This is a genomic window from Shewanella nanhaiensis, from assembly GCF_019457885.1.
GTDB classification, from domain to species: domain Bacteria; phylum Pseudomonadota; class Gammaproteobacteria; order Enterobacterales; family Shewanellaceae; genus Shewanella; species Shewanella nanhaiensis.
Genome location: NZ_JAHZST010000004.1, coordinates 288,043 through 345,713 on the forward strand (window position 1 = coordinate 288,043; position 57,671 = coordinate 345,713).

The 57,671-nt window shown below is 45.2% G+C and carries 50 protein-coding genes (1 of these 50 running past the window's edge); 24 read left to right on the forward strand and 26 right to left on the reverse strand.

Going from position 1 to position 57,671, the window contains the following annotated elements; genetic code table 11:
- The 6 genes from K0625_RS07980 to K0625_RS08005 form a co-directional block, all read right to left on the reverse strand.
- Positions 1–300, reverse strand: partial view of a TorF family putative porin gene (locus K0625_RS07980; RefSeq protein WP_220109272.1) — the start only. Its footprint begins 405 nt before the window's first position; 300 of the gene's 705 nt are visible here — the first part of the coding sequence; the start codon lies at positions 298–300; its stop codon lies beyond the left edge, outside the window.
- A gap of 14 nt (positions 301–314) precedes the next feature.
- Positions 315–1,532 (reverse strand): BCCT family transporter, encoded by a 1,218-nt coding sequence (locus K0625_RS07985; RefSeq protein WP_220109212.1) that lies wholly within the window; start codon positions 1,530–1,532, stop codon positions 315–317.
- Positions 1,533–1,785: 253 nt separating this feature from the next.
- Positions 1,786–3,483, reverse strand: a complete 1,698-nt coding sequence (gene betA / locus K0625_RS07990; RefSeq protein ID WP_220109213.1) for a choline dehydrogenase — start codon at positions 3,481–3,483, stop codon at positions 1,786–1,788.
- A gap of 9 nt (positions 3,484–3,492) precedes the next feature.
- A complete protein-coding gene (gene betB, locus K0625_RS07995) occupies positions 3,493–4,956 on the reverse strand; it encodes a betaine-aldehyde dehydrogenase (RefSeq protein ID WP_220109214.1) in 1,464 nt (487 codons plus the stop codon).
- A complete protein-coding gene (gene betI / locus K0625_RS08000) occupies positions 4,947–5,552 on the reverse strand; it encodes a transcriptional regulator BetI (protein WP_220109215.1) in 606 nt (201 codons plus the stop codon). The genes betB and betI overlap by 10 nt, the downstream gene beginning before the upstream one ends.
- A gap of 511 nt (positions 5,553–6,063) precedes the next feature.
- Positions 6,064–7,791 carry a chloride channel protein gene (locus tag K0625_RS08005; protein WP_220109216.1) on the reverse strand — a complete coding sequence of 576 codons (1,728 nt, stop codon included), beginning with the start codon at positions 7,789–7,791 and terminating at the stop codon, positions 6,064–6,066.
- Positions 7,792–7,870: 79 nt separating this feature from the next.
- Between K0625_RS08005 and K0625_RS08010 the strand changes: the two genes are divergently transcribed.
- Both K0625_RS08010 and erpA read left to right on the forward strand, forming a co-directional pair.
- Positions 7,871–8,788, forward strand: a complete 918-nt coding sequence (locus tag K0625_RS08010) for a DUF6776 family protein (RefSeq protein ID WP_232846977.1) — start codon at positions 7,871–7,873, stop codon at positions 8,786–8,788.
- A 100-nt stretch (positions 8,789–8,888) separates the two neighbouring features.
- Positions 8,889–9,257, forward strand: a complete 369-nt coding sequence (gene erpA / locus K0625_RS08015) for an iron-sulfur cluster insertion protein ErpA (protein WP_012323842.1) — start codon at positions 8,889–8,891, stop codon at positions 9,255–9,257.
- Positions 9,258–9,424: 167 nt separating this feature from the next.
- Here the strand turns inward: erpA and K0625_RS08020 are convergent, their stop codons facing one another.
- From K0625_RS08020 to K0625_RS08040, 5 genes are all read right to left on the reverse strand, one after another.
- A complete protein-coding gene (locus K0625_RS08020) occupies positions 9,425–9,934 on the reverse strand; it encodes a hypothetical protein (protein WP_220109217.1) in 510 nt (169 codons plus the stop codon).
- Positions 9,935–9,953: 19 nt separating this feature from the next.
- Positions 9,954–10,331 carry a DUF2750 domain-containing protein gene (locus tag K0625_RS08025; RefSeq protein WP_220109218.1) on the reverse strand — a complete coding sequence of 126 codons (378 nt, stop codon included), beginning with the start codon at positions 10,329–10,331 and terminating at the stop codon, positions 9,954–9,956.
- Between the two features lie 169 nt (positions 10,332–10,500).
- A complete protein-coding gene (aqpZ, locus tag K0625_RS08030) occupies positions 10,501–11,199 on the reverse strand; it encodes an aquaporin Z (RefSeq protein WP_220109219.1) in 699 nt (232 codons plus the stop codon).
- 171 nt (positions 11,200–11,370) lie between these two features.
- Positions 11,371–12,765 carry an alkaline phosphatase gene (locus K0625_RS08035; RefSeq protein WP_232846978.1) on the reverse strand — a complete coding sequence of 465 codons (1,395 nt, stop codon included), beginning with the start codon at positions 12,763–12,765 and terminating at the stop codon, positions 11,371–11,373.
- Positions 12,766–12,870: 105 nt separating this feature from the next.
- Positions 12,871–15,420, reverse strand: coding sequence for an alpha/beta hydrolase family protein (locus K0625_RS08040; protein WP_220109220.1), 2,550 nt, complete (start codon positions 15,418–15,420; stop codon positions 12,871–12,873).
- A gap of 340 nt (positions 15,421–15,760) precedes the next feature.
- Here K0625_RS08040 and K0625_RS08045 point away from each other — a divergent pair, with 340 nt between their 5' ends.
- Positions 15,761–17,911, forward strand: a complete 2,151-nt coding sequence (locus tag K0625_RS08045) for a winged helix-turn-helix domain-containing protein (protein ID WP_220109221.1) — start codon at positions 15,761–15,763, stop codon at positions 17,909–17,911.
- Between the two features lie 76 nt (positions 17,912–17,987).
- Here the strand turns inward: K0625_RS08045 and K0625_RS08050 are convergent, their stop codons facing one another.
- Both K0625_RS08050 and K0625_RS08055 read right to left on the reverse strand, forming a co-directional pair.
- Positions 17,988–19,097, reverse strand: coding sequence for an anhydro-N-acetylmuramic acid kinase (locus K0625_RS08050; protein ID WP_220109222.1), 1,110 nt, complete (start codon positions 19,095–19,097; stop codon positions 17,988–17,990).
- A 52-nt stretch (positions 19,098–19,149) separates the two neighbouring features.
- On the reverse strand, positions 19,150–20,577 hold the full coding sequence (locus tag K0625_RS08055) for a peptidoglycan DD-metalloendopeptidase family protein (RefSeq protein WP_220109223.1): 1,428 nt from the start codon (positions 20,575–20,577) through the stop codon (positions 19,150–19,152).
- A 138-nt stretch (positions 20,578–20,715) separates the two neighbouring features.
- On the opposite strand from K0625_RS08055, the gene tyrS reads away from it, so the two are divergent.
- A complete protein-coding gene (gene tyrS, locus K0625_RS08060; protein WP_220109224.1) occupies positions 20,716–21,912 on the forward strand; it encodes a tyrosine--tRNA ligase in 1,197 nt (398 codons plus the stop codon).
- A 66-nt stretch (positions 21,913–21,978) separates the two neighbouring features.
- On the opposite strand, the gene K0625_RS08065 is transcribed toward tyrS, so the two are convergent.
- The 10 genes from K0625_RS08065 to gltB form a co-directional block, all read right to left on the reverse strand.
- Positions 21,979–22,452: a nuclear transport factor 2 family protein gene (locus K0625_RS08065; RefSeq protein WP_220109274.1), complete on the reverse strand. Its 474-nt coding sequence runs from the start codon at positions 22,450–22,452 to the stop codon at positions 21,979–21,981.
- A gap of 5 nt (positions 22,453–22,457) precedes the next feature.
- Positions 22,458–23,093 (reverse strand): trimeric intracellular cation channel family protein, encoded by a 636-nt coding sequence (locus tag K0625_RS08070; protein WP_012323853.1) that lies wholly within the window; start codon positions 23,091–23,093, stop codon positions 22,458–22,460.
- On the reverse strand, positions 23,090–23,467 hold the full coding sequence (locus tag K0625_RS08075; RefSeq protein ID WP_041418003.1) for a DUF2721 domain-containing protein: 378 nt from the start codon (positions 23,465–23,467) through the stop codon (positions 23,090–23,092). The genes K0625_RS08070 and K0625_RS08075 overlap by 4 nt, the downstream gene beginning before the upstream one ends.
- Positions 23,468–23,562: 95 nt before the next feature.
- Positions 23,563–24,549, reverse strand: a complete 987-nt coding sequence (locus tag K0625_RS08080) for a cobalamin biosynthesis protein CobD/CbiB (protein WP_220109225.1) — start codon at positions 24,547–24,549, stop codon at positions 23,563–23,565.
- A gap of 59 nt (positions 24,550–24,608) precedes the next feature.
- Complete coding sequence (gene mtnN / locus K0625_RS08085; protein ID WP_220109226.1) at positions 24,609–25,301, reverse strand: 5'-methylthioadenosine/S-adenosylhomocysteine nucleosidase; 693 nt, start codon at positions 25,299–25,301, stop codon at positions 24,609–24,611.
- Positions 25,302–25,477: 176 nt separating this feature from the next.
- Positions 25,478–27,151: an amidohydrolase gene (locus K0625_RS08090; protein ID WP_220109227.1), complete on the reverse strand. Its 1,674-nt coding sequence runs from the start codon at positions 27,149–27,151 to the stop codon at positions 25,478–25,480.
- Positions 27,152–27,286: 135 nt separating this feature from the next.
- Positions 27,287–27,838, reverse strand: coding sequence for a hypothetical protein (locus K0625_RS08095; RefSeq protein WP_220109228.1), 552 nt, complete (start codon positions 27,836–27,838; stop codon positions 27,287–27,289).
- Between the two features lie 222 nt (positions 27,839–28,060).
- A complete protein-coding gene (locus K0625_RS08100) occupies positions 28,061–28,435 on the reverse strand; it encodes a hypothetical protein (protein WP_220109229.1) in 375 nt (124 codons plus the stop codon).
- Positions 28,436–28,619: 184 nt separating this feature from the next.
- On the reverse strand, positions 28,620–30,029 hold the full coding sequence (locus K0625_RS08105) for an FAD-dependent oxidoreductase (RefSeq protein WP_220109230.1): 1,410 nt from the start codon (positions 30,027–30,029) through the stop codon (positions 28,620–28,622).
- Between the two features lie 6 nt (positions 30,030–30,035).
- Positions 30,036–34,484 carry a glutamate synthase large subunit gene (gltB, locus tag K0625_RS08110; RefSeq protein WP_220109231.1) on the reverse strand — a complete coding sequence of 1,483 codons (4,449 nt, stop codon included), beginning with the start codon at positions 34,482–34,484 and terminating at the stop codon, positions 30,036–30,038.
- A gap of 511 nt (positions 34,485–34,995) precedes the next feature.
- Between gltB and mnmL the strand changes: the two genes are divergently transcribed.
- The 3 genes from mnmL (at position 34,996) to oxyR (ending at position 37,618) form a co-directional block, all read left to right on the forward strand.
- Positions 34,996–35,946: a tRNA modification radical SAM protein MnmL/YtqA gene (gene mnmL / locus K0625_RS08115; RefSeq protein WP_220109232.1), complete on the forward strand. Its 951-nt coding sequence runs from the start codon at positions 34,996–34,998 to the stop codon at positions 35,944–35,946.
- Positions 35,947–36,099: 153 nt separating this feature from the next.
- Positions 36,100–36,465, forward strand: a complete 366-nt coding sequence (locus K0625_RS08120) for an Hpt domain-containing protein (protein WP_220109233.1) — start codon at positions 36,100–36,102, stop codon at positions 36,463–36,465.
- Between the two features lie 241 nt (positions 36,466–36,706).
- Entirely contained in the window at positions 36,707–37,618 is a 912-nt protein-coding gene (gene oxyR / locus K0625_RS08125; RefSeq protein WP_220109234.1) for a hydrogen peroxide-inducible genes transcriptional activator OxyR, read from the forward strand.
- A gap of 57 nt (positions 37,619–37,675) precedes the next feature.
- Here oxyR and K0625_RS08130 read toward each other — a convergent pair whose 3' ends face one another.
- Both K0625_RS08130 and mutH read right to left on the reverse strand, forming a co-directional pair.
- Positions 37,676–38,743 (reverse strand): adenylate/guanylate cyclase domain-containing protein, encoded by a 1,068-nt coding sequence (locus tag K0625_RS08130; RefSeq protein ID WP_012323864.1) that lies wholly within the window; start codon positions 38,741–38,743, stop codon positions 37,676–37,678.
- Between the two features lie 216 nt (positions 38,744–38,959).
- A complete protein-coding gene (mutH, locus tag K0625_RS08135) occupies positions 38,960–39,634 on the reverse strand; it encodes a DNA mismatch repair endonuclease MutH (protein ID WP_220109235.1) in 675 nt (224 codons plus the stop codon).
- A gap of 691 nt (positions 39,635–40,325) precedes the next feature.
- On the opposite strand from mutH, the gene rppH reads away from it, so the two are divergent.
- From rppH to K0625_RS08180, 9 genes are all read left to right on the forward strand, one after another.
- Positions 40,326–40,847, forward strand: a complete 522-nt coding sequence (gene rppH, locus K0625_RS08140) for an RNA pyrophosphohydrolase (protein ID WP_012323866.1) — start codon at positions 40,326–40,328, stop codon at positions 40,845–40,847.
- A 104-nt stretch (positions 40,848–40,951) separates the two neighbouring features.
- Positions 40,952–43,186, forward strand: a complete 2,235-nt coding sequence (gene ptsP, locus K0625_RS08145; protein WP_220109236.1) for a phosphoenolpyruvate--protein phosphotransferase — start codon at positions 40,952–40,954, stop codon at positions 43,184–43,186.
- A gap of 50 nt (positions 43,187–43,236) precedes the next feature.
- Complete coding sequence (locus K0625_RS08150; RefSeq protein ID WP_220109237.1) at positions 43,237–44,040, forward strand: sulfite exporter TauE/SafE family protein; 804 nt, start codon at positions 43,237–43,239, stop codon at positions 44,038–44,040.
- Between the two features lie 72 nt (positions 44,041–44,112).
- Entirely contained in the window at positions 44,113–44,964 is an 852-nt protein-coding gene (locus tag K0625_RS08155) for a thymidylate synthase (protein ID WP_220109238.1), read from the forward strand.
- Between the two features lie 307 nt (positions 44,965–45,271).
- Positions 45,272–46,471, forward strand: coding sequence for a Na+/H+ antiporter NhaA (gene nhaA / locus K0625_RS08160; protein WP_220109239.1), 1,200 nt, complete (start codon positions 45,272–45,274; stop codon positions 46,469–46,471).
- Positions 46,468–46,851: a hypothetical protein gene (locus K0625_RS08165; protein WP_220109240.1), complete on the forward strand. Its 384-nt coding sequence runs from the start codon at positions 46,468–46,470 to the stop codon at positions 46,849–46,851. The genes nhaA and K0625_RS08165 overlap by 4 nt, the downstream gene beginning before the upstream one ends.
- Positions 46,852–46,872: 21 nt before the next feature.
- The gene (nhaR, locus tag K0625_RS08170) at positions 46,873–47,781 is read left to right on the forward strand and encodes a transcriptional activator NhaR (RefSeq protein WP_220109241.1); all 909 of its coding nucleotides are present in this window, start codon (positions 46,873–46,875) and stop codon (positions 47,779–47,781) included.
- Positions 47,782–47,868: 87 nt separating this feature from the next.
- Complete coding sequence (locus K0625_RS08175) at positions 47,869–48,108, forward strand: FAD assembly factor SdhE (protein ID WP_065187473.1); 240 nt, start codon at positions 47,869–47,871, stop codon at positions 48,106–48,108.
- A complete protein-coding gene (locus K0625_RS08180) occupies positions 48,089–48,502 on the forward strand; it encodes a protein YgfX (protein ID WP_220109242.1) in 414 nt (137 codons plus the stop codon). The genes K0625_RS08175 and K0625_RS08180 overlap by 20 nt, the downstream gene beginning before the upstream one ends.
- Positions 48,503–48,529: 27 nt before the next feature.
- On the opposite strand, the gene nadB is transcribed toward K0625_RS08180, so the two are convergent.
- The gene (gene nadB / locus K0625_RS08185) at positions 48,530–50,140 is read right to left on the reverse strand and encodes an L-aspartate oxidase (RefSeq protein ID WP_220109243.1); all 1,611 of its coding nucleotides are present in this window, start codon (positions 50,138–50,140) and stop codon (positions 48,530–48,532) included.
- Between the two features lie 200 nt (positions 50,141–50,340).
- Between nadB and rpoE the strand changes: the two genes are divergently transcribed.
- From rpoE to era, 8 genes are all read left to right on the forward strand, one after another.
- Positions 50,341–50,919: an RNA polymerase sigma factor RpoE gene (gene rpoE / locus K0625_RS08190; RefSeq protein WP_012323875.1), complete on the forward strand. Its 579-nt coding sequence runs from the start codon at positions 50,341–50,343 to the stop codon at positions 50,917–50,919.
- Positions 50,920–50,955: 36 nt separating this feature from the next.
- Entirely contained in the window at positions 50,956–51,558 is a 603-nt protein-coding gene (locus K0625_RS08195) for a sigma-E factor negative regulatory protein (RefSeq protein WP_220109244.1), read from the forward strand.
- A gap of 49 nt (positions 51,559–51,607) precedes the next feature.
- A complete protein-coding gene (locus tag K0625_RS08200; protein ID WP_220109245.1) occupies positions 51,608–52,540 on the forward strand; it encodes a MucB/RseB C-terminal domain-containing protein in 933 nt (310 codons plus the stop codon).
- Positions 52,541–52,554: 14 nt separating this feature from the next.
- Entirely contained in the window at positions 52,555–53,010 is a 456-nt protein-coding gene (locus K0625_RS08205; protein WP_220109246.1) for a SoxR reducing system RseC family protein, read from the forward strand.
- 97 nt (positions 53,011–53,107) lie between these two features.
- The gene (gene lepA, locus K0625_RS08210) at positions 53,108–54,898 is read left to right on the forward strand and encodes a translation elongation factor 4 (protein WP_012323879.1); all 1,791 of its coding nucleotides are present in this window, start codon (positions 53,108–53,110) and stop codon (positions 54,896–54,898) included.
- Between the two features lie 162 nt (positions 54,899–55,060).
- On the forward strand, positions 55,061–55,978 hold the full coding sequence (lepB, locus tag K0625_RS08215; RefSeq protein ID WP_220109247.1) for a signal peptidase I: 918 nt from the start codon (positions 55,061–55,063) through the stop codon (positions 55,976–55,978).
- Position 55,979: 1 nt separating this feature from the next.
- Positions 55,980–56,657 (forward strand): ribonuclease III, encoded by a 678-nt coding sequence (gene rnc / locus K0625_RS08220; protein WP_012323881.1) that lies wholly within the window; start codon positions 55,980–55,982, stop codon positions 56,655–56,657.
- On the forward strand, positions 56,654–57,643 hold the full coding sequence (gene era, locus K0625_RS08225; RefSeq protein ID WP_220109248.1) for a GTPase Era: 990 nt from the start codon (positions 56,654–56,656) through the stop codon (positions 57,641–57,643). Before rnc ends, era begins: the two co-directional genes overlap by 4 nt.
- Positions 57,644–57,671: the final 28 nt, after the last annotated feature.

The window sequence follows — 57,671 nt, forward strand, 5'->3', positions numbered from 1 at the left end:
ACCGGTATCGAGTGAAAGACTGTCGTTTAGTTGGAAGTATTTTCCAACATAAAAATCTAGCTCTAACCAAGTATCATCAGCTGAGCCAAAATCAACATTTGAAGCCCATGACCCCACATACCAACCTGAATCTGCTGCGTAATCGAGACTTGCCTGCAGAGCAGGCTTATTATCTGTTTGGCTTACACCGTTAAAGGTGTAGTCAGATGTTGCTGTAACGGTTGAGCTAACGCCTGCTATCGCTGTAGTTGGTAGTGCTATTAGGCCGACTAGTGCGAGTTTTTTTATTGTGTTTTTCATCATTTCCCTTTCTTTTAGTTAGCTAATTCTATTTTGCTGAAATCGATTTTGTTCTCTTTAGGCGAACGCTCAATGGCTGCTACCTTCTTGTACTTAGTGGCCAGGATATAACCGAAGCAAGCTAAGATAAGGGCTATGGCTAATGCGCCAACCCATTGGATCTGTAGGAAGTCTAGTTTAAATAGCAGAGTTAGCCCGCTCATCAGTGCGATATTACCTAAGATATATTTGGTCTTACCGAAACGCTCAACCGTTAGGTTAAGGTTATCTGTGTATAGGCGTATTAATGAATCGAGTGAGTTCACCACAAAGGTGGTGCCCACAACCACCATAGCCAAGTTATAGAAACCTGTGGTGGCTATCTCGTTGGCGCTGTAGTAGTAAAGCACGGTGAACCATACGGCGATTGGCAGTGATGGGAATACCATCATGGCGATAAGCACTTGGTATGTTTTTAAGCCGCCAACAAAGCGTGAGGTGAACTGGCCGATCATGATGCTCCAAGCAAACCACCAGAATAGATAGAACTCATGGTAATCATTCATTGGCAGAACAAAGTGATGAATATTGCCGAAGTAGTCGCCAATCATAGCAAAGGTAGTGAAGAACTCACCGACACCTGAACCTTCAGAGAGGAAAGCGCCTACCCACATGATGAGGATCAACGCCATAAATAACCAAGTACTGGCTAAGCTGAGTATGCGTACATAACGTATGCTGGTACTTGAGTAGACCGCTGCAGCAATAATCACAAATACGATAAGGTAGAAGCTGCTGACGATGGTCTCACCGTCGCCCATCTCTGGTAAATACCAAGGCAAGTTGGTTAATAGCAGATAAGCGGTAAAGGCACAGGTGCCGATAATCACTAAGTTATTAATAAACTTGATAAGTGGGATCTCAAAGAATTTAACTCTTGGCTCTATGACGCAGAAGTAGAAACAAGTTAAAAAGTAAAATGCCCAGATTAAGAAGGCCCAGAAGCCAAACTCTATGGCTAAGGGGTTAGTGAAACCATATTCAGGGCTCGCGCTTAAGTCGGCATAACCTGCAAACTCGGTAAGCGGGAACATGATGAGCCCGACATCTAATCCAGATGTGAATAAGATGGCGATAAAGGTAAAGGTGCGCACAGGTGTGACACCGATACATTCAACATTGCCCCAGCGATAGAGCACAAAGGCGATGGCCGCGAAAGTAAATAGTATTCCTATAGTAAGCCAAGTCGTCATTATCGAACTCCTAGCTTAATTGTTTTGCAAAACATAAAGTTATTTCCTAGTTTTTATTTTTGTTAGGCCAGAGCGCAGCAAATTTTGGCTGCAGGAATCCCTCAAGCCTTAATTATCGTTTTCACGAAAGTTAAGGCTTGATAGATTTTATCTGGCGATTAGGGCCATTTAGCCTTTCAGCTTAGGCTGGCCTTATGCCTGTACTGGTGAGTTTTCCAATTAGGAAAATTGGGTAAATTCACCAGTTAAAGAACTATCTTGCTGCTGAGCTATGCCTTTGTTGGGTCTGCCAGTTATTGCTGATGGTGACTGAGGCAGAACTTGGCGTTAATGGTGTGTTACCCAAAATCAGATCGGCGGCTCGCTCGGCTAACATTATGGTCGGCGAATTAAGGTTGCCATTGGGGATGGTCGGGAAAATAGAGGAGTCCACTACTCTAAGACCCTCTAGACCATGGACTCGCGTTTGTGAGTCGACCACTGCCATCGCATCTTCGCCCATCTTGCATGAGCAGGAGGGGTGATAGGCACTCTCAACGCTTCGTCTGACAAAACTGTCTATCTCTTCATCGGTTTGCACACTTATGCCCGGTTGGATCTCTTCACCACGGTACTGATCCAGTGCTGGCTGATTGATAATCTCTCGTGTTAGGCGAACGCAGGCGCGAAACCCTTCGATATCATCACTATGTGATAGGTAGTTAAAGAGAATATTGGGCGGGGTGTGGGGATCATTTGATACCACTTTTACACTGCCGCGACTCTTAGGTTTGTTATGGCCGATATGCACCTGAAAACCATGGCCTGCAAAGGCTTCTTTGCCATCGTAACGCATCGCCGCTGGTAGGAAGTGGTACTGAAGATCTGGCCACTCAAGTCCCGCTTTAGAGCGGATAAAGCCACAGGATTCAAAATGGTTGGTGGCCCCAAGGCCTGATTTATTGAGTATCCAGCGGGTACCGATAAACAGCTTGTTTAACGGATCAAGCTTGCCGTTGAGCGATATGGGCTTAAGGCACTTAAACTGAAAATAGAACTCGAGATGATCTTGTAAGTTCTCACCTACTCCCGGCAGCTCGTGTATCTGCTCGATGCCTGCATCAGCGAGTGTTTGAGCTGCACCGATACCTGAGAGTTGCAATATGTGTGGTGAGCCGATGGAGCCTGCTGATAGCACAACCTCTTTATTGGCGCTCACTTCAATATGCTGACCTTTGCGCTCAAAACGAACACCAACCGCTTTTTTACTCTCACCTTCGTTGGTACTAAATAGCACCTTATGCACTAAGGTGTGGGTGATAACCGTGAGATTGTCACGCTTCATGGCGGGTCTTAGGTAGGCGTTTGAGCTTGACCAGCGCACGCCGTTTTTAACAGTCATGTGCATCGGGCCAAAGCCCTCTTGCTGGGCGCCGTTATAGTCGTTTGTTGCAAGGTATCCAGCATCAACACCCGCATCAACAAACGCCTGATAGAGCGGGTTTTTCATATTGTTGCCGTTATTGACGCCTAATGGACCATCAACGCCGCGATATTCATCTGCGCCAAAGGCCCAGCTTTCTGCTTTTTTGAAGTAGGGCAGGCAGTGGGCATAATCCCAATCTTTGGCTCCCTCTTGTTGCCACTCATCGAAATCACGGGCATGGCCACGGACATAGACCATGCCGTTGATCGATGATGAGCCACCGAGTACCTTGCCACGTGGGCAGTGCATACGGCGGTTATCAAGATAGGGCTCAGCTTGGGTTTCAAACTGCCAAGCGTATTTCTTTGTGTTCATCGGAATTGAGAGCGCCGTTGGCATCTGAATAAAGATGCTCTTATCACTACCGCCAGTTTCGAGTAGCAATACCTTGTTATTCGAGTCCTTTGATAATCGGTTGGCTAACACGCAACCTGCGCTGCCAGCGCCAACAATAATGTAATCATAATCAGTTGTGGATTGGGTCATATTAGCTCCTTAAAATGGACTTTCAAGGGGCTGCATACCCACATAAACCGCTTTGGTCTGGGTGTAAGCTTTTAGGGTTTCACTGCCGTTTTCACGGCCAATTCCCGACATTTTGTAACCGCCAACGGGCATCTCTGCAGGAGAGGCACCATAGGCATTGATCCAGCAAATACCCGCTTGCATCTGATGAATAACGCGATGAGCACGGGTGATATCTTGAGTGAACACGCCAGCTGCCAGCCCTAAGCGGGTATCGTTAGCACGGCGGATCACTTCATCTTCATCGTTAAATGGCAGCACAGACATCACAGGACCGAATATCTCCTCTCTGCTCAAGGTCATCTCGTCACTGCATTGACCAAAAATGGTTGGGGCAACAAAGTAACCATTAGGGCAGTTGTTAGGAGTTAGCGCATGGCCACCTGTTAGCAGCTCAGCGCCCTCTGATTTACCAATCTCTATGTAGTTTAAGACCTTGTCTTGATGATCTTTAGAGATAAGCGCACCAAAATTCGTCTCAGGATCCATAGGGTCGCCACAAACGATATTCTCTTGAGTACGTTTAAGAAGCTTCTCGATAAACTCAGGGTAGATATCTTGCTGCACAAAGACGCGAGTCCCGTTAGTACAGATCTCACCTTGGGTGTAGAAGTTACCAAGCATGGCGGCTGATACTGCATTATCGATATCGGCATCATTGAAGATGATTAGCGGTGACTTGCCGCCCAGCTCCATAGTGACCTCTTTGAGCGAGCTTGCTGCTGCGGCCATCACTTTTTTACCTGTACCAACTTCACCGGTGAAGGAGACTTTGGCAATCTCATCATTATTGGTTAGCCAAGCACCGACATGGCCATCGCCTTGAACAACATTAAATACCCCATCAGGAACGCCAGCTTGAGTGAAGATCTCTGCAAGCTTAAGTGCGCCCAGCGGTGTCTCCTCAGATGGCTTAAAGATCATGACGTTACCGCATGCCAGTGCAGGTGCTGATTTCCAGCAAGCTATCTGTAGTGGGTAGTTCCAAGCGCCAATACCTGCACAGATCCCCAGTGGTTCGCGGCGGGTATAGTAAAAGTCATCGCCGACGCTCTGTTGATTGCCTTCGATACTTGGGGCGAGTCCTGCAAAGAATTCGATTGAATCGGCTCCGGTAACCACATCGACAACGGATGCTTCCTGCCAAGGCTTTCCTGTGTCTTGTACTTCAATGGCTGCAAGCTCGTCATTTCGCTCCCGAAGCAGCGCTACGGCGTTAAGTAGAATGCGACTGCGCTCCATGGCAGTCATCTTTGACCAAGTGTTGAATCCCGCTCTAGCGCTTTCAATGGCCGCTTGCTGAATTTTCTCATCGGCAACTTCAACTAAATAGTTCACTTTTCCATTGGCTGGATTGATGACCTCAAAGGTTTCTCCGCTCTCATTATGGAGCGCTTTTCCGTGGATATAATTTGGATAAACAACTAGTGACATCGGGTTTCTCCGTACGACATGATCACTGCCTCGATAAAGGCTTTACATAGAATCTGGGCCTGTTCGAACTCTTTTTCAGGTGCTGCGTCGAGTGCGCTACGCAGCCAAAAACCATCAATCATGGCGGCAGTCTGTTTGGCTGCTGTGATGGCCTCAGCTTGTGGAAGAAGTTTTTTAAAAGAGAACAATAGGTTGCTGTATAAGCGTTGGTTGTTGATATGTTGCAGTCTGGCCAGTCCCTGTTCATGCATGGCTTGTGACCAGAAGCTGAGCCAGGTTTTTGTGGCTGGTCTTGAACGTTGCAGCTCGGTAAAGTTAGCCTCAACAATGGCATGTAAGCGCTCAAGTGGTGTTAAGGTTTTACCGGATGTGCGACTTAACAGAGCTTGTTTTAGCTGCTCTAAAAGGTATTTTTGTGTTGCTTCTATCAACCCCTGCTTGCCACCGAAATAATGGCTAATCAAACCAGATGATAACCCTGCCAACCCACTTATTGTATTGATGGTTGTGTTGTGCAGACCGTGGCGTTCAACAGAGACTAAGGTGGCGTCGATGAGCTGTTGCTGTCGGACGGTTTTCATTGGCGGGCGCGGCATAGAGAGCGAATTCCTCTGTTTGATTATTGTTATTTTTTATGTGGAATTGGGTACTACACATTGTTAATTGAACGTTCAATTAATAACAACTCTAATGGTTAGAGCTGTAACTATCAAGCTTTATCCGAAATTGAGGGGTGCGTCACGGAACTGTTTTTGGGTTTCATGGTGGTGGGTTGTATTTTTTAAGTTGTTGTTTAATAATTAGTTAAACGTCTGTTTGAATGTGTCTTACTAAGAGACAACTAGAGATAAATTAATTTTGAGTACAAATTAGTTTTAACCGTAATCTTTAACCCACTAGCGTGACTGATGGGACTTTCTATTTAAATCTTTGGTGTTATAACAGATGGTACTCAGATGGGGTTGTTGAATCCAAGAGGTGTTAAAGCTCGCTGAGGAGTTTAGAGTACAGGTGCTCAACAGTGATGATAGCCCTAACTATTTCAGCTAGCAGGTTTCAGTTAATAGCAGCTAAAAGAGATGAAAAAAGCATTGTTGCAGGCTAGCCCTAAACTTGCCCTGAACGTATCTCTTTTTGTAATGCCCCCCAACCGATAACGCCGACTATCTTCTCTTTGTGCTCTTGGTAGATGTAGACCTCGCCACGCCGCTCTTTTGAGAGAATGGCGTAAACCTCATTTAGGGTGGCTGTATCGGGCAAGCCTTCGATGGGATGGCGGGTGAGAGCGCTCTCCTCATCGGCGAGTTGCATCTCAAGTTGTAGCATCTCCATCTGTCCTTGAGCGTTGCGTACCAGCACTGAACGGCCTTCGGCGCGTTTAAGCACCTCAAGCAGGAGTTCATCATTATCGGTGACAATCACCATACGCTTGTCCATTAGGGCGCGTACACCTATTTTCTGTAGCGCTTGTTCAACCGCAGAGACACGATAGTCTAATCCCATAATGTCTAACTGTTTGAGAAAGAGCGATTTCGTGTTGAAGGCCTGGTGCGCGACTAGAAAGGCCGGAATACTGACGAACATGGCTGGCAGTATAATCGAGGGATCATTGGTCATCTCGAGTAGGGCGACCAGCGCCGCCAATGGTGCACTGAGACACACCCCCATGATAGCTGTCATGCCTATGATGGTGTAAAGGCCGATATAGGGGGCAATCGAGGGGAAGAGCAGAGCACTGAACAGGGCTAAGATGGCACCAATCAGAGCGCCTATTCCAAACAGTGGGCCGATGATCCCACCAGGAATACCGAGCCCGATAGCAGCGATAGTGGCGATAATTTTACCAATTAAGAGTGCGCTTAAAAAAAGAATACTAGGGTGCTCACTGATGGCTTGATCGATCGCAAGGTCGCCACTGCCAAGCGCTTCAGGCAGGAAGATACCTACGATAGTTGTGACGATACCCGCGAGCAAAACCCGATAGATAAGTGGCCAGTTCTGACCTGTTTGAGTCACCTTTAAAAGTGATGAGTTAAATAGAGCTGCGATACAACCTAAGATTAGTCCACAGATTGCTAATATTGGGTATTGGGTGAAGGGGATATGGGTGATGCCTATCTGATCATATTCATGTATGTTGCCGAACACCAGCTGGTTTGTCACAGTGCCACAGATAGCGGCAATGATAATGGGGAAAAAGTAGTGCACTTTATATTCGCGCAGGACAACTTCAAATACAAAAATCACAGCCGCTAGTGGGGTATTAAAGGTGGCAGCGATACCTGCGGCGATGCCACTGGCGCACATAATACGTACGCTGTTGTCCGGCAGTTTAAATTTTTCGGCCAATACACTGGCTGTGACTGCGCCCAGATGGATGACGGGCCCCTCTCGACCGACTGAGAAGTTAGTGGCTAAAGCGAATAGCGCCTGAAAAAACTGGCTGGGTGCAGATTGCAGAGGGAGTTTACCGTAGTGGAGCTTTACCCTGTGTAAAACATAAGCGATTCCCATGCGTTTGTAACGTTTAGAGCTTATTCGTGCGACAAACCAGATCAAAACTGAGCCGATAAGCGGTAATAAGACTCGCCAGTCGTCAACTATCTCAGTAAAATCCAGCTCACTGGTTTCGGTAAAGGTGTTGATCCACAGCAGCAATAGGCGAAATAGGATGATCACAGCCGATGCCATCAGGGCGAACAATAAGGCGAGTATGGAGAGCTGCAGGCTTATCTTAGCCTGAGATAGCGTATCTTTAAGATCAGACTTTAGGTATATCTGCCATTTGGCTCGGGTTTTCTTCAGTCTATAGAGCACAAGCGCCTTCCAGTACATCCTTTGTCGCAATCATGATTGAATGAGACAAGAGTTAATATAAGATATTAAAACTATTAAGAGAAGAGGTTGTTAGTTCATGTCAAATTATCATCGTTGGGTCGATCGTATGCAAATGATTGAGCGCAAGATCAGACCATCGAGTGTGTACCTCTTATTTCTCGTCTTGGTCGCGTTTGCCCTTGGTGGCTTGAGCATGAGTCTCTGGTTCGATCACAATCAACCTAAAACCCAGAGTAACACAGATGAGATTCAAAAATGGACTCGAGAGCTCAATGCTCAGGCTCAGGTGCTTGCGTCTAGGAATTTAGAACTGGTGCTGGAGCGGGAAACCAGCGATAAGATGCAGCAGATGTTTGCCGAGCAGCACCATAAACAGCGTGAGTTGGAGCGAGAGCTTAATTTCTATCGTAGCATTATGGCGCCCGAGAGCAGTGCCGATGGCGTGACGATTGAAGCCATTGAGCTAACTCCCAGTATATTGCCGAGGCAGTACCGCATTCAGCTTATTCTTACTCAGTTACAGAAACGTAAGCAGTCACTAAAGGGTAAGTCATCGATCATCTTGGTTGGTCAACAGGCGGGGAAAGTTGTCGAGTTAGATGTCGCAGAACTGCTGGGCGATAAAAAGGTGTTTGATTTTAAGTTTCGCTACTTTCAGATCTTAGAGGCTGAAGTCACTCTACCTGAAGGGTTTGAACTCTCTCGGGTAAAAGCCAAGGTTAAGGTTCCTTCGAGCCGTTGGACCAAGGGCTCAGAGTCAGAGGTTGAATACAGTGCGCAGCAACTTCTGCCGCAACTGGTGACTGCCGACAAGAGCTCTGACGATGCCGACATTAAGGAAGCGTTGAAAAATACACTAGAATTTAAAGAGCCGGAGGCGGATAATAAACCTGAGTCAGTTGATGTGATAAAGGTTCCCGCTGTTGATACATTAACTCTTGAGGTGAAAGCTGGTGATGCTGTCAGTGGATCGGTGAATGAGTCACAGAAATAGAAAGAGATAAGCAAATACCCAAGCCGTTAGGGTATAATACTTGAACAAAATGGTCAGGTATCGGATAATCCCGCGCAGTTAATCGATGTAAGAGGTACTAATGTCTGAAGAGATAGCTGAACAAGCGACAGAACAAGATGAGTTGCCAATCCAGTTTACGGATGCAGCAGCATCAAAGGTGAAAACCCTGCTCGAAGAAGAGGAAAATGATGCGCTGAAACTGCGAGTATATGTTACCGGTGGTGGCTGTTCTGGTTTTCAGTATGGTTTTACTTTCGATGAGAAAGTGAATGAAGGTGACTTTACTGTTGAAAAGCAGGGCGTACAGCTTGTTGTCGATCCTATGAGCCTGCAGTATTTAGTGGGTGGCGAGGTTGATTATACTTCAGGCCTAGAAGGTTCTCGTTTCTTCGTGAAAAACCCTAATGCAACGACGACCTGTGGTTGTGGTGCGAGCTTCTCTGTGTAATTGGTATTACCATCAATTGGTAGGTATCACAGAGATTAAAAAGCCAGCTTTCGCTGGCTTTTTTTATGCCCAGAGATCAGGGATGAGCACTATGGGCTTTGTGTCTGGCATCTCTATCTGCTTCTGTATGTTTATACTCGCAACTTTCTGTGCTTCGAAAGCTGGCGCTAACTCATGATATTCATGTTTATCTTACTGTTAAAATAAGCTTTTACCTTGGGAGTAAAGGCTATCCATACTTGGAGCATGGAGAGTAAGATCAAGATGGCGAAGATGATGTAATCTGGCACTTTCGCTTCAAGTTCGCCTAGTCTGAATATCGAAGGGTTGCCGACAACTAGGTTATCTGGATCGTAGAGGATAACAGGTAACATACTGACCAGTCCTAGCTGTATCACAGTATAGCCCTGAAGCATATACATGGCGGTTCTCTGACGACCAAGAATGGCAACGACCATCATCAAGGTTAAGACGCAAAAGAGAACCCCCTGTTTTGCGACTATGCCACTGATGGAAGCAATAGCGAAGAAGAGGCACAGGGCCCCAAGCCTCTTAGGTAGTTTAGCCTTACTTTTAGCAAGCTCAGCAGCGCTCGCCTTAGGCTGTTCTTGATTGCCTGTATCGCTGACAGTCTCAGTAACTGCCTCTTCAACCGGTTTTGAGGTGTGACTCTCCACGTGGTGCTCCTGCGTTTATTTAGTGCTTCTGCTGCTTTTTAGGTGCTAAACGCTGCTCAACATCGTAAGGTTCGATAACCACACCAAGATCATCTTGAACTGGGTAAACCGCAACAAAAAGATCATCATCTTGCATACCAGGAACCCAACGCTCTAACCACTCGTCCAGTGGGATTGAGAGTGCTGTACAATCTTTCCAGTCATCAACGGCCCATGAGTTTGCCGCTTCTTCACTTGGCCACATAGGGATGCAGTCTTCATCATCTGTGGTTAGCATGACGCAACCATCATTGTCCTGTAGCGTCCAAAGTGTTTTATGCACCTTTGCCTGCTCGACAAAGTAGTCATAACGGGCTTCGGGTGTCATTTGACTTGCATCTTTTGCGCTTTTACTCATGGTGATATCTCATCTATTTGCTGGGCTCTTGGCCAATTGCTGCTGATAATAACATCTCACCGGAAGGAAGCTAAAAGATTTCGTGTTTGGATCTGCTTTTTTACAGAAGCGAAATAAAAACGACGCTTTGCGCGCCGTTTAAGTATCACTTGGTATTACTTTTTAGTGACTAGTTCTCTTTAGTGTTGAAGAACTTGTAGATGAAGCCGGCAATAATGGCGCCAGCGATGGGGGCAACCCAAAACAGCCAGAGTTGAGAGATTGCCCAGTCACCGACAAAGAGTGCTGGACCCGTACTACGAGCCGGGTTCACAGATGTGTTAGTGACAGGAATACTGATAAGGTGGATTAAGGTGAGCCCCAGACCGATAGCGATAGGAGCAAAGCCTTGTGGAGCGCGAGCATCGGTAGCACCTAAAATGATAAGCAGGAAGAATAGCGTCATGACTATCTCAGTCACTAAGGCTGAGGTCATGGTGTAACCGCCCGGTGAATGTGCGCCGTAACCATTTGAGGCAAAACCGTCGGCTAGGCTGAAATCGGCATTACCCGATGCGATTAGATATAAGATACCAGCGCCGGCAATACCACCTGCTACCTGAGCGATAATATAGGGAACAAGTTCATTGGCGGGAAAGCGTCCGCCAGCCCATAGGCCAAAAGAGACGGCAGGGTTAAGGTGACACCCAGAGATATGGCCAACAGCGTAGGCCATAGTGAGCACCGTTAGGCCGAAAGCAAATGCCACACCTAACAGACCGATTCCAACTTCGGGAAAAGCGGCGGCGATGACGGCACTGCCACATCCACCTAAAACAAGCCAAAGGGTACCAATAAATTCAGCAGCCATTTTTTGAGTCATATTCATTTAAACATTCCTTTTGTTTTGTCGCCCTCCCCATATCATATGTGTTATCGGGGAGTAACGTGCAAAAAGTAGACTCTATTACTGTACGCATTACTACACAAATGGAAAGTAAAATTTATATTTTATGCTTTTGGCTGTGCTGCTTTCAGAGTTAATCACTGCGGTTTTATTCTATTTCCCATTAACATCCTGCGGGTCCATTATCTCGATTAATTTAGCTGCTATCTCGGTATTATCCATATGTCCGTTGAAATATTGCTGGCCTCTGCCATAGGCAAAAATGGGCACATCAATAGCGGTATGGCCACCGGTTGTCCAGCCTGTGTAGGTGGCTTTATCAATAAAGATTTTCAACTCTTTCTCTATCGCTTTTAGTGCTTTAGCTTGTTTTGTACCATCTTTAAGGATAAGTCGCAGTGAGTTCATTTCTCTGGCATCGATCTCAAACTGAATATGCTGAGCTAAAAATGTGGAGAAGGACTCGCTCTTCTCAAGAACACTTGTATCGGCCATTAACAGGTGTGCGATACCCTTGGGTAGAGTGGTGACTTGCTGAAGTAGTCTCCCTTTCCACTGATATTTACCGCTACGTCCTAGTGTCAGCCCGCCTGTCGAGTGATCTGCTGTTGCAATAAGTAAAGTATCAGGGTTGGCGTCAATATAGGCCTTTACCAGTTCGAGGGTATTGGCAAAGTCATGCATCTCACCCATGGCGCAGACGATATCATTTTTATGACCGCACCAATCTATTTGGCTGGCTTCAACCATGAGCACAAAAGGTGATTTTTTAGCGCTAAGCAGATCAAGGGATTTGCGGGTCATGGATGTTAATCGTAAAGGATCATCACTACCGAGTGCATAAGCTAGCCCTTTAGGGGCAAAAAGGCCTAAAGCCGGAAGTGACTTTATCGTGTTTAACTCATCAAGTTTATCGATATATTGATAACCAAGCTGGGTAAACTCTTGAGTTAAGTCTCTATCTTCTCTGACAAAATACTTTGTGCCTCCCCCTAGCATCAAATCGGCTATCGGCTGGTCATTGATTAAGTTATCTAGGTAGCTATCGGCTATCTCATCGTAGTTTCGTCGGCTTTCGTTATGGGCTAAAAAGCTAGCTGGGGTTGCATGGTTTATCTGTGAGGTGACAACCACTGCGGTTGTTTTACCTTGAGCTTTGGCTATCTCAAAAAGGGTTGTGATTGGTGTGTGCTGATGATCGACAGAGATAGCCCCGTTGTAGGTTTTACTGCTGGTGGCCAAGGCTGTGGCTGAGGCTGCGGAGTCGGTCACATAGGTGTCATCATCTGGGTAGGTGCTGGAGCTGCCCACAAGGAGGCGATCAAAGATGGTTTTTTCGACCGTTTTAGTCTCTGGGTTATCTGCATAGTAACGGTATGCCGATGTATAAGCTGGCCCCATGCCATCGCCAATGAGGTAGATGATATTTTTCGGTAGCTGATCTGTTGCCATTGCAAGACTGGATTGGGGATTTTGTGCTAACACTTGCATTGAAAGAATAGAGCAACAAATAGCTGATAAAGTAAGGCGTTTGTTGAGATGAAACATAAATTACTTCCCGAAAAATAGACTATCTAGAGTGTGAGAAAACCATAGCGTTAAGAGGCGTTTGTTGCCGCCGAAACCTTAAATTAATTTCAGCGGCGAATCGACTCAGTGAAGTGACACTTGAGGTGTTAAAGCTTTACTATTTGAGCGCCCACTTCCGCCTGTTAGCTTTGGTTGCTGTAGGTGCTGTTCAAGCCAGCTTTCCTGCTCCCAAAGCATATGGAGAATGGACTCTTTTGCTTTATAACTGTGACTTTCATAGGGGAAGGTGGTCAATCTTGCTTGTCCACCAAGTCCACGGATAGCTTTGAATAAACGAGCGGATTGCATCGGGTAGGTGCCTGAGTTTGAATCCATCTCTCCATGCATCAGTAGCAGGGGCTCATCAATTTTATCGGCATGGGTAAAGGGAGAGATCTGTTGATATAGGCTAGGTGCTTCCCAGTAGTTACGCTTTTCATGTTGAAAGCCGAAGGGAGTTAAGCTTCGATTATAGGCGCCACTTCTGGCGATGCCTGCGGCAAATAGATCTGAGTGAGCCAAGAGGTTTGCGACCATAAATGCGCCGTAGGAGTGGCCACCGATGGCTACTCTATCTCTGTCAGCAACGCCCATGGTGACGAGTGTGTCGATAGCGGCTTGGGCATTGTTGACCAGTTGAGTTCTGAAACTGTCATTGGGCTTATCTTTCCCTTCGCCTATGATGGGCATGGCTACGCGATCGAACACAGCAAATCCGTTAGCAACAAATGGGACTGGTCCTTTGGCACTTATCTGTGTGTACTGATTCTCAGAGTAATTAACCTGACTCGCCACTTCGGTATTCTTATACTCTCGAGGGTAGGCCCACATTAATACTGGCAGTGGACCATCCTCTTGCTTGTAGTTTGAGGGCAGATAAAGCACGCCAGAGAGCGGTACGCCATCTTCACGTTTGTATTTTACAAGCTGTCTGCTCATCCCTTTAAATGCATTGAGTGACTGAGGGTTGCGGTATAAAACTTTCTCTTTTCCAGATTCGACGTCGAGCAGAACTAGGTGTGAAGGCGTGTCATTGGATTGCCGGTTTAGTACTAAGGTGAGAGGCTGAAGATCTATCACATACCTCACGGTTTCAAGCTGCTTATCTGATGAACGCCATAGTGTATTAGAGAGGTAGTCAGTGGGCTGCTCATCTATGTTTTTTAAGGTGAGGGACTTTAAGAATGGTTGATAGCCCTGGGGAGATGCACCGAGTCCATAGTGAAGTAAGGTGTTATTTTCCATATGAAATACACGGCCTAAAGGCTTACCATCATTATAGGCTTGGGTACGGTAAAGTTTTCCGGGATCTTTATAGGTGTCGCGTATGGCTTTTTGATACCAAAGAGCTAGCTGAGGTTCACTGCTCGCTTCTGTATTGAGAAAGCTCACTCTCATCTGTTTTTTGTCTGAATGACGCTCAGTGATCAGCGCCCTGTTTTGCTCTCCCCATGTTATCTGGCTGATCCTCCAGGGAGTGTTAACTAAAGGTTTAGGGGGGAGATTGAAAGGAGCATCGAGTTGCAGTAGTTGATCTCTGTGAGACGCTTTGACTCTGCTGTCTCCTCTGTCCAAAGCTTTGACAAAGGCTAAGGTACTGGGTTTGTCGCTGCGCCAATGTATCATGCGAGGACCTTTCCTAACCGAGTCACTTCCTGGCGGCCGGTATTCACTGCTCTCTAGTGAGGCCAAAGTTGACAGCTTTTTACCTGATGTATAAAAAATCTCTACCGATTGTGCGAAATCATAATACTTAACCATATGGGAAAATGGTGGTGCGATGCGTTTTACCAGTAAGTAGTTGTCATCAGGAGATAGTTGATAACTGAGATTTATCCCCGGCTCGCCTATGTTGGTGGTCTTGCCATCAAGTGAGATTAGGGTCAGTTGGCTAGTCGTTAATGCGCTGAATCTTACTTCATCACTAGGGTTTTTAAGCAGATCTTGATAGGTCCTTCTGGGGGCTTTTTTTCCTAATGTCTCGCTGATGTTAGGGGTGATACTTATAGAGTTAGTTTTAATGTTCGGTGTTTTAGTCGCAAGGTTAGTGATCACTCCCTTACTGCTGTTTAGCCAGTAGTAGTTAAGCCCAAGTGTAGCGTTAAGTCGTTTTGGGTTTATGACTTTGGTGAGCTTAGTTTCTATCTCATAGAGGTAGAGATCGGCGCCTGTATCTGAAAGCCCGATAAAGCTTAGATAGCGACTGTCGGGTGAAAATTGAACATTGGTTAATTCAACGCTTGGTGGGATCTCAATGCTAATAGGTGCTTGGCTTAACTCTGTGTTATCAGCCCCCGATTTACTTAGGTTTACTTGCTTTAAATTAACGAGTTCTATGTTGAGATAGCTGAACTTTACTCGGCTAGGAATAAGCTGTTTTGGGGATAATCTGAGTCCAGCAAGCTTGAGTTCTTCCCGTGCTAAATGCTCAATCGATGGGTGGGTTTTAGGGGTAAGAATTGCCAGCCATTGTCCGTTGTCAGATAAACGTGTACTGACTTTTTTTGTCTGTTTAACCACATCTTGCAGAGGCTTTGAGGGAAGTTGGTATTCACTACTGAATAGGGGAGGAGTGAAGATAAGTAGTGTTGAACATGCGATTAAAGCATACCTTGCAAAGGTGGGATGGAACATTCTTATCTCCTGAAGATGAGAAAGTAGTAAGTCGGAGTTAACTACTATTGAGACGCCTGCTTTGTTTTACTTCTTAGTGAGTAGCGTCTGCATTTAGTTAAAATTTGAGCCGATTATAAGCTGGTTATACTTGTAGTGAATTTGGTTGATTACAGCAATCTTCCTTGGGTCGTTTATTTGTTGTTTATACATCTATTTAACATCTATGTCATTGTTTATCAATTGCTTATCTATTACTTTGGAGGTTAATGCTTGCTTGTATCTGTGTTGAATAGATGTAAAATCTAAGATTAGGACTTGAGAAAAATAAAAACGAATTCAAGACAAGTTGGGGAGCTCAATGATAGAGATTAAAAAAGAGGCGGTGTTCAGGCTTGGGGAGTGTGAAGTCAATCCAAATGATAACAGTCTTAATTTCTCAGCTTGTGGAGATGGCGAAGATAATTCAAGTAAAATCTCTGTCCAACCCAAGTTTATCGAGCTGCTTAGTTACCTGGCTCGCCAGCATCCCAGAGTCGTTCCCCGCGAGGAGCTGATCGATAAGATCTGGGAGGGAAATGCTTATGTGGGAACAAAAGCACTGACCAATGCTATCTGGCACCTTAGAAAGCATCTTAATCCTCTTCTGGAAGGGGAGCAGGCAATTGAGACTGTACGTAAAATGGGTTATCGCCTTCTGATTGAACCTGTGTTTGATGAAGCCGATCTTGTGGATGAGCCAGATCTCTACCAGCAGGAGCAAGCAAAAGTTGAATATCTCACTCTGTTTAATCGCAGGTTAGTCACGGTCAGTTTGATAACCTTTATTCTTTTTTGCTTATTCAGTGTATTTCACTTTTATCAGGACAGTATTCGTTACTCGCCAACAGAGCGGCAACAGCTGACATCGGCAGCAGGCGCCGAGCTATACCCTGCTGTGTCCCCTGATGGGCGCTGGTTGGTCTATAGCAGTCGTAGTAATAATCGGCGAACCAGCCTATATCTTAAAGATCTGCTTAAACCGACGGAAACCCCTAAACGGCTAACCTCAACAAAAACATCAGAGTATAGAGCGGTTTGGCGCCCAGATGGCGGTGCACTCTATTACCCCTCTGAGCATATAAAAGAGGGAAAATGCTACCTCACAACACTGAATCTAGATAGTAACGAGGCCACTAAACTTGGTAGCTGTTATGACGATAGTGCAGCTATCGATATCTCACCGGATGGCAAGAGTTTGGTGTATATATGGAATGAGGGAAATGGACATCATTCTGGGATATATCAACTTAATTTGAAAGATAAAGGGGCTGTGCCTGTACGGCTCTCCTGTGCTGAGAATTGCGGCTCCAAGGATCGGGATATGACCTTTAGTCCTGATGGCCGCTGGCTGGCTATCGCAAGGCGCTTTGGTAATATCTCTGAAGATATCTTTATTCGTGATATCGATACGGGTGAAGAGACACGTTTAACCTTCGGTTTAGAGGATATAAGGGGGCTTAGCTGGCACCAAGATAATGAGCGAGTTATCTTCAGTACCGAAAACTCTGGGGTAAGAAATGGCTATATTGTGGGTATCGATGATAAGGAGATCCACTCTCTAGAGGTTGAAGGGATGAGTTATCCTCGCTCAATTCCCAATAGTAATGAGCTTGTTTACTCTAATTATATGCGAGATTACCAGATAGCATCATTTGCACTGGAGCAGTCGATTCCGACAGCCACTTTTCCGTTACTTCAGGTGGAATACAGCTACCGTAACCCTGATTATTCAGCTGCAGCTAAGCGCATTGTATATGTGTCGAATGAGACAGGCTTTAATGAGATCTGGTCGAGTGAGTTAGATGGCGGAGCAAGGCGACAACATACCGATCTCAAGCGCCGCGTCGCCTACCCAAGTTGGTCCCATGACGGCACTAAGGTTGCTTTTTTAGCTCCCGATGATAAAAACGAGGGCAATAAAATTCATGTACTCGATATTAATACATCTAACATCAGTATATTAGCCACGCCATATCTTGACCATAACCGCCCAAGCTGGGGCTGGAGTGATGAGATGGTATTGGCAAGAACGGAAGATGGGATCACTGAGTTTTACTTAGATAATCGTCTGCCTAAAGTAATAAGCTCTATCAATATGCGACTTGGTAAGATGATCGATGCAGATAAGTTGGTATTTACTCAATATAGTCGTGATGGGCTATGGATGTTGTCACTGTCAGAGCCTAAAGTGGCTAGTCAGATCATTGAGAGTAAATATTTTGATGAAGGGTATAACTGGGTGGCGACAGATAAGGGGGTTTATTTTAGAGAAAGCGGTAGCCGCTATCAGTTGATCAACTTTTGGCGCTTCAATACTGAACTCGTGACGCCTATTCTTAAGCTGCCACCTAACAGTATCCCGCGCTCAGGAGCCATGGCCTATATTCCAAACAACAATAGCCTGTTGATCACTCTCTCTGAAAACTATAAAAGGGATGTTATTAAGCTAAAACATAAGCTGTTGCACTAAGCCTAAGGCTTCGCCTTAAGCTTTAATCTACGGGGAAGAGCGCCCCGTAGATTAAAATAGGATAAAAGGTAAGGGATTAAGCGGCTGGAAAGAGTGAGCCGAGAACCGCTTTCCGTGAGGCGCCAGTCACCGCGGGTAGGTTACCTGAGAGTCCTTGGTGATGCCTCATGGCAAGCCAAGCAAAAGCGATCCCTTCAACCCATTGTGGGTTCATGCCTAAACTGGCGGTAGAGTCTATCTGGTAACTTGGTAGTAAGTTATGTAGTCGAGACATCAATTCGCTATTAAATGCTCCTCCACCACAGACAAACAGTTCCCCATCGGCAGAGAGGGTTAGTACATCCTTGGCAATACTATGGCAGGTGACATCGAGCAGTGTTGATTGAATATCGGCTTCACTTAGGTGACCAAAAGCCGCAGTTTGCTGTTCAAGCCAGGCCTGATTAAATAACTCTCTGCCGGTACTCTTGGGAAAAGCCATGGAGAAGTATGAGTGAGAGAGCAGATGCATTAACAGCTTCTCATCGGTTTCACCACTGGCCGCCCAAGCCCCATCTTTGTCATAAGCTTCATGTTTTACCTGTTGTATCCAAGCATCAACGAGCGTGTTTCCTGGCCCCGTATCGAAACCAATGACTGCTTGGGCGTCACCGGGTAGGTAAGTCACGTTGGAGATCCCACCAACATTAAGGATAATGCGGTTGGTACCAGATTTAGAGAACATCTGCTGGTGAAAAGCTGGAACTAGGGGGGCTCCCTGTCCCCCTAAGGCGATATCTTTACGTCTAAAATCGGCAATCACGTCGATGCCGGTCTCAACAGCTATGGTATTGGGATCGCCAATCTGCAGTGTGAATCCCATGTCCAGATTGGGCATATGTCTGACAGTCTGCCCGTGACTGCCGATAGCAACCACTTGATCTTTGGAGACACCAGCTTTTTCAAGTAGCGCATTAACCGCTGAGGCGAAGAGTAGGCCAACACTGCGATCTAGCTGACCCAAACGAGTTATCTCATCACTTCCAGGTAAGCAGAGGCGCTGCAGACCACTTAAGGTATGTTTTGGGATAGCTTGGCTATGCCGCTCAACAAGTGTTGCTTCTCCTTGGTTGAACTGCACTAATACTGCATCGACGCCATCCATGCTGGTGCCGGACATTAAGCCGATAAAATAACTTTTACTCATTAAATATTAATCACTCTTGTCTGGATGATGGTGCTAATAAACTTATCACCATCTATTGCGATGCAAGTTGTACCTGTTTGTTCTGTTGAAGTTTAGTCATTATCTGCTTACTGAGAGCTAGAAATGCCGACTTTTCTTTATTTGCGATGGGTAGAGACTTTGGCAGTTTTACGGTTCTCGGATTTCTATGGGTGCCATTAACGATAAATTCGTAGTGTAGGTGCGCACCTGTCACTCGGCCTGTTGCTCCTAAAGTACCAATTATTTGACCCTGTTTAACACTTTGGCCCTGCTTCACTTTACGTTTTTTAAGGTGCAGATACTTAGTGGTATAGGTGTCGTTATGCTTAATAAAGACGTAGTTACCATTGTATTTGTTGTAAGCAGACTTGATCACTCTGCCTTTACCCGCAGCCTTGATTGGCGTACCGACAGCAGCCACATAGTCGACCCCTCTATGGGCTCTTACTTGGCCTGTGACAGGGTGAAGACGTTTGGGGTTAAAACTAGAGCTGACATATTTAAAATCAACTGGAGAGCGAAGGAAGGCTTTGCGCATGCTGCGTCCCTCCTCTGAGTAGTAGTTACCGTCTGTGTAACGCACCGCCGTATAGCGATCGCCTTGATTGACAAATTCTGCAGCAAGAATGTTGCCATTGCGCAGGAACTTGCCATCGGCAAACTCCTCTTCAAAGATAATGGAGAAGTTATCATCTTTTCTGAGATCTAAGGCAAAATCGATATCCCAGCCGAAGATAGTTGCAAGCTGCATGATCTGGTTCGGGGTTAATCCTGCGCCGACACCAGCATTCCAAAAGTTACTGCTGATGGTGGCACTAGCAAATTTAGTGCGGCTCTCAATCTGTTTATTAACGACCTTCTCTTTGTATCCCTTGTCGTCTTTGTTGATGACTAACGTAGAAACTGGATCTAAGTGGAATTTAAGTTGAGTAAACTCCCCCTCGCTGCTCTTGGCTATCATGATCTCCTGTCCCGGCATTATCTTAAGCAGATGCTTTTTGGCTTTGGGAAGCAGGGTTATCTCATACACATCTCGTGCGCTAAGATCGGCACGTTTAAACAGGGCTGCTAAAGTGTCACCACTTTTTACTTTAAAGGTTTCAGTATGATCTTGTTCAACTTTTTCCGCTCTCAGAGCGGCAATTGAAACTTCAGGTTTGACTAGGTTAGCTTCATCATTCATTTTGGGAATGGCGCTGGCAGAACTTGGCGGTGTTGGGGTACGAAAAGCTAACGGGACTTTCAACTTATCTTGATTATTGAATTCAGAGCTTGTTGTAGACGACTCATCAAGATGGTTAAGCTCGATAGTGCCAGAGAGTTGGCTGTTAGCATTTTTAGATGCTTGGGCATCATCAGCTGGTAAAACTAAAATAATTAAGGTTACGGAAACTAAAACAGTCAGCAATATTTGATGCATTTTTGGAAGCAATTTTAATAATGTTATAACCTTTCCCATCGAACCTTTCCCATTGAGCTAAGTAGCAATTTTTTATTTATCTCTATCCCTTAAGTGTACACGCTTTCAATTGTGCTGGCTAACAAGTAACATGACCCTCTTTATTTGATTAATAGGCTCTTTGGAGTAGCTGGCGAGATGGCTGATTTAGACCAAGCATTAGCAGAAATTAAACGTGGTACCGATGAGATTTTGCTCGAAGCGGATCTGCTGGAAAAGTTGAAAGAGGGACGTCCTTTACGTATTAAGCTTGGAGCCGATCCTACCGCTCCCGATATTCACCTTGGTCATACGGTTATCTTAAACAAGATGCGTACTTTCCAAGAGTTAGGTCATGAAGTTATATTTTTGATTGGTGACTTCACCGGCATGGTTGGCGACCCAAGTGGTAAAAACAGCACTCGTCCTCCGTTAACGCGTGAGCAGGTGCTTGCTAATGCTGAGACCTATAAGCAGCAGGTTTATAAGATTCTTGATCCAGCTAAAACTCGTATCGAGTTTAACTCAAGCTGGTTAGAGCCATTGGGTGCGGCAGGCATGATACGTCTTGCCTCTAAGCAAACCGTAGCACGTATGATGGAGCGTGATGACTTTAAGAAGCGTTACGCTTCTGGTCAGTCAATTGCTATCCATGAGTTTATGTACCCACTACTGCAGGGTTACGATTCCGTTGCGTTAGAAGCTGATGTTGAGCTTGGTGGAACAGATCAGAAGTTCAACCTGCTGATGGGCCGTGAGCTACAGAAATCTGAAGGTCAGAAACCTCAAACCGTGATCATGATGCCTCTATTAGAGGGGTTGGATGGCGTGAAGAAGATGTCGAAGTCTGCTCACAACTATATCGGCGTGAGTGAGCCTGCCGGTGAGATGTTTGGCAAGATTATGTCTATCTCTGATGACTTGATGTGGCGCTATCTTGAGCTTCTCTCGTTCCGTCCATTAAGTGAAATTGAGCAGTTTAAGCGTGATGTTGAGCAGGGCACTAACCCTCGTGATATCAAGATAGCGCTTGCGAAAGAGATCATTGCTCGCTTCCATGATGAAGCCGCTGCTGAAGGTGCTCATCAAGAGTTCATTAACCGTTTTCAGAAGGGAGCGATTCCTGATGATATCGAAGAGCTTGAGATAGCTGCTGGCGAGGGGATCGCGATTGCTAACTTGCTTAAAGAAGCTGGCCTTGTGAACTCAACCTCAGATGGTATGCGTATGATTAAGCAGGGCGCAGCTAAAATTGATGGTGCTAAGATTGAAGATACGCGTCTGCAGTTAACTGCGGGAACGAGTGGAGTATTCCAGGTTGGTAAACGTAAGTTTGCTAAGATTACTCTAATATAATCAAGCTGTTTGATTCTATTTGATGCTAAAAAAGCCAGCAGTTGCTGGCTTTTTTGTGTTTTAGCACTATTGAATCGCTAACTGATCTGCCATGGTCTGATAATCCATCAGATCTTCATGCTCTTTCACTCTGTGAGTGTTCATGTCCAGCTTTACTGTGGTGACACCAGGAATAGCCAAGTCGATAATCTTACCAGGCTTGCCAAACTGCTCACCGGGCCCCTTGTAGTGATAGTTACCTATCATGACCACTAAAGAGCCTGAATTGAACATATGCTCGATATTGAAACCGTACTCCAATACCCCTTGGTGAGCACGCTTGAGGAAGCTTAGAATATGACGTTTTCCTGTGTACTTCTTCCCTGCTGTTCTGTCATTAAAGACACTTTCACGGTTATAGAAGGAGATTAAGGTCTTGTAATCATGATCGGTTAGCGCCTTGATATACCTAACAGCCAACTGCTGCTCAAGGGGCATTTCACCATTGTTGGCTATGGAGGGTAAGCTGATAAATACCAATATGAGACAAAGATATCGCAACATGATCACTTCTTATTCTGTTTATTTGTTTTTAGATCGAATGCCGGCAGAGACAGATGCCATTTAATTGCCGCGAGCCGTATTCCTAAGGCAACTACCATGGCAAATATTAGGGCTTGTTTATCCTGCGCACCTAAATGCAGACTCAGACTATAGCTTATTCCACCTAAAATAGAAGCGGTAGCGTAGATCTCAGTTCTTAGGATCATGGGAACCTGACGGCACAACAAGTCTCGAATCATGCCCCCTCCCACGCCAGTTATCAAGCCCATCACCACGGCTATCATGCCACCCAGTTCAAGGCTCAATGCTTTTTCCGCGCCAATGACAGTAAACAGGGCCAAACCTAATGCATCAGCAACGGGTAAAGTGTGTTGTGGGACTCGTTTAGGCTTACGAACGATAAGCATAGTGAGCAATACGGTCAGCAGGATAACGATGATGTAGTTAGGGTCGCGGATCCAAAATACCGGCGTAGTACCTAGGAGAGCATCACGGATGCTGCCTCCTCCCACAGCAGTGACAGAGGCAAGCACAATGACACCAAAAGGGTCCATACGGTGCCTTCCCGCAGCAAGAGCTCCAGAGAGTGCAAAAACCGCAGTACCACAGAGATCAAAAAAGTAAAACCAAGAGGTCATTGATCCATCTCTTCTAGATGGTAGTTTAGGGCGACGACTGAGATACGGATCTCGATAACAGAAAGCAGCAGTGAATAGAGCAGCAGCAACAAGCTACAGCCAAAGATAAATGAACCGACTTTATTAAAGCCGATATAGATAAAGATCATACACAGAACACACAGGGCAAAGCTCATCACCCCAGACTCCTGCATACGTCGAATGATGCTTATCCTCTGGCGCAGGTTTTTGAGCTGTTTACTCTCAATAGGCTTACCTGAACTACTGAGGTTTCTGATCAGAGCCGCCAGTGAAAAAAAACGGTTGGTGTAAGCCAGTAATAAAAGGGAGATAGCCGGAAATAGCAGAGCCGGAGTAGTTAAGGATACATGAATGTTTTCTAGCAATTGCTTAGCCTGCGATATAAGTGATTACCTGAACCTTGGATGATACCAAGGGGGATAATAATGTCCATAGAGATGGGGAACTATCAGCTAACTTGGAGGTAACGTAGCCCTGCCCAGATCATTGGGATCACGACGACGAAGCCTACCCAGATAGCGTGGCTTACTCTAGCAAGCTTTATCGCCTCGCGTATTGACCCTTTTTCAGGGAGAGGACCGTGACTTAATTTAGCGGTATTAACCCTTACACCATTGAATTTCATGGGACCGCCGAGTTCAATATTCAGTACGCTGGCAGCAATGGAGCAAGTTTGTAACTCATGGTAGATACGTCCATTGAGGCTTACAGGCTTAAAGAGCCTAGCTAGGCTTTTAGGTCCACCTTGTATGGCTAAACTCAAGTTCCACAGCCAGGTTGGCAGAGCAAACAGTAAGGTGTTTAACAAGAACACAGGTCGTGAGAAGTAGCGAAATTGTGGGTTTATGGGTAACCAACAAAGCTCTAACTGTTTAAGCATACGAGCAGCAAGGACTAATGGAGCACCACCTAAGATAAAGAAAAGGACACTGGCGACCGTGCCATAAACTGGTGTTGTCACCAACTTCTCTATGGTTGCCTTACTTAAACCAACATCACTGAGCTCCTGAGTATCTCGAGTAAGCCAAGGGGCTAACATTTTGCGTGCTCGGGTTTTATCTTCATGGTTTAGGGCGCGGTTAACCTCCTCTGCGACGATATTAAAATTTTCATCATTGAGGCAGATATAGAGAACGAGAAACTCAAAAAACCATGGGAAAGCTGCCAGTTGCAAAAGAAAGGTGATAATGGCCCAAAATGGCACTACCAGTAATATGGCTGATAATGCGCCTGCGATAACCTGCTGAGAGTGACTTCTATTGCTGTGATTGACCTTACTCGCCATCTCTTTGGCAAGATAGTTAAAGGCAACGAGAGGTTGAACTGCGCGGGGAAGTGGAGCAATTTTTGAAAGAAGAAGGCTAATAAATAAGATCAAGGTTCCTTGATACAGAGGTGCATCATTGAGCAACTGCTGCGTAAACTCAGGAACCATGATATTAGCCTTATTTTTATCTGTTTTGGTAACTTATACCACTTGGTATTATATCAGTATTATAGATGCTTAAGGAGCGACATCACCATCAATGCAGAGTGATGACCCGCTTTGACTATGTATGAATCAAAATCCACTGGAGAGTCATTGTTTGCGTTATCAGAGAGTGAGCGGATCACCACAAACGGAACCTCAAACTGATGACAAACTTGGGCGATAGCGGCGCCCTCCATTTCACAAGCGGCCATTGTTGGGAAATGTTCCAACATTGTCTTAGTGCGAACAGGATCGCAGATAAAACTGTCACCGGTACAGATAAGCCCCTCAATGGCCTTTACTTCACCTAAGCTTGCAACGGCTTTATTGGCGGCAGCTTTTAATTTGTCATCAGGCATAAATGCAGCAGGTTGTTGGGCCATCTGACCAATTTCATAGCCAAAAGCGGTCACATCCACATCGTGGTGGCGAACCTCTGATGAGATAACAATGTCACCAATTGCGAGTGAATCCACAAAACCGCCAGCAGAACCTGTGTTGATCACAGCGTCCGGGGCGTACTTTTCAATGAGTAGTGTAGTGGCAATACTGGCGGCAACTTTCCCTATGCCGGAGCGGGTGACTATCACCTCTTTTCCGTCTAATGTGCCCGCAACAAATTCAATACCGGCAAAGGTTTGCGACTCTGCATTGTCCATCGAAGCGATTAGGTGAGCGACTTCTGGCTCCATTGCACCTATGATACCTACTTTCATTGTTTTAGCCTTAAATTGTCATACTGGATCGAATGGGCGCTAATATAACATGCCGTATCTGAATTTAGTGAAAAATCCCCTAGTCGCTAATAGATAGTTGGCATTTGATTTTCATTTTTCTCAACTTCTTACCGAACATCTCTTTCGCTTTTGTTCTCTCTTAGGTTGAAATGAGTTTACTCTTCAACTTCGAAGACAATTTTACCTTGAAGTATTGTCATTAGTAGAGCCGTATCTGCAATTTTATCGATAGGTAAGCGGGTAATATCTTGTTCTAAAATGGCAAAGTCGGCAGATTTTCCGACCGTTATAGAGCCTGTTATGTCACTAATGCCTAAGCTTTTTGCTGCATTGATCGTGTATGCATCTATTGCCGTGTGGATATCAGGTAACCCCCTTGAACCCATCTTTAAGCTGTTTGTAATGCTAATTAATGGATTAAGTTCATGTACATTCCAGTCACTACTTAATGTCACATTAGCACCAGTATCAAATATAGCCCTTGGGTTCATTAGGGCGTGGGTTCGCTTAGTACCTAAGAAGGCTTCAGCCCACTGATGGTCGTGTAATGCAATGTAATCAGAGGCGACTTGAAAATCAGCTGTTATATCCAACTTAGCAAAGCGTGGAGTATCTTTTGCATCGACTAATTCGACATGGGTGAGGGTATAAGGTTTTTTTGAACCTTGATTACGTACAAGTTCAATGGCATTAAGTGACTCTCGTACTGCTCCATCGCCAATTGCATGAATATGAGCGCTATAACCCATCTTATCAAGAGTATCTAGCCAAGTTTTCATCTGTTTTTCTGGGATATAGTTAATGCCGTAGGGTTTATCTTGCAGATAAGTATTTAAATAGGGAGCTAATATTTTTGCCGTGCCGTTAACAATAATGCCATCGCTATAGAGCTTCACCTGATTAACTAATAGTAGGCGTGATTTATCATCAGATTGCATCTTCTTTAAATAACTAAGCTGAGACGCCATTGAGTTCGCAGGGTAAATCCATGGACGAAGTGAAACACGGGCAGTTAAGTCATTATTTTTCTCTGCTTGTTGCCATACTTGGTACCAACCCCGCTTCCAATATAGTCGCCCATCACCAATGGTTGTGATGCCACGCGCTGCAGCCTCTTCAAGGCCATTGATGAGTCCTTGATAACTTTGAGAGAACTGGTTATCAAGATTATTCCATGCCATCTCCATAATGATGTCTCCGGCATTATCAAGCAGAATGCCGTTGAGTTCACCAGTAACCTCGTCTTTAAGGATCTTTCCGCCCTGAGGGGCTGGGGAGCTTTTCGTGATATTTGCTAATTTAAGTGCTGCAGAGTTGACCCACATAGAGTGTGATGTTTGCTCCATAAGAACCACGGGCTGCTTGGGAAAGATACTATCGATCACTTCAAGTGGTGTGTAGCTATTATCTTCATTTAAGATGGCATCTAATGAGAAACCGTAGCCCATCAGCCAAGTATCAGAGTGAGTATTTTCACTGCATGCGACTAAAAGGGGGATCTGCTCTTCAAGTGACTTATAAGCGTCGAGCTCACAGTTCCCTCCTGCTTCTGATGCCGCCTCAAAAATATGGTTATGGTTATCAATAAAGCCAGGCATAACATAGGCCTGCTCAAGATTGATAACTTGAGTATCTTGATTGCGATAACGCTCAGCTTTTTGAGTTTTGCCTACAAATAGAGTATCCCCATTGCGTATTGCAATTGAGTTAGCATACTTATGCCCGTAAATATTGGCGTTTGTTAGTATCGTATCTGCATAATCGACCGCCAGTAAATTATTGCTTATTAATAAGCTTGCCATAATAGCGAGCGGATAGATTCGGCTCATGGTTACTCCTTTTACTCTACCAAAGTGGACGGTATCTCTATGAGGAGTCTTACTGTAACAGAAGGGGGAGAGGATAGTATTGCCTTGGTCTGTAGCTATTAGGTGTTGTCTTTGTATCGAGGTCTGGCCTATCCACTATTTGATAATTAATCGCCCTAACCAGCGCAGATCTATCTCAATCTCATCAAGCTCGGCTTCAGTGATAGGAGCTAAAGTTAAGTCATCGGGGGCTGAGGCAAGCAGGTTGAGATCCACCGCTTGCGCTGTGCCCTCTATGGCGCCGTTATTAAGGCTGAGTTGATAATAGATGCCGTTATAAAAGTTGGCACCAAACTCAGATTTTTTCTTATACATAAATAACAGATCATGGGAGAGCCATGATAAGTCATTCAGGCTTATCGTTCGCGGGTTTGAGTAGGGGTAGGCAAGATGACACCAAAGCTCTGGACCCTCTAAACATTTCATCTCCTTCATGGAGAGGAAGTAGTCTTTAAAAAGTCTGTGATCCAGATGAAGCTGATAGTGGGTCTTGCCAGCTAAGGTTGAAAACTTGATATCACCTATCATCAGCTCCTTACCTTTTATATCAATAAGGTAGATATGTTTGTTGCCTGATAATGGGCTATCAGCAAAAGATGAGTAACTTAAACAGATAAGAGTGAGTAATAATCCTATTCTTTTAAACATCTCGGCTTTCCTACATAGGAGGTTGGTTAATACCAATCAGTATAAGTAGTTGATCAAATCTTTATACTGATTGGTATAACATCTAATAAAGATGAGTCTATGTCTATTCTCCTTTGGAAGGAGTTTTGAATGATGCTAGTGGGATGTCGCAGATGTAAGCTTAATAGGGGCTAATTAACCCCATCATTTGGAGATGGGGGAGTTATCTAGTAAAAATAGGCATTAATAGAGGGTTGGATGAACTCTCACCTGATCAAAATCATCGCAGTTATTATGGTCATGATCCCACAAGGTGACCTCTCTGTTGAATGAGAAGGCCATTCTAAGTGCGGCGATTATTGACTTTCCTCCATCATCATTGGCGTTGTATTTATAGTTCAGTGGTATCTCTACACCGTTTGCAAGATGAACATTTACGGCGTTGGCCCAATCTGGACCGCCTTTAATGTTTGTGACATATCCAAAGTCGATAGCTGTGATAAATTGTTTTTCTGCGCAGATGACTCCAGGGTTACGATCCGTTGCTAAAGTAGGGAGTGCTGTTGTGGCTAAGAGAGCTAAGCCTAAGAGTAGGGAACTATTTCTATTGATATTCAAATTGATACCTCACAATTGTTATTATTGCTGTACGTTAATTGCACATCTTTACGGTATATTGTTTTGTTAATATTGTAAAATGCAGAGGTAATCACTGTTCTGGTTAGTTATTTTGAATAGTAAAAAGCACACCTTTCGGTGTGCTTTTTTGGAACACTTTCCCATTGCTGGGAGGAGTTTAGAGCTAGTCTTCGAAGGTATTGAGGATACCTAGTGCTGCATCTCGTCCCTCGGCGATAGCGGTAACCACCAGATCTGAGCCGCGCACCATATCACCGCCAGCAAATATCTTAGGGTTCGTGGTTTGGAATGGATTATCGGCCGCTTTTGGCGCGATAACACGTCCCCACTCATCTAAGTCGACATTATGCTCCTTGAGCCAAGATGCAGGACTCGGTTGGAAGCCGAAGGCGATGATGATGGCATCTGCGTCAAGTAAGGCTTCACTACCTTCAATGGCTTCTGCACGTCGACGTCCACTGCTGTCAGCTGTTCCCATCTGAGTTTCTACACAGGTGATACCTGTGACGATACCATCTTGAGTTTCGATGGCGACAGGTTGTCGGTTGAAGAGGAAGTTCACTCCCTCCTCTTTGGCGTTTTGCACCTCACGTCGTGAGCCTGGCATATTCTCTTCATCTCGGCGATAGGCACATGTGACCTCAGTTGCCCCTTGGCGAACTGCGGTGCGAACACAATCCATCGCAGTATCACCGCCACCGAGAACCACGACTTTTTTACCCTCTAAACTCAGGTAAGGAGAGTCTGGATCTGTGGTGCCCATAATATGGTGTGTGTTGCCAATGAGGTAGGGCAGAGCTTGATGTACACCTTGAGCATCCTCTCCGGGCAAACCCGCCTTCATGGCGGTATAAGTCCCCATGCCGAGGAAGACGGCATCATACTGTTCGACCAACTCTTCGAATGGGATATCTGCGCCTACAGTCACGCCAAGTTTAAATTCGATCCCCATACCTTCAAGGACTTCTCTGCGTGTGGCCATCACCGACTTATCCAGCTTAAAGGCGGGAATACCATAGGTGAGTAGGCCGCCTATCTGTGGATTTTTATCAAAAACTACCGACTGAACTCCATTGCGGGCAAGGATGTCAGCACAGCCAAGACCGGCTGGCCCCGCCCCGATAATGGCGACACGCTCTTTTCTTGGGGTGACTTTGGTCAAATCTGGTCGCCAGCCCTGTGCAATGGCGGTATCGGTAATGTATTTCTCTACATTGCCGATAGTCACAGCGCCAAACTCATCATTAAGGGTACAGGCACCCTCACACAGTCTGTCTTGAGGGCAAACCCGGCCACATATTTCAGGCAAGGTGTTGGTCTCATGAACCAGATCGGCAGCCTCTAAAATACGCCCCTGCTGGGCAAGCTTGAGCCAGTTAGGGATATAGTTATGCAGTGGACATTTCCACTCACAATATGGGTTACCACAATCGAGACAGCGGTCGGCCTGCTCGTTGACTTGAGTTTGAGCAAAGGGCTGATAGATCTCAATAAACTGAGTAGCACGCTTCTTTGCTGGGTGCTTAACCGGATCTTTGCGGTCAACTTCTATAAATTGGAAATCATTACTCATCAGTTGTTACCCCGCTACTACAGCTAATTCTGGTTGTGATTGCTCAAGTTTTAATAGATCTGAAACCGGTACATTTTTAGGTTTCACTAAGACAAAGCATTCGATCCAGTTTTCAAAGTCAGCCAGTAGCATCTTGGCATGCTCGCTACCTGTTTCCGCTAAATGCTCCTCTATTAAGCCTCTTAAGTGGTGCTGATGTAACGGTGAGCTGACTTTTTGTGTGTCGACTAGCTCAGTGTTCACTCGGCGATGGAAGCGGCCAAGCCTGTCGAACACATAGGCAAATCCGCCTGTCATACCCGCAGCGAAGTTCACGCCAGTTCTTCCTAGAACAAGTACGATGCCGCCAGTCATATATTCACAACCGTTGTCACCTAAGCCTTCAACCACTGCAGTGGCGCCCGAGTTACGCACGGCAAATCGCTCTCCTGCGGTTCCTGCAGCAAACAACTTACCACCGGAGGCGCCATAGAGGCAGGTGTTACCGATAATGGCCGAGCGTTCGCTCTGGAAGGTACTTCCTAGCGGTGGATGTATGGTGATCTTGCCACCTGACATCCCTTTGCCTACATAGTCGTTACCGTCGCCACACAAGGTGAGCTCTAACCCTGGTGAGTTCCAGACACCAAAGCTCTGGCCTGCGCTACCATTAAACCTTAACTGTATCGGCTGTTTAGCTCCCTCTTTACCCACTGTTTTGGCGATAAAGCCTGAGAGTGAAGCACCAACGGAGCGATCGGTATTATTGATATCAAATCGCGCTTGAATCGACTCGCCCGCGACAACGGCATCTCTAACCTTGTCTAAAACGACTTGATTCAACAGACCTTTATCTTCAGTGTGATTGAGTTCACGCCATGTTTTTGCACTGCCTTCAGGTATTTTGGGTGTATAGAGGATAGGGTTAAGATCTAGCCCTTGCTGCTTAGATGTCTTGCCCTCTAGTGTGGTTAACCACTCGCTGCGACCGATAAGATCTTCAAACTGAGTGACCCCTAGCGCAGCCATCCCTTCGCGGATCTCTCTTGCGACAAACTCAAAGTAGGTCATGACACGCTCAGGTAGACCGTGGTAGTGCTCATTTCTCAACTTAGTGTTCTGAGTAGCAACGCCCGTTGCACAGTTATTCAGGTGGCAGATACGCAGGTATTTACACCCTAATGCAATCATAGGTACGGTACCAAAACCGAAGCTTTCCGCGCCGAGCAGGGCCGCTTTTAGTACATCTTGGCCGGTTTTCAGTCCGCCATCTACCTGCAGTCGTATCTTATGTCTAAGACCATTCTCAACCAAAGATTGATGCACTTCAGCAAGGCCTAGCTCCCATGGGCTACCGGCATATTTGACTGAGGTTATTGGGCTGGCACCTGTGCCACCATCATAACCAGAGATGGTGATCATATCGGCGTAGGCTTTAGCCACACCGGTTGCGATAGTCCCTACACCAGGCTCAGAGACGAGTTTGACCGAAACCATGGCGCTTGGGTTGATCTGTTTAAGGTCAAAAATGAGCTGAGCAAGATCTTCAATCGAGTAGATATCATGATGGGGTGGAGGCGAGATCAGGGTAACACCAGGTCTTGCATTACGCAGGCCTGCTATCTCAACACTCACCTTGTGACCAGGAAGTTGACCACCTTCGCCGGGTTTAGCCCCCTGTGCGACCTTGATCTGCAGTACTTCCGCATTCATCAGGTAGTGAGCGGTGACACCGAATCGTCCCGAGGCTATCTGTTTGATTTTCGAGTTGCGCTCTGAGTTGAAACGGCTTGGATCTTCCCCACCTTCACCAGAGTTTGAACGGCCACCGAGTCGGTTCATCGCTACCGCTAATGCCTCATGGGCTTCTGGGCTAAGGGCTCCAATACTCATGGCGGCGCTGTCAAACCTAGGATAGAGACTGTCGGCGGACTCTACCTTATCGAGTTCAACAGCCTCTAGCTCACCTTTAATGGCGATAAGATCGCGCAGTGTCGCGATCGGACGGTTATCAACCAGCTCAGTAAACTTCTTATAACTTGGGTAGTCACGGTTTTTTAAGCTAGCTTGCAGTGTATTAACCACATCTGGGTTAAAACAGTGGTACTCGCCGCCTTCAACATACTTGAGTAATCCACCTTGTGATAGGGGCTGGTGAGCACGGAAGGCAAGCTTATGTAACTCAACCTGATCTTGCTCAAGCTCGTTAAAGTTAGCACCTTCGATGCGGCTCACAACACCATTAAAACAGAGCTCGACGACCTTGCTAGCAAGGCCAACTGCTTCAAACTGCTGACTACAACGGTATGAGGAGACTGTACTGATCCCCATCTTCGACATGATCTTCCTCAGGCCTTTATCTATGCCTTGGCGGAAGTTCAGCATCAGCTGGTAGTTTTTAGGGGCATTATTGAGCTTAGCCAGTGCCGAGATGCTCTCGTATGCCAGGTATGGGTATATGGCGGTTGCGCCAAAACCTAGTAACACGGCGAAGTGGTGTGGATCACGAGCCGAACCTGTCTCTACTATGATGTTAGTATCACAGCGTAGGCTCTTATCAACCAATATCTTCTGCACCGCTCCTACTGCCATGGCAGCTGGGATAATCTGCTTAGATTTGTCCGTTGCACGATCCGACAAGATAAGCAGGGTAGTGCCTGTGCGCGCTAGACGCTCAGACTCATCACAGATCCGGATAATCGCCTGTTCGAGTCCCTCTGTGATGTCGTAATTCAGGTCGACTCTGTTAGCGCGGTAGTAGGTCGAATCCAATGCCATTAACTGGTTAAAGTCGCTGTACAGAAGCACAGGAGAGTTAAACATCACTCGGTAGGCGTGGCCTGTGGTCTCATTAAACAGATTCTGCTCCCTACCCACACAGGTAGAGAGTGACATAACATGCTTCTCTCTTAATGGATCAATAGGAGGATTGGTCACCTGCGCAAATTTCTGTCTGAAGTAGTCATAGACAGTGCGTGACTTTTTAGAGAGTACAGCCATAGGGGTATCATCACCCATAGAGCCGGTGGCCTCTTCGCCCTTTTGGGCAAGTACCCAAATAACCTGTTCTAGCTCTTCACGTGAGTAACCAAAATGCTTTTGGTATTGCAGCAGTTGCTCTGATGAAAATTCACAGATCCCTTGCTCAGCAATTGGGATCTCTTCGGCTGGGGTTAAGTTTTGACTGTTTTTCGCCATCCAAGCCTTATAGGGATGACGACGTTTAAGATCGTTATCTATCTCAAATGAAGAGTAGAGCTGACCGTTAAGGGTGTCGAGCACTAATAGCTCTCCGGGTCCAACACGTCCCTTCTCGACCACTTCATCGGGAGCGTAATCCCAAATTCCCACCTCTGATGCTAAGGTGAGGATTCTGTCTTTGGTGATCACATAGCGTGACGGGCGCAGACCATTACGGTCTACGGCGCATGCCGCGTGGCGACCATTGGTCATAACGATGCCCGCAGGTCCATCCCATGGCTCCATATGCATAGAGTTGAAGTCGTAGAAAGCTTTTAACTCCTCATCCATCTCTGGGTTACTTTGCCAGGCTGGTGGGATCAACAAGCGCATGGCACGGTAGAGATCCATACCGCCAGCAAGAAGCATCTCAAGCATGTTATCCAGTGAGGAGGAGTCTGAGCCAGTTTCGTTTACGAAGGGGGCTGCTTGTTGCAGATCTGGCAATAGTGGAGCATTAAATTTATAAGCACGTGCACGTGCCCACTGCCTATTACAGGTAATGGTATTAATTTCACCGTTATGGGCAAGGTACCTAAAGGGCTGCGCGAGGGGCCATTTAGGTGAGGTATTAGTTGAGAATCTTTGATGAAATAGACAGATTGAGCTTTGCAATCTGATATCGGCCAGATCAAGATAAAACTCAGGGAGATCGGCTGGCATCATCAGGCCTTTATAGACAATGACTTGGCCTGATAAGCTGGCTACATAGAAATCTTTATCATGGTGAAGCTGCTGCTCTAAACGGCGTCTTGCCATATAGAGGCGACGCTCAAGATCTTTCTCTCGCCATCCAATAGGGGAGTTTATCAGTACTTGATAGATCTGGGGTTGGCTTGCTTTACCTATATCACCAAGTACATCGGCATTGACCGGAACCTTTCTCCAACCTGCAACACTTAAGGTCTCTTTTTCAAGCTCACGCTCTAACAGGAGTTTAGTTTGCTCTGCTAGTTGGTCATTTTGATTGAGGAAAAGCATACCAACGGCAAACTTACGGCTAAGGTGCCAATCGTTTTCTGCTGCTACGGCTTCAAAAAACTTAACGGGAAGCTGCATTAGTAATCCACAGCCGTCGCCTGTACGGCCGTCTGCTGCGATTCCACCACGGTGCTTCATACGGTCTAGACCGTGAATTGCGGTTCTTACGATGCGGTGGCTAGGCTCACCGTCCATCTGGGCTATCAGGCCAAAACCACAATTATCTCTCTCGAAACTGGGGTGATACAAGCTCATACACAAACTCCCTAAACTTAAACTGAATACTACGTCGGGAAAATCTTGTTATAACTATGCACCCGAACCATTCAAATTAACGTTTGATTAAAGAAAGGTCAAACCAAATAAATGCATAAATTAGCGACTGCTTAACTCTCATTGGCCATAATTTTAACCCGTGTTACGTTAACGTAAACTGTAAATTGATTTGTATAACGCTATGAATAAAAAGAATTTTAATTTTAAGGTTAAAATTTTAGTTAATAAAATGTAACGGTAGTAGCTGTAAAGTTTTTTTGAGAAATATGAGTTCTATTGCAAATATAATGAATTATAAGCGGATATCACGTTTGCTTATTTATGCAGTGCTAATGCGTTAACTACATTTTTACCCCCCTTTTTTTGCTGAATCTCTATTTTCTGTTAAATCACCTTTATCTCTGTTGTATGGGGTTAGTTTGATTTGGCTCCACGTTTTTGCTCAATAGATGAATTAGAATATGCTCATTCATTCTAGTAGTAGTAGAAAATGGGTTTAGATCAGTACGTCAATACGTTCGGTGTTGCTTGTAAGCAGCGCTTCGGTGAAAAACTTAAAAAGTTAACCATAGATGCAAAATTTACCTGCCCAAATAGAGACGGTACATTGGGAAGAGGGGGTTGCACCTATTGTAATGTGGCCTCTTTTAGTTATGAGCATGGCACTGAGTTATCGATACCTGAACAGCTAAATAAAGGTAGAGAGAGGTTTGCCGGGCGAACATCAAAATATATCGCCTATTTTCAGGCTTATACCAGCACTTATGATGAATATAAGGTGTTGAAGGCTAAGTATGATGAGGCGATTATCGATCCTGATATCGTGGGATTGTGTGTGGGAACTCGGCCTGATTGTGTTTCCAATGACGTTATTGAGTTACTGGCTGGTTATCAGGCCCGCGGTATTGATGTTTGGTTGGAGTTGGGCTTGCAATCAGCCAGCGATAAGACATTGAAACGGATCAATCGTGGCCACACTCTAGCCGACTATCTCGATACTGTGACCCGTGCTCGAGCTAAGGGAATTAAGGTCTGTACACACCTGATTTTAGGTTTGCCTGGAGAGGAACATCAGGATTACCTTGATAGTTTACATGCTGTACTTCAAGCCGGTGTTGATGGGCTTAAGTTGCATCCACTGCATATAGTAGAGGGAAGCACCATGGCAAAAGCGTGGCGGAGTTCGCGGATTACGCTACTGTCAATGGAGGATTACGCTTTTAGTGTTGGTGAGATGATACGTTATACGCCAAAAGAGATAATTTTTCATAGGGTTACAGCCTATGCGAAAAAACCGATTTTATTGGCTCCTGACTGGTGTGCCTATCGTTGGAATGGATTAGTTGCGATTGTGGATGACTTAAAAGCTAAAGGTGGGCAGGGGAGCTATTTGATTTCTAAGTTAAAAATGGATTCAAAAAGCGATATAGAAAACAGTTAAATGGCAGGTTTGATTAAAATTTAGTTAAAAGATGGTTAATAAATGAATGTTTTTACGCTGTTATTACTCATTTAGTTGCACCAGCAATTATAGCGGGTATTATGTTGTAAATTAGTTTGTATACAGTCAAGAATTTTTGAGAGGTGCCTTAATATGGCAACAGCTGAAATAGAATCAATTTTGGATCTTAATACTCTAGAGCAGTACTGCAGTGCAATTGGTGCGGGCACTTTGTTAAAAAGCGTCGTTTTATTTGAGCAGTTGATGCCAGAGTATGTGGGCAACTTAGTTAATGCTAAAGAAGCTCAAGATAAAGACACATTGTGTTCTGAAGCTCATAAGTTTAAAGGCGCCGCCGGTTCCGTTGGCCTGAAACGTATTCAGCAGTTTGCTCAACTACTTCAACACGGTGAAGATGCTGAGTGGGCTGAGGGTCACGAAGCCTGGTTACAAGCTATTGTTGATAATGCCAGCCTAGATCTAGCTGAATTAAAGCAGTATCTAGAGGCGAAAGCATAACAGCTTGATTTTGTTATGTGCATGGCGCTAATGGAGCTTGACTCTATTAGCGCTTTTTTATGGCGTTTATCTCCGCATTTCCCGCTTTATTTAGTCTTTTTCTCTTTTTTGTTCATAAAATCCTAATTAAATTTTAGAGATAGCTCACATTTTAATGTCTGATATTACGCGAATAGTGCTAATACTATGGTATTGTCGATATTGAATATCTGAATGAAAATCTTAGTTGGTAATCGATTTTATGAAGCACTTACCCAGTTTGAAAAACCTCTTTTATCTCGTGAACCTCTATCAGGAGCAGAATTTTAATCGTGCTGCTAAGATGTGTCATGTCAGTCAGTCTACCCTCTCTAGCGGGATACAAAACTTAGAGGAGCAGCTTGGACATCAGTTAATTGAGCGGGATCATAAATCATTTATCTTTACGGCTATTGGTGAAGAGGTGGTTCTGAGATCGCGCAAGTTACTCACCGATGTCGATGACCTTGTTGAGTTGGTTAAGCACCAAGGCGAGCCAATGACAGGGGATATTCGCTTAGGTTGTATTCCGACAATTGCCCCTTTCCTGTTGAGTCGAGTGGTTAAACAGTGTCAGCAAACCTACCCGAATCTCACCATGTTCTTAAAAGAGGATACGACTGAGAGGCTATTGGACGCCTTAGGTAAGGGAGAGCTTGATCTTCTATTGTTAGCCCTGCCAGTGGATACCAGTGGATACCACAGTATGAAGGTGGGGATCGATCCCTTTAAACTGGTAGTTCATAACGACTTGGCGGGTGAGATCCATGAGCCTTTGGATTATCAATCTTTGCCCGATGAAAGTATATTTTTGCTTCAGGCTGAACATTGTATTACTGGGCATGCCGTCAGTGCTTGTCAGCTTGGTGACAGTGCTAAGGTGAACCCATTTGCAGCGACCAGTCTACATACGTTAGTGCAGATGGTTAACGGCAAATTGGGAACGACATTCCTACCTCAAATGGCGATAGATGCAGGTATTCTCAATGATACTGATCTAGAGGTGATGCAGCCACCAGGTGAGGCGCCCTATCGAGATATCGGCTTGGTATGGAGACAGACCTCAAGCCGTATCTTGACCTTTAGGACCTTAGGCTTAGCGATACAGGATCTCCTAGCTAAAGAGCCTGTTTAAGATAATTTAATGATAAAAGCCTGAGCGAGTCTCAGGCTTTTTATGATTGGCATAAGATCAGCCGTTAGAGACACCAAAGACTTCAATAGAGTGCTGCTTTCCTTTTAACTTGACCGGCCCTAAGTTAGTTAAGGTGTATTGGCTGCTGTCATTATCTAAACGGGACTCCAGTGAGCCTGAGATCAACATTCTCTGTCCCAGTGGATTGCACTGATCTTGAAGTCTAGCTAAGGTATTAAGCACATCACTAAAGAAGCTGATCTCCTGCTTTTGCACACCCACCACAGCCGCCACCACTTGACCACAGTGAGCGGCAGCCTTGAACTTGGGCACAAAACCATACTGCTCTTCAAAATACTGCCGTTGCCAATTGAGTTGTTGGCTGAACTCAAAATAGATATTGAAGCAGCGATCTTGCTGTATACCATCTTTTAAGGGCCAATGTATCAACACGGCATCGCCCATATAGCGATAGATCTCAGCTTCATTATTCACAACCGTATCAGATAGCAGACTAAAGCTATCTTGGATCAATCGGCTAAAGCGGTAATCCCCTAATGTCTCGGCGTGAGTGGTTGATGCCACCATATCTAAGTAGAGGAATAACCTCTGCTCATACCTTGGTTTATGGTACTTACCCAGCCCGATATTAAGCAGTACTCGCGGCCCAACAAGCAGCGCCATCTGCTCGATAAAGGCTAAGCCAACTCGCACGACAACCAGATAGACAATGAGTGCCTGAAATGAGGGACTATAGAGAATATGCGCTGTTAGCATCTGTCTCAAGGTGGCCATATGGTTTTCGATAGCCCACATATTGAGAAACTGGGTGATATAAGCCAGCGTCGTTGCGCCAAGCAGGAGAAAGAGTCCCTTAAAGATCACCGAGAAAAGATAAGGGAGGCGATTGATTGCGCTAAAGTCAGCAATTAGATTCGACATCCAGTGTAAGCTGCCAAAGATGATCCCCATATAGATAGCCAAGGTCGCCAGATCTGCAGAGCCGATGGCCCATTGGGGAAGATCCGGTGCTTGTGCATATCTAAAGAACACAAATGCCGCCATGGCGATGCCCCAGGCGATTATCGCAAAAATAAGTTTTTTTGCTTGTATACGTGCTCTCACGGTAAAGGGGTTATCCTAAGGGTGGCGGTCAGGGGCGCTATTTTATAGAAAATACCCCCATCATTTCCAGTAGTATTTGTGATCTTAGTCAAATGAAAGTCAGTTCATGGCTTTAATTTAAACGAATAAGATGAATGTATCGACAAGTTAGATTAAAAGGTAAGTATTTAGAGGTTTTTTAGTTAATTTAGCTAGCTTATTTTAATGGTGTTTTGCTTATATACCGAATGCTCTGGAGAGGATCGATTGTGTAAAAGGGATCTTAAGATAGAAGCCTCTAGGGTTGGTCATCTGAGTGCTGCCATTTGGACCAATACTTTGAGTCACTGAACGACTGTTTGCACCTTTAGGTCTAAGTTGTAACACCTCTCCATGTCTGGCTGTGAGCTGCTTAACTTGGCCAAGAGCAATAAACTCCATGATCTCTTCCCAGTCTTGCTTTAATAAGGCAAGCTCCTCCTCATTAGGGCGCCATAAAATAGGGCTGCCTATCTGCCGCTGTGAGACTGGAATATCCCTATCGCCCTGGATCGGGATCCAAAGGACAGTTTGTAATTTATGACAAACAACACTGGTCTCCCAAGTCAATCCTTGAATATCGATTAAAGGTGCAACGGTTACATAGGTGGTCTCTATCGGCTTGCCATTTTTATCTACTGGAATAGTTTTAAGTTCAATACCCAAATGGAGAAAGTCGGGTTCAGGTCTAGAGCCTGCCAATGCACCGAGTTCATGCTCTATCAATTGTCCAACCCAACCTTTATCACGTTTAAGATTAGCGGGGGTGATAAAACCGTGGGAGTCGGCGAGCTGACCTAATGTTAATCCTGCCATATCGTAGGCACGATTCATTAATTCATCGATTGTTTTGGGGGAGTTAGGGGTGGTCATTCGCTGATTTTACCAAAGATAGGAGAGATAGCAATTGGTGGTTAAAAAGCATTCAAGCCAACTTGTGTTGATAACTCATTTTCTAGAGGTAAGGCTAACTTATTGATAATAATAGTTAAGGATGGCCTCTTTTCCTTATTGAGTTGAGTATTTTTTACTTGCTCTATCTTTCCCCCAACTTTTCCAACACAGTTATCCACAGTTTTATTGGATAACTTCTATATTTAGAAACCAAACTATAAATTTATGAGATGTCAAACAGATATTTAGGGGAGTTATTATAAAAAATAGATAAATATCCTCTTTACTTGTGAATAACATGATAATTGAAAACCTAGACTTATTCAAAAACGAAAGCTTGATTAAAAAGTGAGCTGCATCTCTGTTGGTTTTACCATTAACCCATATGATCTTTTTTAAGTTTATATAAAATAAGGGTTTTATTTGCTTTGGTTAAAAGGTTATACATTAGAAATTTCGTACGTATTTTGGGTTTTTAACGGTTACAAATGAGTTAAGAACAGAGATATCCACAGATTTTGTGGATATCCTCGCCGACCTAATGGAGTCCTTGTTGATAAAGTTGATATTTTTATTTATTTATCCAAGGTTATTCTCTCACGGGATATTTGCCGAACTCACTGCTTTGTGAAACAATCGAATGATTAAAGTGTGAATTCACGGAGTCCATGTGATTGATAGTGACGGCTTTCGGGCTAATGTGGGCATCATTATCTGTAATCGTTTTGGGCAGGTTATGTGGGCGAGAAGATTTGGCCAACATTCCTGGCAATATCCTCAAGGTGGCGTCGATGATGGCGAGACTCCTGAGGAGGCAATGTATCGAGAACTTTATGAAGAGGTTGGGCTAAGGCCTGAACACGTTCAGATCTTAACTTCTACCCGTTCTTGGCTACGTTATAGGTTACCCAAACGCTTAATTAGACAAGATAGTAAGCCTGTGTGTATTGGGCAAAAGCAGAAATGGTTTTTGCTACAACTTAAAAGCAGTGAAAGTGCCATCAACCTTAATGCTTGTGGCCATCCGGAGTTTGATGATTGGCGTTGGGTGAGCTATTGGTATCCAGTGCGACAAGTGGTTTCTTTTAAACGTGATGTTTATAGAAAAGTGATGAAGGAGTTTGCACCTACTGCACTGCCATTTCAGTCGCGGGAGCATCATAGCAACAATCGAAGAGGTCGGCGGCGCTAAACTGCGAATGAACAAAACCTAGGGGCTCCTCTATCGTATTTAATGAGGAGCCTTTATCTGAACACCAAATATGGCGTAAGAGAGTGAAAACGGAGGTTTACTAAGTGTTAAAAACACTAAGAGATATTACACAGGCTGTTGCTGCGGCACAGGATCTCCACTCTGCATTAGCCCTATTGGTGTCTCAAACCAAGTCAGCCATGGCAACCCAGTGTTGCTCTATCTATATACTAGAAGGTCGGCAACTTATTCTATCGGCCACCGATGGTCTGCTTACTGATGCGGTTGGTCAGGTGAAGATGTCATTGAGTGAAGGCCTAGTCGGGCTCGTCGCCGAGCGGGAAGAGGCTGTTAACCTTGCCGATGCTCGTCAACATCCTAGATTTAAAGAGTTCTCTGAAGTTGAGGAGGAGAGCTTTCGTGCATTTCTTGCTGTCCCCATTATCTACCAAAAACGTATTCTCGGTGTTCTAGTTGTTCAGCAAGTCGAAGCTAGGCAGTTTAATGAAGGTGAAGAAGCATTTCTGATGACCTTAGCCGCGCAGCTTGCGATGGCTATCAGAAACCTGAGAATGAAAGATGAGGTGAAAACCAGCTCTAACCAACTGCATTTTACCGGCACTTCTGCTGCTAACGGTATCGCCATCGCCCATGCTTTAGTACTTGGTGGCCAGATAGATCTGGAGCAGCCAGAGTCAAGAACTCAAGATATAACCTCCGAGGAGGCAAGGTTACACACGGCAATTAGTACCTGTAAAGATACGCTAACCTCTCTGTCGCAGCGATTCGATCAAGAGCAGGACAATGAAGTGGTCTCTATCTTCTCTGCTCTGTTACTTCTGCTTGATCATGCCAGTTTAGGAGGGGAGTACATTAAAGAGGTGAGAGATGGCTGGTGTGCTGTTTCTGCTGTCAGTCGGGTTTCTCTGCGTTACATAGAGCAGTTTACCCAGATGCAAGATCTCTACCTGAAGGAGCGTGCTAGTGATATTCGCGATCTAGGTCAGCGGGTATTACGTCTCTTAATTGAGCCTGAAAGGATGGAGGTTGATCCCGAGATCCCAGTGATCTTGGTCACTAAAGAAGCCGATGCCACCATGTTAGCTGAGTTCCCCAGACAGAAACTGGTGGGAATAGTGACAGAGCAAGGGGGAGTGAACTCCCACGCGGCTATTTTAGCTCGGGCTTTAGGCGTTCCCGCGATTATTGGTGTCGAGGGGGTGTTGACGGCTGGTATCGATAATAAACTGCTTATTATCAATGCTAATAGAGGCCAGCTCTTAGTCTCTCCTACTCCGACATTGATTAATGAGTATCGTAACCTTATCTCTGCCGAGAAGGCGCTGCAAAAGCAGTACGCGATGGAGTTGAACCTGCCTGCTGAGACCCTTGATGGGAAGCGGATCCATCTTTATTTAAATGCAGGCTTGTTAAGCAGTTTAGGCTCCGAGATAGCCGATGGTTCAGACGGTGTCGGCCTGTATCGTACAGAGATACCTTTTATGTTGCACCAGAGATTCCCTAGCGAGTCTGAGCAGGTGAAGGTGTACAAAGAGGTTCTTGAAGCCGCCAGTGATAAACCAGTGGTGATGCGTACCTTAGATGTCGGTGGCGATAAACCACTCTCCTACTTTCCTATTAATGAAGAAAACCCTTTCCTTGGTTGGCGCGGTATACGCCTTTCTCTCGATCATCCTGAGCTGTTTCTGGTCCAGCTTAGGGCGATGGTCCAAGCTGGGGGCGAAGGGGAGCAGTTGCATATCTTACTGCCTATGGTGAGCAGTTTAGATGAGATTGATCAGGCTAAAGCTTACTTAGAGCAAGCCTATTTTGAGCTGAAAAATGATGTGAATCCTAATATTGTCAGACCAAAACTTGGGATCATGCTAGAAGTGCCAGCATTACTTTACCAACTTGCAGAGGTTGCAAAACGGGTAGATTTTGTCTCCGTTGGCTCTAACGACTTAACTCAATACCTGCTCGCTGTGGACAGAAATAACCCAAGGGTCAGTACGCTTTATGATTGTTATCATCCAGGAATACTTCGCGCTTTAAAACGGGCACGTTTCGACTGTTGGCAGTATCATCTCCCTGTGAGCGTATGTGGTGAACTTGCCGGAGAGCCGATCGGTGTTATTTTGCTGGTTGCCATGGGTTATGATCAGTTAAGTATGAACCAGGGAAGTTTAGCTAAGGTTAACTACCTACTTAGACGAGTGTCTCACTCGGATCTCAGTGAGCTTTTGGAGATGGCTCTGACGTTAAATAATGGCCGTCAAGTAAGGGAGTTGGTAAGAAGCTACTTTGAATCTCGCGAGCTGGGTGCTCTGCTTAACTAACTGCCCCTTTTGTTATAAACTAGCGCTCTTTTTTCTGTGAAGGTGCCGCCTTGGATAGCATGGTTTTGGTTTTTATCAGTTGCTTGGCTTTAGGTGCTTTTATTGGCTTTATGGCGGGGTTATTGGGCATAGGTGGCGGAGTTATCGCTGTACCTGCGCTGCTTATTTTACTCCCAAGTATTGGTTTTTCTTCAGAGATTTTGCCACACGTGGCGATTGCAACCTCCCTTGCAGCCATCATCTTAACCTCTCTTTCATCGGCTCAGGCTCATCATAGACGGGGTAATATCCCTTGGCCTATTTTTAAAACCATGTTGCCGGGGTTGATCTTAGGCTCAATTTGCTCAGGCTTTATCGCTAAGATGATAAGTGCAGAGCAACTGCAGCTGATATTTGCCTTTTTTATCATCTTGATGGCGATTCAGATGGTATTTCCATTTCGTGTGGCGGCTGAAAATAAACCGCTGCCATCGACACTATTTCTATTTTTAACCTCGGTCATTATTGCTATCATCGCTGCCTTAATGGGGATTGGCGGTGGAATACTCTTGATCCCATTTTTGAGTTGGTGTGGGTTACAGATGCGTAATGCGATAGGTTTTTCGTCGGCGTCAGGTCTGTTCATCTCGCTGTTTGGTAGCTTAGGTTATGTGGTTGCAGGTTGGCAGGTATCTGGCTTGCCTTCGGGCACATTAGGGTATGTCTATTTGCCAGCTCTTTTAGGGATAGTGATCACCTCAGTGCTAATGGCTCCATTGGGTGTCAGAGCCGCTACTCACTGGCCAACTCCTATTTTAAAACGAATTTTTGCACTTTTGCTTATCGTCACTGGCATTAAGCTTGCGCTCACTTAATGAGCCTGTCGATAACAGCTGTATAAGAAAGAATATCAATTTTTGTAAGGCGCCATCAGAGGATAAGTCGCAATGAAACAGTACCTAGATCTATGTCACAGAATTATCGATGAAGGCACCTGGATTGAAAATGAGCGTACCGGTAAACGCTGTTTAACTGTGATCAATGCCGACCTTGTTTATAACGTTGCTGACAATGAGTTTCCACTTATCACTACTCGAAAGAGCTTTTGGAAGAGTGCGATCGCCGAGATGTTGGGCTATATACGGGGTTATGACAATGCTGCCGATTTCAGAAAACTGGGAGCCAAGACATGGGATGCCAACGCCAACGAAAATCAAGCTTGGCTAAACAATCCTCATCGTAAAGGTGAAGATGACATGGGGCGTGTTTATGGCGTTCAGGGGCGTGCATGGAGTAAGCCTGATGGCGGTAGTGTGGATCAACTTAGGAAGATAGTCGACAACCTGAAAAATGGTGTCGATGATAGAGGTGAGATATTAAGCTTCTATAACCCTGGTGAGTTTCATATGGGCTGTTTACGCCCTTGTATGCATACCCATAATTTCTCAATGCTCGGTGATACTCTCTACTTAAATAGTTTTCAGCGTTCATGTGATGTGCCATTAGGCTTAAACTTTAATCAGGTGCAGGTATTTGCGCTATTGGCTATCGTGGCTCAGATCACTGGGAAAAAAGCGGGAATGGCGTACCATAAGATTGTGAATGCTCACATATATGAAGACCAACTCGAATTGATGCGTGATGTACAGTTAAAGCGAGAGCCGTTTTCACCAGCGTCATTAACTATTAATCCAGATATTAAATCCCTTGAAGATCTGGAAACTTGGGTTACTATGGACGACTTTGAAGTGTCAGGTTACCAGCATCATGACGCGATAAAATACCCATTTTCAGTTTAATTGACTGAAAGGCTGGTTTTGCTAAATATTTAAATAGTTGGGATAACGGATGTTAATCAAATGTTTGTTACCCACTATTTATGAATAAAAATACCCTTTCATCTTTACGCATTTTCTCATATTTTTATCAGATATCTGTTTCTGTTCACATTTCTTAAAAGTTAGCAAAAAGCTTGTTTGATAAATACTCAAACTGTCTATAGACTCAAAACATCGGAAATACCGATGTTTATAACTGATGGAAACGAATATTCAAGTATATGCGTTTCGGCTAAACTCAAGTCATTAAGATTTTTTGGAGCGTATTATGGAAAGGGCGATTAAGAATTTTTTGAGCCAAGAATCAGCCGGAGGCATACTGCTAATGATTGCAGTTGCACTCGCTATGTTAATGGCTAACTCCCCTTTAGCTGGTGTTTATCAAGGTTTTCTCGATACTGAGATGCAAGTTCGTGTGGGCAGTCTGGATATAGATAAGACGCTTATTCACTGGATCAACGATGGCCTGATGGCGCTGTTTTTTATGTTGATTGGATTGGAAGTTAAGCGAGAGCTACTTGAAGGAGCACTATCAAGTGCTGCTCAGGCATCACTGCCAACATTTGCAGCTATCGGTGGTATGGTCATGCCTGCTGCCATCTACCTGATGTTCAACTATAGCGATCCGCTTACTCAATCGGGTTGGGCTATTCCGGCTGCGACCGATATTGCATTCGCCTTGGGTGTTATGGCCCTGCTTGGTAGCCGTGTACCTGTTTCATTAAAAGTGTTTTTATTAGCTCTGGCTATTATCGATGATCTCGGTGTTGTTGTGATCATCGCTATGTTCTATAGCACAGATCTGTCTATGCTGAGCTTGATTGTTGCTGCTATCGCCATTGTAGGTCTAGTCAGTTTGAACCTAAAAGGTGTGACTGCACTTGGCCCATATGGCGTCCTAGGGATGATTCTCTGGATCGCAGTGTTAAAGTCAGGCGTGCATGCAACTTTAGCGGGTGTGATTATCGCTTTCTGTATTCCATTAAGGGCAAAAGATGGCAGTTCTCCCTCTGAGAGCTTAGAGCATAGCTTGCACCCGTGGAGCACTTTCATCATCTTACCTATTTTTGCTTTTGCCAATGCTGGGGTGGACTTGAGTCCGATGAGCTTTGGTGACCTATTATCGCCAGTCCCTGTGGGTATCGCATTAGGTCTGCTGCTTGGTAAGCCATTAGGTATCTTAATATTTAGCTTTATAGCGGTGAAATTAAAGCTTGCTGTACTGCCTGAAGGCATGGGCTGGAAGCATATCGCACCTGTGACTGTGATGTGTGGTATCGGTTTCACTATGTCGATGTTTATCTCTTCACTGGCCTTTGTTGGTGATGCAGCTGCATATGGTGATCTGGCAAGATTGGGTATTTTAGTTGGCTCATTATCGTCAGCCCTAATAGGTTACTTCTGGTTATCTAAGGTGTTACCAGAAACTGCAGACAGTAAGGAAACCAAACAAGGAGAATTAGCATGAGAAATTTAATGCTAGTATCGGCTCTGTGTTTGGGAATAGTTCCTACTGCAAGTGCGAGTCAATTAGACGCGTGTAACTCAGAGGTTCAAAGTGAGTCATGCCAACATTATCTAGAAGGGGTTGTTGATGGCGCTTTGATGTATAAACCCAATGCGGTTGGGGCGCGTATTGAGACAGATAGTTATGAATCTCGCGCCCTCAAATATCGTGGCGGTAAACGCTTTCAAGAGGCAAACCGCACCTACTGTGAAGGGCGTATTCCAGACCGTGAGATACTCGTCAATGGTCTTGGTGAAGCTTTCTTGGCGGGTAATATCAAACGTGTAGAGATGCTTAATGAAGTGATGTACAGTTTGATGGATTGTCAAAGAGTCAAATAACTTAGATTAAGCTGAGAAGATATGTCTCACCTGAACTACAACCATCTCTATTATTTCTGGATGGTTCATAAAAAAGGCTCGGTGGCGAAAGCTGCCGAGGCTTTATGCTTAGCCCCTCAAACGGTGACAGGGCAGATCCGTGTCCTTGAAGCCCGCCTGAAAGGCAGTCTATTCAAACGTTCTGGACGCTCCCTTGAGCCCACTGAGCTTGGTGAGTTGGTGTTTCGTTATGCCGATAGGATGTTTAGCCTGAGTTATGAGATGCTGGATATTCTCAATTACCAAAAAGATGAGAATATTCTGTTTGAAGTTGGCATTGCCGATGCGCTCTCTAAGGCGCTTGCAAGTCGAGTTCTTCTCTCTGTTGTTCCCAGTGATGGTTCTATGCATTTGGCCTGCTTTGAGTCGACCCATGAAAGTTTAATGGAGCGGCTGCGTGAGCATAAACTTGATATGATCTTATCTGATTGCGCTGGTGAATCTTTAAAATACCCAGAGATCTTATCCAAGAAGCTGGGGGAGTGCGGGATTGCATTTTTCTCTGCTGAACCGTTCAGTCAACCTTTCCCTGAATGTTTAGAGCAGGGCAAGCTGTTGATCCCGGGTAAGCGCACCTCTTTAGGTCAGCAACTGTACCACTGGTTTGATGTCAATGGGCTCAATGTCAATATCTTAGGTGAGTTTGATGACGCGGCTATGATGAAGGCATTTGGTTTCTTTAAGCAGGGGATCTTCGTTGCTCCCTCAATCTATAAGCAAGATATCTTATCTCATGGTATGCATCTACTTGGTGAAACGACGGACATTAAAGAGGTTTATCATGTGATGTTTGCTGAGAGAATGATCCAACATCCTGCGGTGAAACGTCTCTTGGCAACCGATTTTACCGATCTGTTTGAAGGTCGTGATGCCGAGGTACAGCGTCTATAATCAAACTGAGCTCATATTGAACTCACTCCTTGATAAGACTACACTAGCAGCAAATAAAAGAGAGGGATAATTTCTGTGTCTGAACCAATGAATATCGCTAGAGTTAGATGGGCTTGTCGCAGAGGAATGTTGGAGCTTGATGTTCTCTTCCAACCATTTGTTGAAAAACATTACGAGCAGATGTCCGTTGAAGATAAACATATTTTTGTTCGTCTGTTAGAGGGAGAAGATCCGGTACTGTTTGCTTGGTTTATGGGACATGAAAAGTGCCCAGACCCTGAGCTTGCTAAGATGGTGATCCGTGTCCGTGGAAGAGACGCAGCATAGCTTTAATCTCACCTCGTCATTCGACCAGCGTTTCTCGTTGGTCGTTTTTGCCAGTCTGTGTTTAACCTCATTTCTTGCTTGGCCTCTCTTAGATTCACTCCTATATCACCTGATTAAAGTGCTATTTTTCTCGATTATGCTGCTGTTTTTTATCTATCAATTCTTACAACTCAAGAGTTGGCGTTGTCAATTTGTGCTTAATGGGGCTGGGGAGGGACGTTTGCAGAGGGGAGAGAAGTTTAAGTTAACGCAAAAGGCGTTTGTTTCCCCCTTTATTTGCCTGTTCTATATTGAAGCTGATGAAGAGCTGACGTTAATGATGGTTTGGTCTGATATGTGTGACGACACAAGTTACCGTCACTTGTGCCGTCTTTTGCTTGCCAGTAAAGGCTGAGTCCCTTTTAGCTGGTGCTACCAAATACTAATCAGGTTGTAAAATGGTTGGGGTTGGTTTATCCATCTGCTGTGGATGATCTATGTTGTAGTGGAGTCCGCGACTCTCCTTACGTTCCATTGCACAGCGAATGATAAGCTCTGCCACCTGAACTAAGTTTCTTAACTCAAGCAGGTTATTACTGACTCGGAAGTTACTGTAATACTCTTGGATCTCCTGCTGCAACATGGCGCAGCGGCGAAGTGCGCGTTCAAGACGTTTATCTGAGCGTACGATACCGACATAATCCCACATAAACAGCCTGAGTTCATGCCAGTTATGGGCAATCACAACCTCTTCATCTGAGTTGGAGACCTGGCTTTCATCCCAAGCGGGAATGTGACCTGGCATAGGTATCTTATGCAGTTGGCTTTCAATATCCTCACCTGCTGCACGGGCAAATACCAAGCACTCAAGCAGGGAGTTACTGGCCAAACGGTTTGCGCCATGTAGACCTGTATAGGCGACCTCTCCTATGGCATATAAGCCGTTTAGATCGGTTTGCCCATGGATATCTGTCATCACGCCGCCACAGGTATAGTGAGCAGCAGGCACCACAGGGATAGGATCTGTGGTGATATCGATACCGAATTCGAGGCAGCGCTTATGAATTGTCGGGAAGTGTTTAATGACAAAATCAGCGGGTTTATGGCTAATGTCCAGATAGACACAGTCAGAACCTAAGCGTTTCATCTCATAATCGATGGCGCGGGCAACAATGTCTCTGGGAGCCAGCTCAGCACGCTCATCAAAGTCTGGCATAAAGCGGCTACCGTCGGGACGACGAAGAAAAGCGCCTTCACCGCGTAACGCTTCGGTCAGCAGGAAGTTTCTGGCATCGGCATGATAGAGGCAAGTGGGATGGAACTGATTAAACTCCATATTGGCCACACGGCATCCTGAGCGCCACGCCATCGCGATGCCATCGCCTGAAGCTATATCTGGATTAGAGGTATATTGATACACCTTAGAGCTGCCGCCAGTGGCTAGTGCAACAAAACGTGCCTTAACTGTCTCTACATGCTCCTCATCTCTGTTCCAGATATAAGCACCGAGTACTCGATTACCTGAGAGGTTTAATTTGCGTGAGGTGATAAGGTCAATGGCGTTATAGCGCTCGAGAACACGGATATTTGGGTGCGCCTTAGCTCTATCTTGCAGAGTGACTTGAACCTCTTTTCCCGTGGCATCGGCGGCATGGAGGATCCGTCTATGACTATGGCCACCCTCTCGTGTGAGGTGGTAGGGAGCTTGGCTAGCATCACCTTCGAAGCTCTCCTCTTTATCAAAAGCAACGCCACATTTTATTAGCCACTCCATGGAGCTTTTTGCATTTTTGGCGGTAAAAGTGACCACTGACTCATCACATAAACCTGCGCCGGCGACTAAAGTATCGGCAACGTGGGATTCTATCGTATCATCTTCATCGAATACCGAGGCGATGCCGCCCTGGGCATAGTAGGTCGAGCCTTCACTCAGAGGACCCTTTGATAATAATATTACTTGTGACTTTTCAGCAAGATGCAACGCTAATGTTAGGCCTGCAGCGCCACTGCCAATAACCAAAACGTCAGATTGGTGTTCAACTACTTGTTTCATCAGGTATCATGGTAAGTCTGTGAGTGTTATCTATGGTAAACCAAGTCAGCAAATATGGATACATTCCTGGGTAACAGAAAAATAAATTCAACTCTATGCAATTTTTTTAGAACTTTTTAGAAGTAAGCTAGTCTACATATGTGAATATGATTCGAGCGACTGAGAAATCAGCATTTTAGATTTAGGAGTAGTCGGCTCGGATGAGTGGACAAATAAGTGATCAACAGTTAGTTGAGCGGGTACAGCAGGGAGATAAGAACGCCTTTAACCTCTTAGTGCAGAAGTATCAAAATAAGGTCATGAGTCTGATCTCACGTTATGTACGTAATCAGGCTGATGTTGGAGATGTCGCTCAGGAAGCTTTTATTAAAGCCTACAGAGCACTGCCAAACTTCAGAGGTGAAAGTGCATTCTATACTTGGTTGTATCGGATTGCGGTTAATACCGCGAAAAACCATTTGGTGGCACAGGGGCGCCGCGCTCCTGCAAATGATATCGATGCTGAAGAAGCTGAGTATTATGATGGTAGCGATGCGTTAAAGGAGTTTGCATCTCCGGAGCGCTTAATGATGTCAGATCAGATCCAGAAAGTGGTCTTTGACACATTAGATACCTTGCCAGAAGAGTTAAAGATGGCGATTTCGTTACGTGAACTCGATGGGATGAGTTACGAAGAGATAGCTAATGTAATGGATTGTCCAGTGGGAACTGTAAGATCGCGTATCTTCAGGGCTCGTGAGGCGATCGATAAAAAGCTCCAACCTTTGTTAGAGCAGTAATATCTTTTACTAATATACGTAATATACAGGTGAAAAATGGATAAATTAGGTCAGGAATGGGTATCCGCTGCCGTCGATGGTGAAGTCGATGAGCAGGCGTTGGCTGAACTTGCAGCTAACAAGGATTCACATGAGCAGTGGCGTGATTATCATATGATAGGCGACGCAATGCGTGGTGAGTTACCTAAGACAATGAACTTAGACCTCTCAGCCAGTATCGCTGCCGCAATTGAACTGGAGCCAGCTATTTTAGCCCCAGCTCAGCCTAAGCTTGAAGAGACACAAGTGACTAAGAAGTCGAATGTGATCCCTATGTTTAAGCAGTTTGGTCAATATGCCATCGCTGCAAGTGTCGCCTTAGTTGCTGTGATTGGCGTTCAAAATTACAGCCAAGAGACAGCTATCGATGCATCACCACTACCTGTGCTGAATACGCGTCCACTCGTGGGCAGTGTTACGCCTGTGAGCCTGCAAACTGGCCCAGTTCAACAAAACCAAGGTTTCAGTAATGTGCAGATGAAAGAGCAGCGTCAACGCATCAATGCTTATATTCAAGATCATATGTTGCAACAGAGATTGAATAATGGGGTTAAAATAGAAGACAATAGTGGAGTTGATTCCATTCCTGTGAGTAACTAGTACTCATAAAGGTACTTTTTCTATTTAGTTATACTCGTAAGGAGTTAGCTTGCGTCTTTTCCTGTTAGCACTGTTAGTTTTACATTTTCCTGCGATGGCGCAAGAAGATATGTCAGCAAAGGCTTGGCTTGAGAATATGAGTCAGGCCTTGCGTGAGCAAGAGTACAAAATCTCCCTTATCCAACTTCAAGCGGATCATATCCGTCCCTTAGTCTACATCCATGGCAAGATTGAAGATAAAGAAGTTGCTTTTCTAGAGCACCTTAATGGTCCGCCTAAGAATGCGGTAAGAGTTGGAAATACCGTTACTTTTATCGAACATGATCAACCTGCCTACAGCATCAATGCCAGCCGTATTCAGGGGATTTTACCCCCCGCTTTTGCTGGAGATATCTCGGCTCTTGAATCAGGTTACCAATTTGTATTAGGTGGTCGTAGCCGCTTAGCGGGGCGTCCCGGTCAGCTAGTGCGTATCATTCCTGTCGATGGCTTTAGGTATGGCTATCAAGTCTGGTTAGATATGGATACGTTCCTACCGCTACGCTACGACATGTTAACCCAAGATAAGCAGCTACTTGAACAGATCTTAGTGGTTGAGTTGTTAGTGCTCGATGATGTGCCTGCGATACTCAACGAAGCTTATAAGCAGCCTTGGCCTGGTGTTATCGCTCAACCCACCAGAGACGCTGGCGATAACTGGAAGTTTAAGTGGTTACCTGAAGGGTTTAACGTTTTAGTCAAAGACAGTCATAGATTGATGGGCAGTCACGAAGCGGTTGAATATATCGCGCTTAGTGATGGTATTGCTAATATCTCTGTCTATGTTGCTAGAGCTGGTGATGCCGTTATGCCTGAAGAGTTAGTCACTAGAAATGGGCTCTCTTTAGCAACTGAGCGGATCGGTAATGCGGAAGTGGTTGCTGTAGGTAAAGTGCCTGCTGAAACCCTATCTCGCATCGCCAAAAGCATCACCATAGAGTAGTTGAGAATCATAGTATGATGGAAGAGATGGCAAAGGTGCTCGAGTCTGATGGAAAGGGCTGGGTAACAGTTGAGGTTCAGGTTAAAAATGCCTGCAATCATTGTGACAACAGCGAGTCATGTGGCACCTCTGCGGTTTCAAAAGCCTTCTCACCTAAAGTGCAACGTTTCTCTATTCCATCGGATCGCCAGTATCAAGCTGGCGAACTGTTGAAACTTGGACTCCCCGAAAGCGTACTGTTAAAAGCGGCGGCATTGGTTTATCTGCTACCTTTGCTTGGACTGTTTTTCGGTGTCGCTGTGGCCTCCTTTATCACCTCTACGTTTAATCTAGCCTCTGGCGATTTTGTGGTCATTCCATTTGCCATCGCCGGCGCTCTGCTGTTTTGGGCTAAGGGTAAAAAAATGGCCAAGCGCATGGAGAGTGACACCCAGCCGGTGATTATTTCTCATCTAGGCCACTCCATTTAGTTCTTATCCGTCTTAAATTCGATTGGTATTACTTGCTCAATCGGGTACAATTCGGCACTTTTAAAAATTCTAACTTTGAGTACTCATTAGCCATATCATGAAGCACATTAGAAACTTTTCGATTATTGCCCATATCGATCACGGCAAATCAACACTTTCAGACCGATTGATTCAAGAATGTGGCGGTCTTTCTGATCGTGAAATGGCAGCCCAAGTTCTAGATTCAATGGACATTGAGCGTGAGCGTGGTATCACCATTAAAGCCCAGAGCGTCACCTTAGATTATAAAGCGTTAGATGGCGAAACTTACCAGCTAAACTTTATTGATACCCCTGGTCACGTGGATTTCTCCTATGAAGTTTCTCGCTCTTTGGCTGCTTGTGAAGGTGCGCTGCTCGTTGTTGATGCAGGCCAAGGTGTTGAAGCACAAACACTTGCCAACTGTTACACCGCCCTTGAGATGGATATGGACGTAGTGCCTGTTCTGAACAAGATTGACCTACCACAGGCCGATCCAGAGCGTGTAGCGGATGAGATTGAAGATATCGTGGGTATTGAAGCGGCCGATGCCGTTCGTTGCTCGGCTAAAACCGGTATTGGTATTAAAGATGTACTTGAAGTCATTGTCGCGCAGATCCCACCGCCAGAAGGTGATACAGAGGGACCGCTTCAGGCTTTGATTATCGATTCTTGGTTCGACAGCTATCTAGGCGTCGTATCATTGGTTCGAATTAAAAATGGCATATTGAAGAAAGGCGATAAGTTTAAGGTGATGTCGACAGGACAAACCTATAACGCCGATCGCGTAGGTATCTTTACGCCAAAGCAAACCGACACAGCAGAGCTGAAAACTGGTGAAGTAGGGTTTGTTATTGCGGGTATTAAAGAGATCCACGGTGCACCAGTTGGTGATACCTTAACCCATGCTAAACATGGTGCTGAAAAGCCACTGGGTGGATTTAAAAAGGTGAAGCCTCAGGTTTATGCTGGTGTATTCCCTATCTCTACCGATGATTATGAAAGTTTCCGTGATGCCTTGAACAAACTAAGTTTGAATGATGCATCACTGTTTTTCGAGCCAGAGACCTCATCGGCCCTTGGTTTTGGTTTCCGCATAGGCTTCTTAGGTCTGCTGCACATGGAGATCATTCAGGAGCGTCTTGAGCGTGAATATAATCTCGACTTAATCACCACTGCGCCAACAGTAGTGTATGAGATTGTTAAGACCAGTGGTGATACCATCTATGTTGATAACCCATCGGATCTGCCAGCAATTAATAATATTGCTGAGATGCGTGAGCCGATTGTTGAGACCAATATTTTGGTACCAAAAGATTACCTAGGTAACGTTATCACCTTGTGTGTCGAGAAACGTGGCGTACAGAAAAACATGGTGTATCACGGGAACCAAGTGGCGATCACTTATGAGTTGCCAATGGCGGAAGTGGTCATGGACTTCTTCGATCGCCTTAAGTCAACCAGTCGCGGTTATGCTTCACTTGAGTACAACTTTGTTCGGTTTGAGCCTGCCGATATGGTGCGCTTAGATATCTTGATCAATGGCGACAGAGTCGATGCGTTAGCGATGATTATCCACAAAGGTCTGATCCGTACTAAGGGTCTAGCACTAGTGAATAAGATGAAAGAGCTTATTCCGCGTCAGATGTTTGATATTGCGGTTCAGGCAGCCGTTGGCAGTCAGATCATCGCACGTTCATCCATCAAGGCGATGCGTAAAGATGTAACGGCTAAGTGTTACGGTGGTGACGTTTCCCGTAAGAAGAAACTGCTTAATAAGCAGAAAGAGGGTAAGAAACGCATGAAGTCTGTGGGTAACGTTGAAGTACCACAGGAAGCCTTCCTTGCCGTTCTTAAGCTCAACGATTAATTATTATCGAATAGAATTCGTTAATAATTGTTAATAGACAGCGCCGCAGTTTGCGGCGCTTTCGTTAGTGCAGTATAAATGTGGTACTGATATACGTGGTACCTATACGCTAACTTAGTTAGTGATTACTAATTTTAAGATTAAGGCAGGAGTTAATTATCTATGGCAGCCTATTTTTCCCTCATTCTGGTACTGGTGACCCTGTGTAGTGGCTTAGTTTGGATGGCCGATGCACTGTTACTTGCACCTAAGCGTCGTGAAAAGCTTGCGATGGCGCAAGCAGCTGATGCCAATATTAGTGAGGAGATTGCCGAGAAGATCACCCGTGAGCCAGCACTTGTTGAGACCTCACGCTCAATATTTCCTGTGATCGCTTTTGTGCTGATTTTACGCTCATTTATCTACGAGCCGTTTCAGATCCCGTCGGGTTCTATGATGCCAACCCTGTTAGTGGGTGACTTTATTCTGGTTGAGAAGTTTACCTACGGCCTAAAAGATCCTGTGTGGCGTAGTCAGCTTGTGGATAATGGTAAGCCTGAGCGTGGTGATGTGGCGGTATTTAAATATCCAGTCGATCCTAAAATTGATTACATTAAACGTGTGATAGGTTTGCCTGGTGATCGTATCGTTTATCGCAATAAGCAGCTTTATATTCAACCGGCCTGCGCTGAAGGTGCTGAAACTTGTCCTGAGCTGCAGCAGGTACCACGCGTGTCTGTTAATCAAGGCGAATTTACTCACAATGGTACGCCTCTGCTGCGCTATACAGAGAAGCTTGGCGATGTCAGTCATGACATCTTAATTGATCCAAGTCGCCCTGAGCCGCTGAGTTACTACTTCCGTGAAGGTAACTTGCCTGTGGGTGAGTTTATCGTTCCAGAAGGTCAATACCTGATGATGGGTGATAATCGTGATAATAGTACTGACAGCCGTTTCTGGGGATTTGTGCCTGAAGAGAATTTAGTCGGTAAGGCGGTCGCGATCTGGATTAGCTTTGAGTTTGAACGCTCTAAAGCTGACTTCTTGCCAAGTTGGATCCCAACTGGTGTGCGTTTTGAACGTGTAGGTGGTATTACATAAGATGGAACCGATTAAGAACATACCTAGACTGTGTAGAACTTTAGGTTATGACTTTAGTGAATTAGCACTGCTTGATCATGCGCTGACACACCGCAGCGCGGCGAGTAAACACAACGAAAGGTTAGAGTTCCTTGGGGACTCTATACTCTCTATTATTATCTCTGACGCACTGTATCATCAGTTTCCTAAAGCGACAGAGGGAGATCTCAGCCGTATGCGAGCCACATTAGTATGCGGCAAAATGCTGGCTGAGATTGGCTTTGAATTTAAGTTAGGCGACTACTTAAAATTGGGCCCTGGTGAGTTGAAAAGCGGCGGCTTTCGTCGAGAGTCAATTATTGCCGACGCCGTAGAGGCGATAATTGGTGCAGTCTATTTAGATTCCGATCTGGAAGTGACTCGCAGCTTAGTGCTTGGCTGGTATAAGACGCGTCTTGAAACCATTCAACCTATTAATCAAAAAGATCCGAAAACCTTGCTACAAGAGTTGTTGCAGGGTTATAAAAAACCGCTCCCTGTCTATAAAGTGACAGATATTAGAGGGGAAGCGCACGCGCAAACCTTTACAATAGAGTGTTATGTTGAAGAGTTGCGTAAACCCGTTGTTGGGGTTGCGAGTTCCCGAAGAAAAGCCGAGCAGCTTGCTGCTGCGCAGGCTTTGGAGTTAATAAAACGATGAGCAAGAAAGATAGCAACAGTAAGAGTGAGCCGAGTTTAGATGATCTGTTAGCGCAGATGAATAACCCGTCATCGGCGGCTAAATATGATGTAACTTACTGTGGCATGGTAGCTATCGTTGGGCGTCCTAACGTAGGTAAATCGACACTACTGAACAATCTGCTTGGGCAGAAGATCAGTATCACCTCTAAGAAGCCGCAGACAACGCGTCACCGCATCATGGGGATCCATACCGATGCTGAGCGTCAAGTGGTGTTTATCGACACACCAGGTCTTCATATTGAAGAGAAACGTGCCATTAACCGTTTGATGAACCGTGCTGCAGCCAGTTCGTTAGCGGAGGTCAGCTTAGTTATCTTTGTTGTCGATGGCATGACTTGGACCGATGATGATGAGATGGTGTTGCGTAAGCTACAGAGCCGTGACGATGGTCGTAAAACGGTTTTGGCAGTCAATAAGGTTGATAATATCAAGGATAAGGAGGAGCTATTCCCCTACCTTAAAGAGTTATCGAAAAAGTTTCCTTTCGATGAAATTTTGCCTATCTCTGCTACCAAAGGCACCAATGTGCAACGTATCTTAGATATGTCGGTGGAGTCTGTGCCTGAATCTCCACACTTCTTCCCTGAAGACTATGTGACCGATCGCTCGCAGAAGTTTATGGCATCTGAGATCGTGCGTGAAAAACTGATGCGCTTCTTAGGTGATGAGCTTCCCTATGATTGCACGGTAGAGATCGAACAGTTTAAGATGATGGAAAATGGTGTCTATCAGATCAATGCCTTAGTGCTAGTTGAGCGAGAGACCCAAAAGCGTATGGTTATCGGTAACAAGGGTGAGCGCATTAAGAAGATCAGCTCCGCAGCTCGTATGGATATGGAGGTTTTATTTGATAATAAAGTCTTCCTTGAGATGTGGGTGAAGGTGAAGTCTGGTTGGGCTGATGATGAGCGCGCACTGCGTAGTTTAGGCTATGGCGACGAGTAACCTAATCTCATTAAAGGTGCCCCTTGGC

Bases quoted from the DNA above. Each gene is read 5' to 3' on its own strand.
- oxyR (WP_220109234.1), top strand. From the start codon at position 36,707: ATGAAGCACTTACCCAGTTTGAAAAACCTCTTTTATCTCGTGAACCTC.
- K0625_RS08090 (WP_220109227.1), bottom strand. From the start codon at position 27,151: ATGAGCCGAATCTATCCGCTCGCTATTATGGCAAGCTTATTAATAAGC.
- nhaA (WP_220109239.1), top strand. From the start codon at position 45,272: ATGGAAAGGGCGATTAAGAATTTTTTGAGCCAAGAATCAGCCGGAGGC.
- K0625_RS08035 (WP_232846978.1), bottom strand. From the start codon at position 12,765: ATGTTTCATCTCAACAAACGCCTTACTTTATCAGCTATTTGTTGCTCT.
- mtnN (WP_220109226.1), bottom strand. From the start codon at position 25,301: ATGAAAGTAGGTATCATAGGTGCAATGGAGCCAGAAGTCGCTCACCTA.
- K0625_RS08105 (WP_220109230.1), bottom strand. From the start codon at position 30,029: ATGAGTAATGATTTCCAATTTATAGAAGTTGACCGCAAAGATCCGGTT.
- betA (WP_220109213.1), bottom strand. From the start codon at position 3,483: ATGACCCAATCCACAACTGATTATGATTACATTATTGTTGGCGCTGGC.
- betI (WP_220109215.1), bottom strand. From the start codon at position 5,552: ATGCCGCGCCCGCCAATGAAAACCGTCCGACAGCAACAGCTCATCGAC.
- aqpZ (WP_220109219.1), bottom strand. From the start codon at position 11,199: ATGAATATGACTCAAAAAATGGCTGCTGAATTTATTGGTACCCTTTGG.
- era (WP_220109248.1), top strand. From the start codon at position 56,654: ATGAGCAAGAAAGATAGCAACAGTAAGAGTGAGCCGAGTTTAGATGAT.
- nadB (WP_220109243.1), bottom strand. From the start codon at position 50,140: ATGAAACAAGTAGTTGAACACCAATCTGACGTTTTGGTTATTGGCAGT.
- lepA (WP_012323879.1), top strand. From the start codon at position 53,108: ATGAAGCACATTAGAAACTTTTCGATTATTGCCCATATCGATCACGGC.
- K0625_RS08205 (WP_220109246.1), top strand. From the start codon at position 52,555: ATGATGGAAGAGATGGCAAAGGTGCTCGAGTCTGATGGAAAGGGCTGG.
- K0625_RS08195 (WP_220109244.1), top strand. From the start codon at position 50,956: ATGGATAAATTAGGTCAGGAATGGGTATCCGCTGCCGTCGATGGTGAA.
- nhaR (WP_220109241.1), top strand. From the start codon at position 46,873: ATGTCTCACCTGAACTACAACCATCTCTATTATTTCTGGATGGTTCAT.
- K0625_RS08155 (WP_220109238.1), top strand. From the start codon at position 44,113: ATGAAACAGTACCTAGATCTATGTCACAGAATTATCGATGAAGGCACC.
- mnmL (WP_220109232.1), top strand. From the start codon at position 34,996: ATGGGTTTAGATCAGTACGTCAATACGTTCGGTGTTGCTTGTAAGCAG.
- K0625_RS08165 (WP_220109240.1), top strand. From the start codon at position 46,468: ATGAGAAATTTAATGCTAGTATCGGCTCTGTGTTTGGGAATAGTTCCT.
- K0625_RS08045 (WP_220109221.1), top strand. From the start codon at position 15,761: ATGATAGAGATTAAAAAAGAGGCGGTGTTCAGGCTTGGGGAGTGTGAA.
- rnc (WP_012323881.1), top strand. From the start codon at position 55,980: ATGGAACCGATTAAGAACATACCTAGACTGTGTAGAACTTTAGGTTAT.
- betB (WP_220109214.1), bottom strand. From the start codon at position 4,956: ATGTCACTAGTTGTTTATCCAAATTATATCCACGGAAAAGCGCTCCAT.
- lepB (WP_220109247.1), top strand. From the start codon at position 55,061: ATGGCAGCCTATTTTTCCCTCATTCTGGTACTGGTGACCCTGTGTAGT.
- K0625_RS08025 (WP_220109218.1), bottom strand. From the start codon at position 10,331: ATGAGTAAAAGCGCAAAAGATGCAAGTCAAATGACACCCGAAGCCCGT.
- K0625_RS08005 (WP_220109216.1), bottom strand. From the start codon at position 7,791: ATGTACTGGAAGGCGCTTGTGCTCTATAGACTGAAGAAAACCCGAGCC.
- erpA (WP_012323842.1), top strand. From the start codon at position 8,889: ATGTCTGAAGAGATAGCTGAACAAGCGACAGAACAAGATGAGTTGCCA.
- K0625_RS08120 (WP_220109233.1), top strand. From the start codon at position 36,100: ATGGCAACAGCTGAAATAGAATCAATTTTGGATCTTAATACTCTAGAG.
- tyrS (WP_220109224.1), top strand. From the start codon at position 20,716: ATGGCTGATTTAGACCAAGCATTAGCAGAAATTAAACGTGGTACCGAT.
- K0625_RS08055 (WP_220109223.1), bottom strand. From the start codon at position 20,577: ATGGGAAAGGTTATAACATTATTAAAATTGCTTCCAAAAATGCATCAA.
- rpoE (WP_012323875.1), top strand. From the start codon at position 50,341: ATGAGTGGACAAATAAGTGATCAACAGTTAGTTGAGCGGGTACAGCAG.
- K0625_RS08095 (WP_220109228.1), bottom strand. From the start codon at position 27,838: ATGTTTAAAAGAATAGGATTATTACTCACTCTTATCTGTTTAAGTTAC.
- gltB (WP_220109231.1), bottom strand. From the start codon at position 34,484: ATGAGCTTGTATCACCCCAGTTTCGAGAGAGATAATTGTGGTTTTGGC.
- K0625_RS08010 (WP_232846977.1), top strand. From the start codon at position 7,871: ATGTCAAATTATCATCGTTGGGTCGATCGTATGCAAATGATTGAGCGC.
- K0625_RS08040 (WP_220109220.1), bottom strand. From the start codon at position 15,420: ATGTTCCATCCCACCTTTGCAAGGTATGCTTTAATCGCATGTTCAACA.
- K0625_RS08080 (WP_220109225.1), bottom strand. From the start codon at position 24,549: ATGGTTCCTGAGTTTACGCAGCAGTTGCTCAATGATGCACCTCTGTAT.
- K0625_RS08050 (WP_220109222.1), bottom strand. From the start codon at position 19,097: ATGAGTAAAAGTTATTTTATCGGCTTAATGTCCGGCACCAGCATGGAT.
- K0625_RS08175 (WP_065187473.1), top strand. From the start codon at position 47,869: ATGAATATCGCTAGAGTTAGATGGGCTTGTCGCAGAGGAATGTTGGAG.
- mutH (WP_220109235.1), bottom strand. From the start codon at position 39,634: ATGACCACCCCTAACTCCCCCAAAACAATCGATGAATTAATGAATCGT.
- K0625_RS07985 (WP_220109212.1), bottom strand. From the start codon at position 1,532: ATGACGACTTGGCTTACTATAGGAATACTATTTACTTTCGCGGCCATC.
- K0625_RS08070 (WP_012323853.1), bottom strand. From the start codon at position 23,093: ATGACCTCTTGGTTTTACTTTTTTGATCTCTGTGGTACTGCGGTTTTT.